Source organism: Paraglaciecola sp. 20A4, assembly GCF_011378905.1.
Lineage (GTDB): Bacteria > Pseudomonadota > Gammaproteobacteria > Enterobacterales > Alteromonadaceae > Paraglaciecola.
Genome location: NZ_WTPY01000014.1, coordinates 57,672 through 107,559 on the forward strand (window position 1 = coordinate 57,672; position 49,888 = coordinate 107,559).

Annotated in this window: 33 protein-coding genes (1 of these 33 running past the window's edge); 32 read left to right on the forward strand and 1 reads right to left on the reverse strand. The window is 41.9% G+C overall.

Annotation, left to right across the window (positions count from 1 at the left end; translation table 11 throughout):
- From GQS54_RS13810 to GQS54_RS13915, 22 genes are all read left to right on the forward strand, one after another.
- On the forward strand, nucleotides 1-409 hold the 3' end of the coding sequence (locus GQS54_RS13810; protein ID WP_240919945.1) for a BCCT family transporter. Its footprint begins 809 nt before the window's first position; 409 of the gene's 1,218 nt are visible here — the last part of the coding sequence; its start codon lies beyond the left edge, outside the window; it ends in the stop codon at nucleotides 407-409.
- Between the two features lie 64 nt (nucleotides 410-473).
- Entirely contained in the window at nucleotides 474-2,837 is a 2,364-nt protein-coding gene (locus GQS54_RS13815) for a TonB-dependent receptor (protein ID WP_166424567.1), read from the forward strand.
- A 476-nt stretch (nucleotides 2,838-3,313) separates the two neighbouring features.
- A complete protein-coding gene (locus GQS54_RS13820; protein ID WP_166424568.1) occupies nucleotides 3,314-3,961 on the forward strand; it encodes a response regulator transcription factor in 648 nt (215 codons plus the stop codon).
- 321 nt (nucleotides 3,962-4,282) lie between these two features.
- The gene (locus GQS54_RS13825; protein ID WP_166424569.1) at nucleotides 4,283-4,888 is read left to right on the forward strand and encodes a hypothetical protein; all 606 of its coding nucleotides are present in this window, start codon (nucleotides 4,283-4,285) and stop codon (nucleotides 4,886-4,888) included.
- Nucleotide 4,889: 1 nt separating this feature from the next.
- Entirely contained in the window at nucleotides 4,890-8,216 is a 3,327-nt protein-coding gene (locus GQS54_RS13830; RefSeq protein ID WP_166424570.1) for a hypothetical protein, read from the forward strand.
- Between the two features lie 2 nt (nucleotides 8,217-8,218).
- On the forward strand, nucleotides 8,219-10,897 hold the full coding sequence (locus GQS54_RS13835; protein WP_166424571.1) for a zinc dependent phospholipase C family protein: 2,679 nt from the start codon (nucleotides 8,219-8,221) through the stop codon (nucleotides 10,895-10,897).
- Nucleotides 10,898-10,899: 2 nt separating this feature from the next.
- Nucleotides 10,900-11,730, forward strand: a complete 831-nt coding sequence (locus GQS54_RS13840; RefSeq protein WP_166424572.1) for a hypothetical protein — start codon at nucleotides 10,900-10,902, stop codon at nucleotides 11,728-11,730.
- Nucleotides 11,731-11,815: 85 nt separating this feature from the next.
- On the forward strand, nucleotides 11,816-13,195 hold the full coding sequence (locus GQS54_RS13845; RefSeq protein ID WP_166424573.1) for a phage tail sheath subtilisin-like domain-containing protein: 1,380 nt from the start codon (nucleotides 11,816-11,818) through the stop codon (nucleotides 13,193-13,195).
- A 13-nt stretch (nucleotides 13,196-13,208) separates the two neighbouring features.
- Nucleotides 13,209-13,706: a hypothetical protein gene (locus GQS54_RS13850; protein WP_158770374.1), complete on the forward strand. Its 498-nt coding sequence runs from the start codon at nucleotides 13,209-13,211 to the stop codon at nucleotides 13,704-13,706.
- 3 nt (nucleotides 13,707-13,709) lie between these two features.
- Entirely contained in the window at nucleotides 13,710-14,195 is a 486-nt protein-coding gene (locus tag GQS54_RS13855) for a hypothetical protein (RefSeq protein ID WP_166424574.1), read from the forward strand.
- On the forward strand, nucleotides 14,192-15,355 hold the full coding sequence (locus tag GQS54_RS13860; protein WP_166424575.1) for a hypothetical protein: 1,164 nt from the start codon (nucleotides 14,192-14,194) through the stop codon (nucleotides 15,353-15,355). The genes GQS54_RS13855 and GQS54_RS13860 overlap by 4 nt, the downstream gene beginning before the upstream one ends.
- Nucleotides 15,352-16,368 (forward strand): hypothetical protein, encoded by a 1,017-nt coding sequence (locus GQS54_RS13865; RefSeq protein ID WP_166424576.1) that lies wholly within the window; start codon nucleotides 15,352-15,354, stop codon nucleotides 16,366-16,368. Before GQS54_RS13860 ends, GQS54_RS13865 begins: the two co-directional genes overlap by 4 nt.
- Complete coding sequence (locus GQS54_RS13870; RefSeq protein ID WP_166424577.1) at nucleotides 16,365-17,027, forward strand: phage baseplate assembly protein V; 663 nt, start codon at nucleotides 16,365-16,367, stop codon at nucleotides 17,025-17,027. Before GQS54_RS13865 ends, GQS54_RS13870 begins: the two co-directional genes overlap by 4 nt.
- Before the next feature lie 2 nt (nucleotides 17,028-17,029).
- Nucleotides 17,030-17,365, forward strand: a complete 336-nt coding sequence (locus GQS54_RS13875; RefSeq protein WP_158770369.1) for a hypothetical protein — start codon at nucleotides 17,030-17,032, stop codon at nucleotides 17,363-17,365.
- Nucleotides 17,366-17,415: 50 nt separating this feature from the next.
- A complete protein-coding gene (locus tag GQS54_RS13880) occupies nucleotides 17,416-17,892 on the forward strand; it encodes a GPW/gp25 family protein (protein ID WP_166424578.1) in 477 nt (158 codons plus the stop codon).
- Nucleotides 17,889-19,751, forward strand: a complete 1,863-nt coding sequence (locus GQS54_RS13885) for a baseplate J/gp47 family protein (protein WP_166424579.1) — start codon at nucleotides 17,889-17,891, stop codon at nucleotides 19,749-19,751. The genes GQS54_RS13880 and GQS54_RS13885 overlap by 4 nt, the downstream gene beginning before the upstream one ends.
- A complete protein-coding gene (locus GQS54_RS13890) occupies nucleotides 19,748-21,520 on the forward strand; it encodes a hypothetical protein (RefSeq protein ID WP_166424580.1) in 1,773 nt (590 codons plus the stop codon). Before GQS54_RS13885 ends, GQS54_RS13890 begins: the two co-directional genes overlap by 4 nt.
- Before the next feature lie 86 nt (nucleotides 21,521-21,606).
- Complete coding sequence (locus GQS54_RS13895; RefSeq protein ID WP_166424581.1) at nucleotides 21,607-22,326, forward strand: carboxypeptidase-like regulatory domain-containing protein; 720 nt, start codon at nucleotides 21,607-21,609, stop codon at nucleotides 22,324-22,326.
- A gap of 16 nt (nucleotides 22,327-22,342) precedes the next feature.
- Nucleotides 22,343-22,960 (forward strand): PASTA domain-containing protein, encoded by a 618-nt coding sequence (locus GQS54_RS13900; protein ID WP_166424582.1) that lies wholly within the window; start codon nucleotides 22,343-22,345, stop codon nucleotides 22,958-22,960.
- 66 nt (nucleotides 22,961-23,026) lie between these two features.
- Nucleotides 23,027-24,700: a hypothetical protein gene (locus GQS54_RS13905; protein ID WP_166424583.1), complete on the forward strand. Its 1,674-nt coding sequence runs from the start codon at nucleotides 23,027-23,029 to the stop codon at nucleotides 24,698-24,700.
- The gene (locus GQS54_RS13910) at nucleotides 24,697-26,973 is read left to right on the forward strand and encodes a hypothetical protein (RefSeq protein ID WP_166424584.1); all 2,277 of its coding nucleotides are present in this window, start codon (nucleotides 24,697-24,699) and stop codon (nucleotides 26,971-26,973) included. The genes GQS54_RS13905 and GQS54_RS13910 overlap by 4 nt, the downstream gene beginning before the upstream one ends.
- Nucleotides 26,966-30,625, forward strand: a complete 3,660-nt coding sequence (locus GQS54_RS13915) for a hypothetical protein (RefSeq protein WP_166424585.1) — start codon at nucleotides 26,966-26,968, stop codon at nucleotides 30,623-30,625. Before GQS54_RS13910 ends, GQS54_RS13915 begins: the two co-directional genes overlap by 8 nt.
- Nucleotides 30,626-30,711: 86 nt before the next feature.
- Here GQS54_RS13915 and GQS54_RS13920 read toward each other — a convergent pair whose 3' ends face one another.
- On the reverse strand, nucleotides 30,712-30,906 hold the full coding sequence (locus GQS54_RS13920; RefSeq protein WP_166424586.1) for a hypothetical protein: 195 nt from the start codon (nucleotides 30,904-30,906) through the stop codon (nucleotides 30,712-30,714).
- 1,593 nt (nucleotides 30,907-32,499) lie between these two features.
- Between GQS54_RS13920 and GQS54_RS13925 the strand changes: the two genes are divergently transcribed.
- From GQS54_RS13925 to GQS54_RS13970, 10 genes are all read left to right on the forward strand, one after another.
- Nucleotides 32,500-33,279: a hypothetical protein gene (locus tag GQS54_RS13925; protein ID WP_166424587.1), complete on the forward strand. Its 780-nt coding sequence runs from the start codon at nucleotides 32,500-32,502 to the stop codon at nucleotides 33,277-33,279.
- Nucleotides 33,280-33,283: 4 nt separating this feature from the next.
- Nucleotides 33,284-33,817 (forward strand): DUF1788 domain-containing protein, encoded by a 534-nt coding sequence (locus GQS54_RS13930; RefSeq protein WP_240919946.1) that lies wholly within the window; start codon nucleotides 33,284-33,286, stop codon nucleotides 33,815-33,817.
- On the forward strand, nucleotides 33,765-37,307 hold the full coding sequence (gene brxC / locus GQS54_RS13935; protein ID WP_240919947.1) for a BREX system P-loop protein BrxC: 3,543 nt from the start codon (nucleotides 33,765-33,767) through the stop codon (nucleotides 37,305-37,307). Before GQS54_RS13930 ends, brxC begins: the two co-directional genes overlap by 53 nt.
- Nucleotides 37,308-37,343: 36 nt before the next feature.
- A complete protein-coding gene (locus GQS54_RS13940; protein WP_166424589.1) occupies nucleotides 37,344-40,760 on the forward strand; it encodes an N-6 DNA methylase in 3,417 nt (1,138 codons plus the stop codon).
- A 21-nt stretch (nucleotides 40,761-40,781) separates the two neighbouring features.
- Complete coding sequence (locus GQS54_RS13945; RefSeq protein WP_166424590.1) at nucleotides 40,782-42,008, forward strand: DUF262 domain-containing protein; 1,227 nt, start codon at nucleotides 40,782-40,784, stop codon at nucleotides 42,006-42,008.
- The gene (locus GQS54_RS13950) at nucleotides 42,001-43,068 is read left to right on the forward strand and encodes a DUF3696 domain-containing protein (protein WP_166424591.1); all 1,068 of its coding nucleotides are present in this window, start codon (nucleotides 42,001-42,003) and stop codon (nucleotides 43,066-43,068) included. The genes GQS54_RS13945 and GQS54_RS13950 overlap by 8 nt, the downstream gene beginning before the upstream one ends.
- Before the next feature lie 3 nt (nucleotides 43,069-43,071).
- Nucleotides 43,072-43,971 carry a type II toxin-antitoxin system RelE/ParE family toxin gene (locus tag GQS54_RS13955; protein ID WP_166424592.1) on the forward strand — a complete coding sequence of 300 codons (900 nt, stop codon included), beginning with the start codon at nucleotides 43,072-43,074 and terminating at the stop codon, nucleotides 43,969-43,971.
- Nucleotides 43,972-46,284 carry a BREX-1 system phosphatase PglZ type B gene (pglZ, locus tag GQS54_RS13960; RefSeq protein ID WP_166424593.1) on the forward strand — a complete coding sequence of 771 codons (2,313 nt, stop codon included), beginning with the start codon at nucleotides 43,972-43,974 and terminating at the stop codon, nucleotides 46,282-46,284.
- Nucleotides 46,285-46,286: 2 nt separating this feature from the next.
- Nucleotides 46,287-48,338 carry a BREX system Lon protease-like protein BrxL gene (gene brxL, locus GQS54_RS13965; protein ID WP_166424594.1) on the forward strand — a complete coding sequence of 684 codons (2,052 nt, stop codon included), beginning with the start codon at nucleotides 46,287-46,289 and terminating at the stop codon, nucleotides 48,336-48,338.
- Between the two features lie 605 nt (nucleotides 48,339-48,943).
- On the forward strand, nucleotides 48,944-49,390 hold the full coding sequence (locus GQS54_RS13970) for a hypothetical protein (RefSeq protein WP_240919948.1): 447 nt from the start codon (nucleotides 48,944-48,946) through the stop codon (nucleotides 49,388-49,390).
- Nucleotides 49,391-49,888: the final 498 nt, after the last annotated feature.

Genomic DNA, 49,888 nt, shown 5'->3' on the forward strand with positions numbered 1-49,888 from the left:
ATTTCCTTCTATCCCCATCGCAGTTTGGTTTAGTGTACTTTATCAATATCATGAAGCCGGCATTCCTACTACAGGCCTTAAAAACTTTGCGATGGCCTTTGTGGGCATTGTATTTGTGATCAATTCTCTCGATTCGCTCATTCGCCTATACACAGATAACTTGAATATGACGGTAAAGCGTTTAGGAAAGTTCAATTATATTGCCTTAAACGTGGTCACGTTATCTCTACTAACCCTGCTGTTTAAACTAGAGTTTTTACAAATTCAGTGGGTCGGGGCATTGGTCATTGGACTGTTCTTCAGTTGTGCCATTTTCATTGCCTACAGCAAACCTAAAACAGTCAAAAATATAGACAGCTCGCCTAAGGGCAACGAGATCGATTTCACCAAAATAGATTCAGATAATTAATTAAATAAAGGAATTAACCATCAATTCACACAATAAAAACACAACACACAAAACAGGACTTTTTATGAATATATATGTGCCTAAGAAGCAAAGCCTAATTGCACTGTCTGTGCTTTCAGCCATGTCGATGACATCACTTTCGGCCTTTTCTCAAGAAGCAGAAACCTTAGCCAACGCAAAAAAACAACAAGAAGACGTGGAATCTATCGTTGTTACTGGTCGTAGTGTTTCTTACGCAAATAGTGCTGCAACTGAAGAAATGAAAAAGCAGCAAACGCCGATGACAAGTGTTTTGTCTTTGGTTGATAACCTGCCAGGCGTATTGGTTACCGAAGGCGACCCGTTTGGCTCTGATGAGTGGTCCACAACGATTTCAATTCGTGGATTTCAGTTGAATCTAGAATCTCAGCAAATCGGTATGACAGTCGATGGGATATCAAATGGTAACTCTAACTACGGTGGTGGCACTAAAGCTAGCCGATATATTGATACTGAAAACTTGCGTGGTATCGAAGTATCTCAGGGCACGGCTGATATCAGCTCTCGTTCAAACGAAGCCCTTGGTGGAACCATGGATTTCACGACTATTTTGCCTGCGTTAGATGAAAAACTTACTGTAAGCACAACGCTTGCTGAACATAACGCGCGTAAATTCTACGTCCGTTATGACACAGGCGAGATAGCACAAGATACGTTTGCATGGATGTCTTTATCAAGCCAGCAGAATGATGACTACATGGATGGGTCGATTACCAATAAACGTGATCACGCCGAAGGTAAAATAATCAGCACCATTGGTGAAGTTAATCTTACAGGTTATGTTAGTTACGACGATGCAGAAGAATATACCTATCAACGTATTTACGGTTTAGCCCAGTATGAGCAAAATTCTCAATGGGATGGCCTGACTGAAGATTGGTCTGGCGTGCCATACCAAGACCAAGTGTTCCGTGAAGGTTGGGTAACAGAGCGTGAAAACTTTTTTACTTATTTAAAAGCAGACTTTGCCGTGGGCAGTGTTGATTTCAGTACCAACGTTTACTACCACGAAAATGAAGGTGCGGGCAAGTGGATCCCATATTACATCGCAGATGTGACTGATGACGGGGTAGGTAACCCAAATTCTGAGCTAGATTCATCTTCTACAGCCTTTGGTGGTGCATCTCAGGGCTTAATTTATTTTGTTAATCGCGCAGGCGAGACGCTTTCACCTATCGATGGATGTGCTAGTTCTATTGGCTTCCCTTATGGCGGCGGTGGGGCTGAAATCGACCCAGGTTGCTACGAGCAAGGCGCCATACCAGTAAGCTCAAACCGTCATACACATTATAATAAAAAGCGTTACGGCATAAATGGTGATTTTGTATGGCATACCAGTATTTCTGATATGGAAAACGTGGTACGTGGTGGTTTCTGGTATGAAGATTACCAACGTGACGAGTATCGTGATTGGCATAAAACCATCGATGCAGCAACGAGTGCTCGCTATGATGAGACCCCTTATTGGGTGCAATACGATCGTGAATTCCCAGTAGAAACGTTGATGTATTACGTTGAAGATGAGCTGGATGCCGGTTTTGCTAAATTCCGCTTAGGCGCAAAGCAATTTAATGTTGATGTGTCTAAAGATGATCAATTCGTTCCTGAGAACGATTTAGACATTTCATCTGATTCAGATGTGTTAATTTCGGCGGGCTTTGTGGCACCATTACCGCTAGAAGGCTTAGAACTATTCGGTGGCTATGCTGAAAACTTTGCAGCGGTAAAAGATGCTGTACTGGAGCGTGATGATACAGATATTAGCCAAGTTGAACCTGAAACTGCGGATAATATTGACTTTGGTTTGCGTTATTCAACGCCCGGTTTTAATGCCAATATAACGTATTACAACATTAAGTTTGAAAACCGTATTACTTTTGTTAGCAATGAAAGTGTCAATGGTATCGACTTCTTAGAAGCCGCAGCTGGTGGATATGTTAACGAAGGTGGTATTGAATCTGACGGTATTGAAGCATCACTTGATTACAACATCACTGATACGTTCGGTGTGTATGTTTCATACACCAAAAATGATTCGACTTACACCGACGCAGCGTTCAGTGGGAAAACTGTAATAGGTAGCCCTGAAGACATGGCCGTCATTAGTTTTGACTATGCCAATAATGATTTTTACGCTGGTTTCAGTACTAAATACGTAGGTGAGCGTTTCTTAGACCAATTAAACACCCAAGAAACGGACTCTTACGTAGTGAGTGATTTATATGTCGGTAAAACTGCCTATGACATCGGTGGAAGCATTGAAAGCGTAGAGCTTAGCTTCACTGTAAACAACGTATTTGACGAAGAGTATCTTGGCTCTATTGCGCCAAATGCTGGTTGGATTGGTGCACCAAGAATTGCATCATTTAATGTTAGATTCGTAATGTAACAATAGTCGCAATACGACGTAGCACAGAGTCAAAAGGCCATATGCAATAATACTGCATGTGGCTTTTTTTTTGCTTTTATAAAAAGCAAAAAGCAAAAAGCAAAAAGCATTAAATCCGTTCTGATATCACCATACAGAATACCCGCTTAACCCAAATTAGTATTAAAAATGGCATTGCTTCGAATACGTCGGTGACCAGTCCTAAAAATAAAATATCATCTAATTTTAAACCCATAGATCGTGAGCACTTAAACAAGGAATCGCCGAGTCTTGACGCTATCTGAATGAGTTTAGGGTTACTACGAATTTTGGTTATTTTAATGTAGTTATGGACTACCCAATGAGGGAATTTATCAGAATATAAACTATGCTTTGAACACCAGATTAAAAAAATATTCAGTATAATAAAATTACCTCGTTAGACGCGAGGTGTTGCAGTAGGACGTAAACTGATAAAACATAAAGAATTAGCCAGAATGGATATCGAATTAAGTCTTATCATCGAAAGTAGAATTTACCGCGAAGTTATCTCCAGTCACCTTAATTCCGGCAAGGGAATTAAAGTTGCGAATACCTACAGCTCTAGCAAGCAAGCTATTAGAACGATTGATCAATGTTCCACTGATATTGCAATAATAGATGGCAGCATCAATGATGTGCTGCTGCTAATCACCACTATCAAAGAAGTCCAGCCTTTAACGAAAATCGTATTAATTACTTCTTCCTTTGAAATGACATTACCGGGTGAGTATATTGCTTTAGGGGTCGAAGGTATCATCACGAATAGCGATGGTGTGGACGACTTAAAAAATTGTATAGCAACGGTTTACTCTGGGCATTTGTGTTACCCCAAAGAAATAGCTAATTTGTTCCGGAGTAATATTTCGAGCGTCCGGGAGATAGGGACTCAAATTTATGACGGTCGCCCAGTGTTGACACGCAGACAATCGATCGTCATGCAGTTGATCGCAATAGGACTTTCTAACAAAGAGATTGCTCGAAGGTTGAATATTGAGTTATCTACCGTAAAAAATCATGTACATCAAATCCTTGAGCGCATGCACGTTAAGAGTCGTTCTGAAGCGGCTGCACGCTATAGTGTCAACGGTCACCCATCACACTAATTTTCATCCCTCGCGACCTCACTAACGCTATCGATAAATAAACATTATTTTGCCATATTTCTGAGCATGTAAAAGTTAATTCATATAGATCTAAAGGTTCATAAATCCTATATCTTCGTTTTAGTTATAGATCTTATTGTAGTCTGTTTTATTCATGTCGTGATCCACTGCCATCCGCTAGTTTTATTACTCAGGTAATGATTCGGTGTAAAAGCTGACAAAGATTGCACAGTACAACTGGGGTGATGAAATTAGCCATCTCAGGTGCATATTTGAAGGAACACGACGGATAAATATAAACGGATTTATAGGGAGATTGGCATGCTAATCAAACCCATGATCAATGGTTGGGAAATACCCAGAATTTCTAATATCCAATCGCAGGAGTCTCGTCGATTATTGAGATTGCCCGTGCCTGGGTTATCTGGAGATTTACACCAAGATCTGGGGCGTGGGGCTTTGGTGGTCGATATTAGTGGCTCTTTGTATGGCGACGAGGCTCGGGATGAGTTTCTTACCGAAAATGTTAGAAAGGCATTTCTTGAAGCCCAGCCGGTAGATTTCGTTGCTGATATTGTAAATGAGTCAGAATTGGAACAAGTCATTATTGAAACATTGAGCTTGGAAGAAAATGCTGATTACCCAGGACAATTCTTTTATTTCATACGTTTGCGAGAATACACTGAGCCACCTGAACCCGCTAGCCCAGGTTTAGGTTTAGTCGCCCCTGACCTTAGTTTAGATATTGAGTTGGGACTTGACCTGCTTGATTTACCCGGATTACTTGTACCTCTGCCTGATATTGGCGATTTATTACAGCCTATTGAACCCGCGGCACAAACCTTAAAAGACGTACTCGCAGGTGCAGCGGATTTGTTTACGCCACTAGAATCCTTATTTGACTCACCTCCAGCCGGAGGGGACTAACATGGGTCTAAGCATTGAATTAAGCGCTAAATTGGATACCAGTGGCCCTTTACTTAATTTAGAAGGCAATATTACTGCGTCTTTAAACGATTTAGACATGGTTAGTATTCCAGATATTAGTGGCCAATTTTCAATCGCATCGCGCAACAATGAAAGCATCGATTTATCGCTTATTACACAAGGAGTTCAGCAAGTACTGAGCAATCTTAGCCCCGTCGTTAGTCATTTATCGGGTTCAGTCAATGTGGAATCCATCAGTAAAATAGTCGATTTGGCAAAGCAACTAAATGAATTAGATATCTCAAACAGTCTGGAGAAACTTCAAGCTGAGTTTGAAATTGGTTTAGCGGGTAACGAAGATTTTCTGGCTAAGCTAAGCAAGCTATCAGAATTGATGGAAGGAAACTTAAGTATTCAGTCAGCCAAGGCGTTTATCGAAAGCCTTGCCGACATTACTGGCAGTAACATCGATATAAATCAGTTTAAGATGGCGGATTTATTGCCGGCTTTTGATTCCATCGTTAAGCTCATTGGCAATTTAATGAGCGTGTGGAATCGTCTTGAAGAAGGCGAAAAATTAGCTAAGGTGATTCAAGCTCAACTTGACCACGAACGCATTAATGCATCAATCGACTTTATAGAAAAACAATTAGGGGCCGGCAGCGTAGCTCCCTTAGTTGATTTTTTACAGCAGTTAGATATCAACGATGAAAACCAAGTAACTGCCGCTAAGCAGGCGATCGCCAACGTAAAATTATCGGTTAATGGTTTGCACGATGCCATTGCCGAAGGCATGGCTTTTGGCGAAGCAACTTTAGTACAGTTAAACCCCGGTGATGTAAAGTTATCGATTCAAAAATCAGCGCTTGAATTAGGTAACCTTAATATCAGTCAGTTAGAAGATTTAGTTCAACAACTGGCTGATCAATTACAGCCGTTATTTATGGTGGATTTTGCTCAAGCGCCGATCGAAACGTTAGACGGGTGGTTAACGCTATTAGAAGGTAAAACAGCCGAAGTGGCACAAGGTATTACTGCCTTTGACATTGACGCTTTAATGTCACCGATTCATCAAGCACTGGAAGTGGTGTTAGACGTTCCAACCGCATTAAATGAAGCACTGCAAACACTAAAATTAGAATTACAGCAAGGACTAAGCAGCATTCGACAAGCAGTGGCATCTGTTCCAGTCAATGCTCTGGTCGACACTATTCAAAATGTATTAGTACCAATCACAACAGCACTCAATTTTATCAGTGAACTTATTGCGGAAATTCAAGCGGTGTTAGGAGCTGCGCTAGCATCACTTCAGGCGGCGTTGAATACTTCTGAAAACGCAGTTGATTCTGTTAAAGCTGAATTAGAGCAAGTATTCCAAACGGTCAAAAGCTATGTCGATTCGTTAGCACTTGAGAAGATAATTGGTGAAGTGGCTGAGAAAATTCAAGTCTTTGCCAACGCACTTGGTCAAGCTGATATGGCGCCGTATTTTGATACAGTCACTGAGGCTATTGATACAACCACTGGTGTTGTGGACAAGGTGCCATTTGATTTATTGCCAGATTCGATGGAGCAAGAGGTGGTTGATCTGGTGAAACCGATCAAACAAGTCGATCTTGAAGAGCTGCAAAATGACCTCAAAAATCTTTTACAGATTGGCGATGATGGAAAATTCGAACTGCGTCCAGATTTAGAGGCCGCATTGAGCTCGATTCAAGCGAAATATGATGAGGTTTTAGATGTTGTGGCACAAGGTGATCCTCAAGCTTTCGCCGAGCAAATTAACCAGCAGTTAGAAGGTGTGCAGAGCAAAATTGCCGAGTTAACACCTACTGTGGCTTTAGATCCTATTCAACAAGCAATTGATTCAGTGAAAGATTTACTTTCTGGCTTTGATTTAGAGCATACCCTAGCACCTTTAAATGAGGGGTTTGATCAAGTCGTCGAAAAGGTAGATGAATTTAAGCCCTCAGTGTTGCTTGAAGATTTAGAGAATACACTGTCTGAGGCCAGACAAGCATTGTTTGCTAATCTCAAATTAGATGAGTGGAACGATAAAATACTTAGTTTGCGTCAACAAATTTTAGATCTTCTTGATCCCCTTGACCCAAACCAAATTGAACCATTATTAGAACAGGCCGTAAATGAAATAAAACAGCAAGCGGCTACCTTACCTACAAAAGAACTCGCCTACATAATTGGGAGTTTTATTAGTGGCGTTTTGGGGGGAAGAGCGGGGCAATCGAGGGCCGATAGTTTTGCCATTATTTTTGAATGGATGAGAGAAGGGGAAGGCACAAGTCAATTAGTCTCGTTGGCAAATAAAGCATCCGCACAAATAGATACTGCCTACCAAGCTGCGCAGCAAGTAGATCTAATTCAAATCATTGTTCGTCTGCAACCGCAATTAAACAACCTCAATTCAGCATTAATTGCATTACCTGATGGGCGCGTTAAAACCGAATTATCGACATGTATTGCTGAACTCAATATCGACAAAAAACTAACACCTTTTGTCGGTCTACAGCAGCGTTATTTGCTGGCACTTCAACAAGCTAGTAGCGATTTCACTGAATTGGCTAATGAAGGTCTATCTGAAGTAGATATTGCGGTAAGTAAGCTTCAACGCGTGTTTCAACCGATGGCTTTCGCCAAGACTTTTTTCGTAGAGATACTCACCTTATTGGGCGTGAATGACCTAGATAAAGGAATTCAGCAATTTGTCGCGGATATATTTGATACTGCCACGCCAGCAAGGTTGGCTGGAATAGTTACCCCTATTGTGAGCGCCCTAAAGGATCGTTTAGCAGATTTTGTTGATGGTTTCCTCAATCCAATTCTGGATGGCATAACGGAGATCCAGGCACTAGAGACACAACTAAGCTTAAATACGTTGATCGTCGATTTGGATGCCATACACCAAGCTACGCGAGATCAGATAACTAAGTTGCATCCTGATGAAATCTTGGGAGAAACCAAAGCATCGTTTATGCAAACTCAATCAGACGTTCTGGCATTCGATCCGTTAGGCCCATTAACCGCTGCAATTGAGGCGTTGAAATCCAGTAGTTCAAGGGTATTAAGTAAATTAGATGCACAAGAGATACTGAAAACGCCGAGTGAAGTGTTTCAGGACATATTAGCTGCTCTTCAAATGATTGATTTACAAAATTTACTCAAACCAATACTCGATGTACTCGATAGCCTGAGTCAAAAAGTTAATACAGGGTTAGCGGATACAACCGAGGCTTTTACACGTTTACAAGATGCGCTTCCGGATCAAATAGGCAGTACATCAACTTCTCAACCAGTCAGTGTGAGTACCTAATTATGCCAGCCGTCTTAACACATAAAACAATCATGTTATTGGCCAAAGAGCGGGTCAAAGATATCTACACCGTACTAAAAACCAAGGTTGAAGGAGACGGCCCAGGTCCTGTGTCCACTTTGGATAGACAGTTGTTGGCCATAGCAAAAGAGACACTAACCATTTTTACCAGTGAACCTCGTCCTCGCACTGAAATGAAAGGGCTACTATTTGCTGGACCCGTAGGCGAAGATCATGAGAGCTATCCCATATCTCAGTATGCTGTGCTTGGTTCAATGGGGCCTGATATCACAGCCTTTTCAAGCGTTTTAACGCCTGGTAATGCGTGGGTTTTTGATACGATCCACAAAGGTACTCCATCCTCAGACAGAGAAATAGTCAATGCACAAACCTGCGATTTCATTATGCAATTTTGGGATCAGGTTAAAAATGGAATTAATTCCACAATCACTGATCCGACTGAACGAACAGCAAGCCTTCAAAAAATGCGAGCTTATGTGCTTGGTCACCTTTGTCATATCGCCGCTGATGTTGTTTCTCATCCTTATATCAATGCTTACGAGTGGAGTGGGGCACCTAAGCCAGATGGTAATCAACATGCAATTGTTGAGGGGGAGATTGATGCTTTAGTGGCAAGAGATTTATTACAACGAGAACGCACCTTAAGTGGCAACGACTGGGATAAATGGTGGCCTTCAGAAAACCTACCTGAACCCTTCTTCGATGCTTATGCTGAGGCATTAGAGCGCACCTATACAGCGGGAAGTAATCCTAGAAAAGGATTCCATCAATTTGATCAGCATCTGCAATCGTTAGGTTCACATGTGGCCATGAATGCCAGTTTTGTTAAAGATGGCTATAACACGTTGCGCCATGGTGTAATTGCTAAGGGTTATGGTTACGGTTATTGGAGCGTATGGGGCTGGCTTTCGCTGTTTTTTGTGCCAGCATTGGCATTGCCTTTGATTACAGCAGTATTGCCCCACGGCAAACATATCTACCTCTCTGACAACAGCAAGCACACCGAACGCGCATGGATGGAATTCGTCTCAACGCCATTGATGTTCGGTACACCTTTTTCAATTGGCTTTGGTGCGTTACTTGGAAGTGTCACTACCCACGGAGTAGAAGGCCGATATTGGTTAGGTATGAGTGGTTCTATCATTTCGGCTGTCGCTGGTATAACAATGCTGTCTACGTTAGGTGTTGATGATTTGCCTGCCGGTTTATCATGGCCTGTTTTTTTCGTACTACCTCTGATATTTACCGGGTTGCAAAGCATTATCGGTATTGCGGAGTATTTCAAAGATCAAATGGCAAATATGGCGCTTGGTGCTATTCACAGCGGGCCGCTGGTGATGCTCATTTTATTTTTGCTATTTGTTTATATTATTCCGCTATTGGCGGATTCGAATGAAAATGCCACAACTGCATTTGAAGAACCTAGGTTCTGGTTAGGATTTGTATTGTGGGTTTTGATTATGATCGTTGCTTGGTTTGTCATTCCTCTTTTTATTAAAAACCCCAAAATTCCGGACAAGCCTGCTGGAGGGCTAGCCATACCAAGATTTGTCAGATTGTTTGATGACACAACCCTGCATCACGACCAACAACTTGCTGATGATAATATTCCTGCAACAGGGTTTCCAAGCGGATACCGGGAGTTAGTAAAGCTATGGTGGACTGGCGCAGGCGATTTATATATCCGAAGCGATCGCTATCAACTTGTTTTTTCCTCGCACGAAGACGGCCGCAACCCACAAACGATCAGTGCTCCGATCACACCCATAACGTTACAAGACTACCTAGATTTTCTCAAAAATAACGTTGTGGAACCGGGTACTGGTACTACTGGTAAATTGGAAGGCGTTATTGTACATCCTGAGGATCCTGACTATTTAATGCCTGCTGGCGCGCTATTCTCCGATCATGGTGACACTGAAAAATCTGCAGCGGAACATGACGTGCAAGCTCAAGTTTTTAAGCCAATAGGCACAACAGAAGTTGATACTGACTACATTTTATTTCATAGCAGAAAGTCGGCTCAATCAATGAGATTTAGTAAACAGGGCCCTGTGCCGCTTGAGCGAAACTTAGGGAGTGCACCGTTTATTGAAACAGATGAAGGGGAGCACGGATGGGACTACGTCCATAACTCCGATACCGCACTATATACCGATACGCTAATGAGTATTGCAGGGGATTTTGGCGCCATTCTGAGCATGAGTGCAGTCACTCATATGGTTGCTGATTTAAAAGACAGTAAAGATAATAACGTCAATAAAGTCTACCAAGTATTCAAAAACTGGAACCTCGATCGTCGCAGGTTAAATGAATGGCGCACGATTGTGTCCGGAGACGCAATTAACGAAAAAGGACCGAGTCACTCAGGCTACAGTAGTGAAATGTTGGGTGAAGGACTGCGTCCAGATAATCACGCAAGTTGGCAAGAAGCGCTGTTAAACGGCGGTTCAGATCAAGCCGCGTTTGACCAAGGAGAATTAACAGCTAGGCAGTTGGGTTGGACAACAGTACTGCGTGAATGGATGGAAGTAAGCCGCGTTACCACACAAGATACGTTGGCAACCACTAGTTTAAAACCAGGTAACCCCAGTAATAAAGCGCTCAGCAGAGCTATGGCTTATATTTTTGAGTTAACTGATCCAGAGGAGTCTGCATAATTATGGCTGCCTTGGCATTCATGCAACAGATGCAATCATATTTAACGGCTGAACCGTTGCTGTCGAGCGCCACTGTGGGTGTGGCCTTGCCAATCATCAATACCGATTTGCCAGCAATTGTTTTGTCACTCGACAATTTACAAATACCTTCCGTTGGCCTGGGGCAACATACTGAAATTGTATCTGGGGCATTGGCGGTTCAAACCTCTATCGATTTATCCGACCCTTTGTTAAACGACGGCTCAGGCCTAAGTTTACTGAGTCCTGATAGAATGATGGCCACATTACAACATGGAGGGTTAGTAGACAGTGAAGGCTCTTCTACCGCCCTTACGACTGCAGATATTCAAGTTGATATTAATGGCATTCCACTCATCTTAAATCAGAACTCGCCTCGTGATGGCGAATTCAGTGTATCGGCACTTCAAGGTCAGTTAGTGCTTGGTCGTCCTTTACCCCCTTTAGGTACGCTAACAGCAAGCTATTTTATTGGCCAATGGCAACGAATTGTTGAACAGCTATCTGGCGATTTAACAACCTTGGTTGTTAGTTCCAGTTCAGCAATGTCTGAATCACTTAGTAACGCCGTGATTAACGTAGTGAGTTCAGCGCATCAAAATATTTCTGGGCTGAGACAACTAAATCTTAATCAGCTAAGTGCTGTAAACGCTTTCGATATGGGTGCTACACCAGCCAGTCAACGTGTTTTAGCTTGGCGGTTTACATTTGAACATATTGTGAATAAACCGGAATCTTCAGGCGGCATTATCCAACGTATTATTTTGCGCACTCGTCGAGACAGCTTCCCGTTCGAAGAGGAAGATATTACATGAATATTTTAAGTAATCCGCAGACGTGTTGTCCTTATGTTGTTGAGGTATCCGCGTCTAAACAATCAGATTTATGGAGATGGCTAGCATGAGCGAAAGTATCGGTGAAATGATATTGCCCGGCACCTATATTGATGTTCGTGCTGAAGGCTTAATCGGAGTTGGTGGTATTAATACTGGCAACATTGGCATTGTTGGAACCGCAGATAGAGGGCCTGTTAACGTGGTTCAAATATTGGGTTCATACACAGAAGCGTTAGACGTTTTTGGTCAATATGATGCATGGCAACCGTCAGGGGACCCACTGAGTTTAACGCGTGCATTAGAGCAGGTATTTAAAGGCGGCGGCTCAACGGTATATGCCGTTAGAGTTGCGAATGGTACACCAGTGCCTCGCGTATTTGCTGTTCGTGATGCTGCCGAGGCTGTTTTGTTTACATTAACCGCTACGTCTGGCGGCACATGGGCGACTGACATTGAAGTCACTTTGACCAACAACACGTTAGAAATGACATATCAAGGCAACAAAGAAGCATTTGAAGGGGCTACCGCTTTAGCCTTATTCGATGCTGTTGCCAGCGGTTCACGGCTTTTTATAGCAGCTGGTCTAGCCGAAGCTGACGAAGGAACAACGGCTACGAGCGTGATACAAACCATTGCGGGTTCCAATAATGGCGCCAATGCAACAGTGACTGAACTTGCCTCAGGCTTAACTGACTTGGCAACGCAACCAATCAATATAATTGTTGCTGCCGGATTCGGAACGCAAGAAGCAGCTGGGACGATGATCGCGCACTTAGAAGCCACAGAAAATGATGGGCTTGAGCGAATTGCAATAATGGGCGTCACCCAAGATGATGTAGCTGACATCATTAACAACGACGTAGGATCTGTTAGTAATAAACGCGTTGTTTTAGTGGGTCCAGGTATTAAAGCTAACGACGCGCGTAGCAGGGCACAAGTTGATTTACCCGGCGCTTATTCTGCGGCATTAGTGGCTGGTAGGTTGTCTACATTGGCACCGCATATCAGCCTGACTAATAAAGACGTAGCAGCCGATGGACTCACCAGAGAATATACCCGAGCAGAACAAAAACAATTGCTACAAAACCGAGTCATGGTTTTGCAAAAACTGTTTGGTTATCGCGCATTAAAAGGTATTTCTACGGATATGGGCGCATTTAAACAAATCTCAGTGCGACGCATTGTTGATTTTGCCAAGGCCGGTGTGCGCAAAGGTTCCAATCCTTACATTGGAAAGCTAAATAATGTTCGGGTAAGAGGCGCGTTAAAAGCTACTTTGGATGGTTTCCTAGCCAGCATGGTGCTCGATGAAATGTTGACGGAATATCAACTCGATGTTAGTGCCACAAGAGCACAGGAAATTAACGGTATTGCTTTAGTCACCATGACACTCAAACCGACTTTTTCAATTGATTTTGTCAAGGTCATCATGAACCTCGAATAAAGGAGCAATTATTATGGCTAACAATGTATATCGCGGTTCTGATGGAACTATATCCGTAGCGGCAGAAAATGGCGTTGAAGGTGATGCAGCCGCAGCAATAACTGAAGAGTTTGCCCTTACGCCAATTGGGCGTGCTACTGGGGTCACCATAAAGGTCACTAACGACGTGGAGCCTTTTCATGAACTTGGACAACGATTTGCGACTGAACTTAGACCTGGAAATATTAATGTTTTTGGCACAATTGATAGAGCGTACATCAATGGTGCGTTGCTGAAATTAATGTTAGGTGAAGCGGCTGACTCTCGTCCCCAAGGCACCTTCACTAGTCCAGCTTTTAACTTAAATGTCAGGTTGGAAAATCCTGCATTACCTGGCAGCAGCGCTTCGGTTACTGCCATGGGAGTGAAGTTTAACGAGTGGAACTATGAATTACCTGAAGATGATTTTGCAATGGAAAAAGTAAGCTTTAAAGCACTTTGGGTCAAAGTTGAAGATACATCAGGGGGGTAACTTATGACAACGCTTAGCGCAACGGAGCTACTGGCGGGTGGCTCGCAGCAACATTTAGTCAGCATTCCTGCTGAGTTGCTTGATGCAACGTCTGATTCAGGTGCACAGCAAGTATTACTGCGACCGCTTACCTTGAATGATGTGCAACTCATCAGCAAAGCAGCCAAAGAGCAAGGAACATTAAGCAGTATGTTGATGGTGCAGCGTGCGCTAGTAGAGCCAACCATGAACATCGAAAATGTCGCAAAATTACCTGCAGGTCTAGTCCAGTTTCTACTTAAGGAAGTCAATCGTATATCTGGATTAAGCCTATCTCAGGACGAATTACAAAATGCGATTAAGGCTCCCCTTACCAAGGCAGTGTTTGTATTAGCAAAAGAGTTTGGGTGGACCCCTTCTGAATGTGCTGAACTGACCGTGGGACAGGTAATGCTTTACTTAGAAATGCTAAGCGCGGATACACCAGAGAATAAGGAGAACGTCGCTTGAAATCGAACCTTATGTCTTTTGATTATTTGCTTAATGACCACGTCCTAGAGCAAAACTGGAAGCAACTAACAGCGGGTTATAGAAATCTGTTAGTTGAGCAACAGTTGCAAACTGATTTTGTTGAATCATTCGAGTCTACTCAATCGTTGTCGGAACTTTATGAAAATAGCTTCACCCAATTTTTAGAAGAGGTGAACTTGACGGCTATCGAAAGACTGACAGGTTACATAGAAAACAAGGTTAGTTTGCCTCAATCAAACGTTATGCCTGCGCCTAGACTTAGGGAAGAAAGCGCACTACAAGTAAAGCGCGAAGAATCAAAAATAATAGAACCAAAGGTAATAGCAAAACAAAAAAAAATCATCGGAAATACCTCACATGAAGTGGTTAAACCGTCAAACAAACTGACGCAGATAAAAACAACTAAGAATAAACTAAATCCACAGGTTACTGTTATTACAGCCGATTTTGCGCGGACTGAGTTGAATAACAGGGCGGTGTGTTCAGGCTGGGGTTATCAGTGGTCAGAGCGAAAGTTAGCGAGTCGGCACGAGGTTAAACCTGAAATATCACAATACGAAGCGCAAGCCACTATTCGTGGCGTTGGCAATACAGACGCGATCCTAGGCGCGGTTAAAAAGGACGTCTTACATGCGCATAATAACAATACAGAGCTTACCAAAGAGAAGGGACTCACTTTATCATCCAATAAAACGATTGACCGATTAATAGATGAGAAGGTTAAAACGATACAGTCCGCAAAAAAGACAGATTTTAACGTGATGAGTAACAGCACCCAGCATGCAAATAATATAGTCAAAGTTGCTAACCCGTCGCCCAAAAATGGATTGTTGACCGACGATGGTTCATCAAACGTCCCCAGCGCTATCAGCCCTCTCAGCACAAGCTCGGGTGTGGGGGGCTTGAGAGGTTTAGCCGCATTAGCTAAGGCCAATGTCACGGCAGACCAACCCTTATCACCAGAGACCAACGAGGTTAATGAAAATCGAGCCGTTGCAACGTCAATCCAAAAACCTTCGTTAAATATCGTGGATAACACGGCTTCATCTTCGCAAATAACCACTGCTTCAGGTATTGCCAAACTACTTGCACAAGAGGCAAGACGGGCCGGTATCGATTTGGAGAAATTCCAACCATGAGCTTAGCCAGACCAAATGCAATTATTACCATGGACGGACAAAAATTCACTTCTGCCGAAGCTGGACTTGTGAGCTTACGGCTAGATCTTGGCTTTAATACCCATGACAGATTAGAGATGACCTTATGGGCTGATTCTACATTATCCAATGTCAGCCCGGGGAGTGAACTCATCATAGAACTGAGCAATGAATTGGTGTCAGACAATTTACGTTCATCTGCGGGCGGATTACTCGGTGCGAGCAACGATAACGCCCTTTGGACTGGCACCATAGATATTGTGCAAAGTAACGCAGGGCAATTGCATTTGTCAGGATTGGCGAGTTCCGCCCAATTGAGTCAATCAAGAATGTCAGCCACATGGGCTGACCAGAGTATTACCGACATAATCAAAGATATGGCGGGTGAGCTTGATGCAGAAATTGAAGCTGATCTGCAATTATCTAATTACAGCATAGATAACAGCCGCAGTGTCTGGTCGTACTTATACGATTTAGCACAACTAACAGGTGCTGAACTTAGCAGTGCTGGTGGTGGTGGACTGCGTTTTATCTTGGCCGCCAAAGGTGGCGCGTCAATATCACTTCGCTATGGTGCTGATCTGATTGATTGGCATTTATCTGAAAAGCAAACTTCAACTCTTACCTTGGCAGCGGAACATGGTGCATCTAGCTCACAAGGCAAAGAGAAGTGGCATTGGTTAGCGCATGATCCCGTTGGGGCAGGCGCTGATAGCACCGTCATCCCTTCGGCTTTTTCGAGTCGCGAAGCGGCAGATTTATTTTCTAAAGCCGCGCAGTTAAGACAAAAGCGTTCCTCAATGCAAGGAGAAGTTTGGGTCGGCGGGCGAATTGATCTGCGTCCAGGTGGTTTAGTTGAGTTAACTGGATTGCCTAGAGGTGACAGCGGAACGTTACGTATCAAGGCAGTGACACATCAGTTGGATGGTCAAAGTGGTTTTATTACCGCGTTGGCTGTGGAGGGCTACAGCGAAAGCTTTGGCATTGGGTTTTGAGCGAATTAATTGACACATTAAGAGCCATTGTTCGTGATGAAATGGCGCGCAACCGCTGTGCAGAGTTGGGCATAGTAGTGCAAGTCCATGCGAATGGTGGCGATGGCAACAACCATCAGGTAGATGTGCGTTTACGCAGTTCAGGTGTGGAATTAAAACGCGCCCCGGTAACCGTGCAACGCTATGGCATATCAGCGTTGCCTAGGGTGGGTGACTTGGTGTTGGTGGTGTTTTTACGGGGGGAGTTAAACGCGCCTATGGTTATTGGCTGCGTTTACGATGCAGGCGTGCAGCCTCCAGAAGCAGATGAAGGAGAAATGGTATATGTGGTGCCAGATGAAGGACGGGAGAAGCATTTACATATGGAATTGCCGTCTGGAACCACACTGACCTTTGGTGACGAAAAGGTCACGTTAGTCTCCGGCGAGACACAAGTCGAGATTGAAAACGATGGTTCGGTGAAAATTCACTCAGCCAAGAATGTGGAGTTAAGTGCGTCAGGTGACATCAGTTTGCAGGCTGACGGAGCGATAAAATTTGAGGCCGCGACCAATATCGAAATGAAAGCTAAGGGCGTAAATATCGAAGCCAGTACTGAGGCAAATGTTAAGGCCTCAGCCCTTAATTTTACTGGGGTTGCCCAGTTTAGTCCGAGTTAATCGTGTCGAAACCTGCGGTGAGTATCGGTTGTGCTGTTTTGCTATCCCCCGGTGCTGCTGGTCCGCCGGATAGCGGGATGATAACCACTATCTTTCAAACAAGTTTTTTGGCTAGCGGTATGCCATTGGCAGTCAGTGGCTCACTTTGCCAAATGATAAATAGCGTAAGTGGTGTGCCATATGTACTGCCAATAGGCTCAGTGGGTAGCTCGAGTACATTAACAATATCAGGACAAGGATTAGTGCGAATGGGTGACCAAATACCCAGCGGCCCGGGTATTTTAACTATTATTGGTCCGCCAGCGAGTCCGGCGTTTTTAGATAGTGGTCCACCGTAAAACGTCAAGATTGTAGTTAAGCATTACAAATATTGAAAAGGAGATAAATCATGCCAAGAGAAAGTACTAACAAGCTAGATGAGCTGCTAGGGCTGGACTTATGGTTAGATTATCAAAGCTCTCCTGGTTTTTATGAAAATGCCGACTTAAGATACGAATTACGGGGGATTGGTGCTAGGGATATAAAAGTAGCTCGGGGTGTCGACACGTTGCGCCAAGCGATAGTTAACCGTATCAAAACTTACAAAGGCGAGCTATTACCTTTAGGGCATCCTGAGTATGGTTCAAGGCATCACGAGTTAATTGGTCAGCCCAATGTTGAACGCACTCGAAATCTTATAAAACTGTTTATTTTGCAGGCCCTAAAGCAAGAGCGACGTATCGAAAAAGTGCTTTCTGCCAATGTACTTGCTGAGCATGAACCACCTAGGGAAACAGTTCGAATTGAGCTTAAATTACAAATTCGCAGTGTTCCCCTACCGCTCAATATTATTGTACCTTTTAACCTAACGGAGAGTTTGATATGAGCTATGTCGCTGAACCTTATGCGCAGTTTGTTGATGATCTGTTAACCGGTTTTACAGGGGGGCATGTACGGGAAATATTTCGAATGCTGGAGGAACAACGTCCCTTTAGGTTATCGACAGATGGTGCTGCGCTACCTAGTACCATACGGGTTTTTGGACAAAAAGAAGGCGCGATAAATAAGTTTGAGTTTTTTTTATTTAGACTTAACACTGACTACCAATTACTTGATGGCACGGATATCCAGTGGCTCAGTAAAAGCGATGGTTCGCCTGCTATTGATGCAATATGGCCAGCAGATGGCACTACATTCTACGTCAACTACGAGTCCACAGGTGGGTCGCAAATAGCACCGTTATTAACTGACCGTAGTCCTGGCAGCGTGACGCGTTTGTTGGCTGAAAGTGTCGGTCGAGAATATGCCGTGCTGTCTGGGCAGTTAGAAAAAGTATACGAGGCTGCATTTCTGAGCACCGCAGCAGGTAGAGATTTAGAAAACGTAGTCGCCCTAATTGGACTTGAACGTTATGGTCGCAATGTTGCCGAGGGTATGGTGAGTTTTAGCAGAACCACGCCATCGCCCGCCGATATTACCATTGCATCTGGCAAAAGACTCAGTACAGCAGATGCGCCAGCCGTTACGTTTGAAACCACCAGAACCGTGACATTGCAACGAGGACAGTTAAGTGTTGACTCACCGGTACAAGCACTAACGCCCGATAGTAAAGGTATTGTTGCAGCCAACACTATCGTCGTTATCAATCGACCTATTTTAGGTATCGATAGCGTAAGTAATCCTGAAGCAACGAAATTTGCCGGTCAAAATGAAAGTGACGATGCACTTAGGTTAAGGGCTAAACGAGCGCTAGAAAGTGCAGGTCAGGCAACAGTGGGGGCTTTGCAAGGCGTGCTAACGGGATTACACGGTTTGCGTGAAAAAGACATGCGTTTTACCGAAGATCCAATAGAGCATCCGGGCATTGTTAACCTTGAAATTGCATTACCTGAACTTTCTCCATTGCAAACAGAAGACTACAAAAGGCGTGCAATGGCGCTATTAGAAGAAACTCGGCCAGTAGGCATTCGCATTCGCCACAATATTGAAGCATTTCAGCCACCGGGTCCCGCTCAACCAAGCACAGGTCAAGACAGTCCGATTGATGGCGCCCCTATTGTTGCAGCGGATGGTATAGGAGAAAAGCTCCATATGCCTGTTGATTTCAACGTAACACTGCAGCCCACTACGTTGACACTCACCCCAGAAGAGCAAGAAAAGTTGATAGGCATGGGTATAAGCACAATAAATGACTTCATTGCTGAGGCTGGCTTAGGCGAGACGTTGGTTTACAACCAACTTATTGCCGCATTAATGAATATAGATGGTGTGCTGGACGTAACGTTAGAAATGTTCCCTACCAGTAAGCCTGAAGCAAGTCGAACACGCAATGTTATGCCTAATCAGTTAGGTGCTAGGCCGATTGCTGGTGTGGTCGATGTGCAAATTGGTAATTCACTTGTGGCACTGGATATTACCGTGGCGGTTACCTTTAATGGGGCCGGTGAAATCGGCAATGTGGAAAGTAACGCCAACGCGGCAGCTAATGATATTCGCAGCGATTTACAACAAGCACTTAATCGTTTTACGGCGAGCCAAATCGATCCGGCAATATTGCTAGGGTTGATCCCAGGGTCTGAGAGCTATGCACCTGATGAAGTACATTATCGTGTAGAATTTATGGGTGATGGTATAAGAATAAATCAGTCTGATATCGTTATTCCGTCTACCGGATTGGAAAGATTCTGGATCCGCTCAGCCAGTGTACTTGACCAAAGTGGTACCGTTTTGGGGAGTAGCGTATGACGGTAAAAGTCTCCGGGCGCGGGCAAAAAGTACTGCAGCGCTTTCCAAAGCATATGGAAGCTGAAGCGCGTGGAAAATTGCTTGCTAGTGTGGTCAATACGATCGTTAGAGATCAAGACGTTCAGTCTGCAGATATGCAAAGTATTCGGTGTGCCCACCGACTGTTCGAGGCCAAACAAATAAGTGATTTATTGCTACTAGCGAGCCTGCATGGCATTAGCCGTGCTGATATGTCAGTGCTTTATGCCCGCCAGCAAAAATCATCTGAATTGCTATTACAACTCAAGCAAAATGTTGAAGCAGATGGTGATGACGCTGTGCGTGAAAAGCTTGCTGAATCGTTTGTACAGCTTTATGCCCTTGGGACTGAAACACCTCTTCGGCTTTTTTCGCAAGCACATTTAGATGTTGATAGTTCCGATGCTGATATTTCTGATGCTAATAGTTTCGATGTGAATGAAGCAATTGATCGACTCATTACTTCCGCTGTTCAATCTGGTCAAACACATACCTTGCTAGAAAGTATTCGCAAACGAATTGTAGAGACCTGCGCTATTCACATTAAAGGCAACGGCACAATCGAAGCTTTGTTGCGTGGAGCGGCAAACGTATTAGATTTGAATTTGGGTGACATAGAGCACAGTGAAGATCGTTTCTGGCACGCAGGAGCGGTTCACGATCGCATTCAACTTAGTTGCCTAGATGAAACCTGTACTACCCATAAAATCCTTCCTAAAACAGAATATATGGGCATTGAAGAAAACCCTAAGGTTATTGCGCAAAGAGGACCAAACCCATATAAACACGCTGATCTATTTCATTTTTTACGTAAAGGGTTTGATGATGCGGTCCTTGAAATCAGAGTATTGGGAAACCTAAATAGAACCGTCAGTCCTATGGTGGTTAATCGAGATGAAGGTCATGGCGTGGGTTTTTTTGGCTTAGTGCCAAATGGACAAGCGTTAATTTTTACCCAGGGCGGTCGTGTCTTGCTAGATGGAAAAGATGTCACTAGCAGATCCTATGCGTGGCAAGGGGCGTGTTTTGCGCAGTACGATGCTACTTTGCTTGATACCGATGACTCTGTATCGACTAACCGAAATGATTTTGTTTTTGCTGATGCGGATGCACCAGATACCGAAAATGACGGCAAAAGTAGGTTTGTAACCGTTTCGCCATTCGGCGCGTTAAATCGAGATGCACTTATCCCTCACGCGGGTTCAAGTCTGCCCATGCCGAGCATTAGCGTGTGTAAAACTCGCTTTGCTTTTTTTGTTCAACATGGACACTTTTCAACAAAACTTGAAGGGACAACCGCGCCCAGTGCCAGCGCCTTTGACGATGATGTTTTTGCGTCAACACCCAGTGCTGTGCGCGATCACATTACGTTAGTTACTCCTAGGTTTGGTGTGGGTTTCGCAGACGCTTCAGTGTTTGCCACAAAAAATGGCAACGAAAAATTACAGGCCGCTGGATTTATTCACTTACGTTGGCTAGAGCGTCAAGCTTATAAGGTGAAATTGCTTATCCCAAATCGCTTTCGACTATTTGATAACAGCAACGGCGCTCAAATTGCAGATTTAGTGAAACAAGGTATTAAACGTTTTCGTCCTGCTGGTGTTGATGTGGTTGTTGACTATGTTGAGCCTTATTGGATAGCGGGAGATGCTGCCTTGCCAGGAGACATTGACGGGATGAGTGCAATCGACCAAATACGCTCACAAACAGTATTGGCGCCACAATTGGGCCCGGTACCGGTACCGGTTTGATGTTGTGCCTTACGGATAAGACCTTCGATTTACCCAAAGCATTTTTGTAGATGTTGTTCATCTGACTTTACAAGAGAGATAAGTATATGGAACTTAATGAATTTACAGCAAAACCAGTATCACCTGGTGAACCTATTACGTCAGAAGCTTGGAATGAGTTGGTATCAGGCATTAAGGCGCTTAATGATTTTGTTTTAGCGAATCAATCGACGGCGTTAAATGTGCAACTCAGCAACACAGATATTTCACGAAATACCGTTCGGGTGACAGCGTTACGCGATGATGGCTGGTTAGCCCAGGCGGTTTCTCCGGTAAACGGCGGGGATTCGTTTGTCTTTACATCTTTGCCACCAGGCGCTTATGTGATTATGGCTGATGCACCTGGTTTTAAGGCTTCAAAAGAAAATGTCACCATACCTAGCGATGAAATCGTTAAATTGACCCTCGAACAAAATGGCGCATTTATGCCTAATTTAATTGGTGTTGAGCTTGCGTCGGCGCTGGCCATTTTAGACGACAGCAGTATTACCGTAGGACGTTTAATCGATGTGTTCGGGCGTGAATTAGCCCCCGCTAAACCAACGTCGGAATACGCTAGCCAACCAATCGTTATGCAAATTCCGGATCCTAGTGATGCCGTGCCACCGGAAGGTAAAGTGCAATTAGTCGTTTCTGCAGCACTGCAACTAGATAGCTCAGTAGAAATTCCACCGTTAACAGGCTTGACCTTGACAGAGGCACGTAAAGCGCTTGAAGCCATTGGTCTTAAATTGGGTAAAGTTGAAACCAGACAGAAATCGGAATAATCAGGGGAGAATAATTATGGCTACATTTAGCGCTAACAAGCCGAGTTTGCTTAGTTCTACACAAACAAAATCGCTTATCACCGGAATACAGGGCAGGGAACAAGCAAACACGATTATTCCGGCTGCTCGAAATATTAATCAACCCATATTCGTTGATTTAGATGACAAACCGGCTATTGCCAGTGTCGTTAGGGGCGGATTTAAAGTGCCGTCCGTATTGCCAGATAATGCGCGACTCGAGGCTTTTTTAAGCGGCCTACAGATCAGAGAACCGACTAGGGAGCCTAGAGTGTTAGATCAAAATATTGCCGCGGGTACCCGAGTAAGTGTTGGCACCGAAGTGGACTTAATACTGGCACCACGAGAAGACATTAATATCGGTATTTTTGATGATATTCATATTGACGTTAAAGATACCAGTATTGGTGAATTACTCGACCGGGTGAAAGATCAAAATGATCTGCGCGGCTTAGTGCTCAAATATGAAAATGCGAATGATGTAGAAGAAAACGACAAAGTTATTTTAACCGATATGCTCGGGCAATTCGCAGGCATAAATATTAATGAAGGTAAACCGGGTCAGGGCTTTAGCAATGCCTTTAACAGTGTTCGAGTAGCACTAGCATTTAAGTAATTGTGCCTAAGCGAAATAGGGACGTACTTTCATGTAGCTCATTTTGATAATGGGATAGATTACAATATGGCGATTAACATCACTCAAGCAACTGGTATCGTTCAATGGGAGCTATCTCATGAGGCTACTTCTGGTCTTGTGGGACTAAACAACCAACATATTCATGAAATAGCCCCCCCAATTCTAACTGGCCTTAGACCGATAAGTTTAGCTGACGGCACAAAGCACGTGAGTGTCAAATTGCTTGTTAAAGCGAATGCAATCATAGACAAACTTGATCTTATTCTGAGTGCAAACCGTGCCGATTCAATCAAAGCTAAACAAGTAGCAGATGTTAGAGTCGCAGAAGGCGACAATGAATCGATTATCATTGATTTTGGCATGATGCTAACGGTCAACTCAGTGAGTATTGCAACAGGTTACTCAATCTCAACGATATACCCTTGGTTAGGTACAAAATTTGATAAGAGTGATCCGCTTTTCGAGGGAGATGGCGTTCTTACTCATAATTCGGTTTCTTTTTCAGATGTAAAAACACAACGCCTAATGCTTACTTTGGGTAGTGGCCAAAATGCAGCGGAAGTTATTGATTTTATTAATTTATCATTACCAGATTTACCGTCTGGACTCACGTTATGTCTTAATGGCGATCAACCGATTTGGCAGCACGACCCGATGGTACAGTTGGGGATCAGTGAAGATATAACTGATGACGGATGGAATTCCCTAGGACAACGCAGAGTTTCGTTAGCAAGTTCAGTTGCCCAATATACCCAAGACCCAACAAAATCTGATGATGTTGAACTCGAATTTGTACTCAGTGCAGTTGTGCCAGGTGCACTCAACATTGAGATTGAATCTGTTGAAACACGCCATATTCATCGCATGTATTTTAACAACAAAAGCGATTTAACTCTGCTTTTTGAGCGTGAAGCAGAGCAACAACTCGTTATATTTCCCCCTAGCAACGTTACCGAGCCCATAAGCGGGATTGAATTAAGCATTTCCGGCGAGTTAGATGCACTGCGAGCAATTCCTGCTATAGCCAAAAAGCCAAATGAAATTACTGAATTATCCCTTGGCAACGGCAGAGCTGCTTGTGTCAGGTTAGATGCCAACTTTGGGCTAGTTGAATTAGCGGCTCTACGGTTTCCTTTTATTGCGGGCCCCAGTGGCGCTGAAGCGAGAGTTATTTTATGGCGCGAAAGTGACGGCATGCCAATGGAAGCAATAACAAATGCGATAAGTGAACCGATTAACTGGACGGGGTCCGACGAGCAATGGATACGCTTTGATTTTAAAGAGCCCGTCGCTCTGGAAGAAAATGTCAATATATGGGCTGCTATTAATGTTAATCGAGGTGAGGTCATTTGGAAAATGGCGACGGCAAATGAACGTAATGAATACCCCGTTAGAATTGGCTCACCTGGAGGCCCATGGAGAGCATTACCAGCGATATTTGGTAGTGGCAGGTCACTAGGCAGTATTGCTGGTAGGGTGCATATGTTGGGCAATGCAGATCAAACGAAACCTATACCTCCTTTATTAATTTCATTGGATGACGATGAAACACAATTGACACTGACACCAGCAAATGAAAATAGTCGAATTGGACTTGAATTCAACGCCCAAACCTCTAAGCCTGAAACAGATAGCATAGCGCTTAGAATCGTCAGTCGCAGTCAAGGCAGCATTAAAATTAGTGAGGTTGACGTAATTACTGGAGAGAAATTGTCATGACACAGGATGCTCATAGTCAGTTTGTAAGCGGTCAAAAAGTTACCGCGCTACATTTGCAACATATGCAAGACAGTTTAAGGGAGGGATTGGCCGATATTCGAAGTTGTATTGGTTTAGGCAAGGTGGCTTGGGGGCTAAAGGCCGAACTGAAAAATGGCAATATTGAGCTTCAACCAGGCGCCGCCTTTACCTTAAATGGCCATCGATTATCGTTAGACAGTATCGCACAAATACCGCTTCCCACTGAAAATAATCCATGGAGTTTGCTGTTAACCGGACTGAATAACGATATAGAGTCCCTGCGCCATGACGGTGCGTCGACAATTATTAACCTAATTACTGCAGTGTCAGTGCAACCCCAAGCTGATGTAGATGGTGCTTCAATTGTCATCGCCTCAATCGACGTGCAAGAGGGGGAAGCGGTATTGACGCAAAATCCTGAATTATTTGCCGCAACAGGTAATCACAATCATAGCGGACAATGGCATCAAAATAGTTTAGGGCAATGGCTTTTCGATGGCAGTGCCTTGGAAGATCACAGCGACATTCCCGGTATTCCTGGCCCGAAAGGTGATCTTGGCCCGATTGGACCGCAAGGAGCACAGGGCGATATTGGGCCACAGGGTCAGGTAGGGGCGATGGGTCCACAAGGGGCTAATGGTGAGCGAGGTGAAAGAGGGCCGCAAGGAGAACGTGGACTGCAAGGTATTCCCGGTGAAAAGGGCCCAGCTGGGATCCCCGGCGCGATAGGTGAGGTTGGCCCTGCTGGTGAAAAAGGCAGCGCAGGCGAACGTGGCTTAACAGGTTTAGCGGGTACAGCAGGTCAACGAGGTCCGATTGGCTTAAAAGGCGACCCTGGTCCACAAGGGAAAATCGGATTAATAGGGCCAAAAGGCGATATTGGTGACGTAGGAACATCCGGGGCTCAGGGGCCAAAAGGTGATGCTGGGCCGCAGGGAAAAGCGGGTGACAAAGGCGTAAAAGGTGACAAGGGTGATATTGGCGGGACGGGTGTTCAAGGATTGAAAGGTGATATTGGGCCTCAAGGTAAAATCGGAGCGACAGGGGCGATAGGACCCCAAGGTCCCGTTGGCGTTAAAGGTGAAATTGGGCCTCAAGGCAAAATCGGTGCGAGAGGGGATGTAGGCCCTCAGGGCAAAATCGGAGCAACGGGTGAAACTGGATTACCAGGCAAAATAGGTAAGACAGGTGATACCGGCCCCCAAGGTAAGGTTGGTGAAATAGGTGACACTGGGCCTCAAGGTCAAGTTGGCGTTAAAGGTGATGCAGGGCCTCAGGGAAAAATCGGCGCCAAAGGGGAAAAAGGTGACAAGGGTGATACCGGCTCTGTTGGTATTCAAGGGCCAAAAGGTGACATTGGGCCTCAAGGAAAGATTGGAGCAACAGGCGGTATTGGGCTTCAGGGGAATATCGGTGCTAAAGGTGAAATCGGGCCCCAAGGAAAAGTTGGCGAAAAAGGTGACGCAGGACCACAGGGCAAGACTGGGGCAACAGGCGCGATTGGGCCCCAAGGAAAAGTTGGTGAAAAAGGTGATGCTGGGCCACAAGGCAAGGTTGGTGAAAAAGGTGATATAGGACCACAAGGTAAGACTGGCGCAACAGGTGCTGTCGGGCCCGAAGGTAAAACAGGCGCAAAGGGTGAAGTTGGGCCGCAAGGCAAGGTTGGCGAAAAAGGTGATATAGGACCACAGGGCAAGACTGGTGCTGTCGGACCAGAAGGCCAAACTGGCCCTATTGGGAAAATGGGACCCGCAGGGGCAAAAGGAGAGCAAGGTACACCAGGTGAAGGGCTAAACCCAGATTGGCCAGCCATTAATAAAGTAAGTTGGCCTCATAATGGGCGAGTTTCTGCTGAAGATGCCATTCAAATATTAAGTCGTTTGAATGTGGTGATGTCCACAAGTATGTCACCAGAAACTACGAATGCACAGCCACAGGTTATTCAAGTTTTATTTGAACCTGGATTCAATCAACAGCTTATTCTGATGCAAATGGCTTATATCCAAGGGGATTGCAAATTAGCAGCGCAAAAAATTGATTGGAGACCACGAGGGGATACCAGTCAATTGATAAAGATTTTTTCGGGCAGTGGCGGACGCGTCTTTATTCGAGTTCATTGCAACGGACTTTTAGATTCCGATAAAAGACCCTTTTCCGCGAGTTGCGATGTATTGCATGGTACGCAAACGCCGCATATACCCGGTGGTGTATTGGAAAGTTGGTTTACTATAGGTAGTACAACAGATGTCTGATGAACTTGACCCAAAAGATAATCCCAGTAAACGCGTGCAGCAGATTCTGCATCGAACCGGAACCGTTACTCCCTGGGATTTTAGTCGACTAACCGACGAAGCTATTACGCATGCTTCAGAAGCTGTTCGTGTCGATGCTGCCAATGCTAATTTGAATTGGCGTCCATTGGGTCCAAGAAATACCGGTGGCCGTATAAGGTGCCTTGCTCAAGACGAAAGAAATCCCCAAACGATATACGCAGGTAGTGCCCAAGGAGGTCTATGGCGAACGCGTGACATTGGTGACAGTTGGACTGTATTAGATAATTTCACCTCTCCAAATTCCCGCCAAGCATTGGCAATCGGTGCTATTGGTTTGAGCTACAGTAACCCTGAGATTATATATATTGGAACCGGTGAGCCAACGAGAGATTCCGCCGGTGGTGTTAGGGATATACCTGGAAATGGATTATTTCGTTCAACCGATTTCGGTGCCAAATTTACCCGTATCGATCACCCAGACCCTACTTCTGGCGTGTTAGGTTTCGGGCAATTCGAATCTATTGTGGTTGACCCGTGGGAGCCTAGTCGATTCTGGATTGCCTCATCAGATGGTGGTATGGGCCGCGGAACGCCGCCGGCTATAAGCGGAGCATTACCCGTTCTTCATAAAGACGAAGTACGTCATGCATCAGCGCCAGCGGCGGGTACGCAACAAGCAACAGAGATTATGATTGATTTTGGGCGATCACGTACAACACCTTCTAAGATAGTGACTGTGTACGTTGCAATATGGGGGAGTGGTATTTACCGCGCAAAGTATAATCGAATCATTGATGCTTATGAGAACACAGGGGGAGATATATGGACTGACATTACGCCACCTTTTTCAGGTTCGTACACACGTATTAAATTGACTCAATGTCGCGGACAACCCAATTGGATTGGCGCAGTATTCGCAGACAATAATAACGCAGCGTCCCATGTTTTTATCTCAGATGACCGAGGTGAACATTGGATTGATACTGGCGCAAGAGCGGGAGATACAGGGACTCAAGCTAGATATGATTTAATGTTTGGTATGCACCCTACCAATCCTTCTATTTTTGCCGTTGGCATACTCGACGTTTTTTTAGGTCGATACAATTCTAATACTAGCAATACCACATGGACAAAAATTCTCGATTGGAAACAACACGATCTGGGCGACCGAGCACAACATGCAGATCAACATGATATTTTATTCGATATGGCTAATCCCATGCGAATTTGGGTTGGTAACGACGGTGGTGTATCAACTTCATCTGATCTTGGACAACACTGGACCGAACGAGGCCTAGGCATTAATGCGGCTCAATTCTTTGATATCACTACGCACCCTACATATCCGTACATTTATGCTGGTGGTTTACAGGACAATGGGACTTGGCTGAGTTATGGCGGTCAGACGTGGCACTATGTGTATGGTGGGGATGGAGGCGAAGTCGCTTTTCAAGTGGGCGATCCAAGGCAATTCTACGCCTGCTGGTTTCCAGGGTCTGCTGTGCCGGGCAATGAGTGGGGGGTTGTGCGAGTTTTAGTGCGAAGCACAACAAACCTTTTTGGCAGTGCTAGATACATGAATCGTCTACCTGATGTTCCACAATCTGGTGTTCATGATGTGGTCAATCAATCTACGCTTAGTTATCCCTTCACTAGTGTGACACATCCAGGTTTATTTACTGGTGTATTAGCGCACCATCCTATTCGACCAAATAATATTTTAATCGGCAGGGAGGGAGGCGCTTATTCCACGACAGATGGAATTGCGTTTACACATCTGAATAATTTGGGAATTGGGTCAACTGAAAAAATTACGAAAATTGTTTATTCCCCGCAAAATCCAGATACATCTTGGTGGGCTGCAACACATATTGGCGAGTTGTATTTAACCAATGATGCCAATATGTCGGCTTGGGCCAATGTTTCACCACCTGCTTTAGCAGGGTTTAACGCAACAATAACAGGGGTGGCTATTAACCCAAACAATGATGCTATTGTGGCTGTTACGGCTACAGTAAGAGCCAGAACGCCTAATGATGTAAGTCAGGGAATGATTTTTATATCGGGAGATACAGGGGGAAATTGGCAGGAAATTAGTGGGAGACTTCCCCCTAATGCTAGTGTTGCTAATGATCAATTTAGCCCATCTGCTGCCACGGCTATTGTATTCGACCCTTCAAGTTCCGCTACCGTCACTGACACACAAATTATCTACTGCGGATGCATGGCTGGCGTTTATGTGATCCGCAATGCGATTGCACCAACAGCCGTATCAATTGCCGCTGGAACTTCGTTTTCACCGCTGTGGCGCACATTCAATGGCAACTTACCGTTGGCTTTAATATTTGATTTAGAGGCTATTAAATATACTGATGGCTCCGGGCAACCGCAAAGGTTACTACGCTGTGCTACCCACGCTCGTGGTGCATACGAATGTGATTTGGCAGGTAGCAAGCAAGTATATTTGTTGATCCGCGACAACATAGTTGACGATGGAAAAACGTATGCCGTGACTCATCAAGTACCAAATAATCATGATCCCAGAATGACACCTGGAATGTCTGCGGTAATGGTACGCGATCGTTCCATTGATATCCGCATCGATACCCCTCCATTTCGATTTCTAGGTCCTGTCCTTGACGGTCTCGAAATGGACGAACAAATGCGTAGCACTATATTAAAAGTAGGCATGATGAATATCATCTATGTGCAACTCCATAATAATGGTTATGGGATAACCAATAGCGCTGAATTACATTTATTTTGGGCAACAGTGCCTGCAACACCACCGGATCTTCAAGCGGACTTTTGGACACAATTTCCCAATGTGCTCGATGGTGGTACTTGGCAAAAAATCGATAGTGTGGAGATTAATTATCTAGAGTCAGGGCAACCTCGCGTGATGGCGTTTAATTGGCATGTACCAGGCGAACTCACTGGGAATGTCGCTCTGTTAGCAGTCGCCTCTGACTCAATTCATGATCCACTAGATATCAGTGTGTTGGGTAATGTTGTTGACCCAGCTCAAGCCGCTAGTTTTATTGGACAGGAACGACGCACAGCGTTATTTATTTCACCGGTTACACCATCGCCTGCCAACGCTTCTATGAGAGATGGATTTGACGATACCGGATTATTTGGTGAAACCGCATGGGGAACTCAAAGCCACGATATTATTGTGGTTCAAGCTGCCCAAGGTGATCCTGACACTGCATTTGCTGACATGAATGACAAACGTATTGCCGATGTGCTCGATGGCAGCGAAACAAATCATATTTACGTACGCGCGCGTAATCAAGGGGGCACGGTTTTAAACAATGCCGAGGTTGAAGTATTTAGAATCCCCGTCAGCTCATTGCAAGACCCACATTCATGGGTATCATTAGGAACGGCAACGCTTACCACCATAGCGGCAAAATCTAGCGCTATCTTCCCAGCAATAACTTGGGCAAATCCACCGGATCCCGCGCCAGATAAATATTACGTATTAATAGCACTGATCCAAGGTGACGAAGATGCAAGGCCTGATTTCATCGCCAGAGTTGCGTCTATTCAAACATTCTGGAAACTACTACTTGAAGATGCAGACAGTGGAAACGCTGTCGTCAGAGGACTGAATTGGCAAGCCTAAGCTAAGCTACCAAGTGGAAAACCAGACATTCGAATAACTGCCAAAAAGTGATTTTTATAAATGCAACGTTAGCAAAAAATCATGACTTATTTCTTTAGCAACTTATGTAAGAGCTGAACTGACGCATCAATTACAAACCAGGTGGCGAGAAAAGCGATGACTTCCAAACCAAAACTGCCGAATTTGTAAAATGTGTTCGCTAAAAGGAAAGAAACAAAAAAGATAGGCATCTGCTCTAACAACAACTCTCGATTAGAAATAGCGCGTAAAAAAGTAAACATAACAAACACCTTTAAGTTGTTTTTAGATACTTAAAGCGTAGTCAATATGGTTGTTCCAAGCAAACCTCTGGAGTGCAAAATATACCTTAAAATAGATAAAATAACGCAGTCAAAAGAATAAGGAAATTGCAGCTTATTGAGTAGATGGAAAACATATCACCTAAGATATTTATAGTTACATGGCCATATACAACTAGCACTAGCTTAATCAATAAATAAATCAATTATTCAGGTGCCCTTTAGCTGCGATGATGGGGGAAGGGCGTCATATAAACATACTGCTCTTAAACGCAAAAAGGCTCTTCATTTCTGAAGAGCCTTTTTGCGATTTGGTGGAGCTGGCGGGAGTCTTGTATCTGGATTAACTATTTGATATTAAATGTTTTATCTAAGGTTTAAATGTGATGGTACTACTTATGGTACTTCTAAAATATTTTTACAATGCTAAATCTAATATCATCATACTCTGCTCTTCATAGTTCGGAACATATTTTTTTATATTGTGATTTTAATTGCCACGTAAATAGAAGTTAATTTAAAGAAGTTTTGTGAGGTCAGCAAGCAGACTCACTCGATAAAAATTTTCATACTAGCTGATTTCTCTGTTTTCTAAAATATGCTTTTTTTGAAGTTTGTTACTTGTAAGTAAAATCGCCATGACTTTATCTGCAGATCTAGACTAAATCAACTACCAACATTGTGAGCAACGACTTTTAAGGCACGTATTAATGTCATTCAGCTCTAATCGGCAGGTGACATATTCGGATGATGGTGCGACTGCTTCATTGGACAATGCCATCAATATTGAAAGCCGTTGAACAAATTGTAAAAGAGTAATTGAGAATATAGAATATTTGGCCGTTATTGATGACAACTCAACAGCATCTATTTAGAGAAAGATGTTTTATAGCCTGATAATTATCTATACCTCCCCAAGTCCTCTTTTGATGTCTGCCTTGAGTTGCTTGATTGGACGGAAGCCTTTGGCGCAAAGCTTATCTGGGCCTTAGAAGTTTATGGTAATTTAACCAAATCTATCCTATGTATGGAAATTAGAGTCTGGTAAGAAGCAGCTGTAAATTAACTGCCTTCATTCTGGCTAATCTTCTTATTTCGCTAATTGAGTAATACACATTTTTTTGTGTGGAATTTCTTCGTTTACGTAGTGAATTTATCCTTTCAAAATATATATATGGTAGAGTTTCTGACAAAATTTTTCACCATGCTGTTGTTTCAGGCAAACGTTAATGTGATACCTGCAATTTCAACTTGATGGCCATTAAAGTCAAACACTCAGAAGGGCCAGATAAAGAAAGTAGTATGAACGAGAAAGAGGAAAATATTGTTTAATCCCTTATCCACAAATAGTTAATTACCCTAAAGCTATTGAACTTGATTATTATACAGATTAAAGGTGCTCATCTAGCTATTACAACAGCACTTGTAGATTATTTATTAGGACACTTGAATTTTGATTATACTGGATAATCAAGTTTAAAATTGGGTGAATATCAGTTGTGGCTTAGAGAAAAACAAATATTATACGGTGCATAAAAGTTAGCTATTGCACAAGGTTGCAAAGTAGGAAATTAAATGACTAGCCAAGAATCATTAATAAAGTTTGGGTTTAAGTTTGGCAAAAACGGTGCTCATTCTAGTCGCACTATGATGTTGGCTGAGATAACTGAATTATTTAAAGGTCGTGATGCTCAAAGTACACTTGAAGATTATCTAGAAGATGTCACTACTTTTAACGTACTTAGTAAGCCAACTGATAAGGCCAGAAAGCTGACATTTCGCCATATGACCGATTTATATGGTATGTCTAATGAAATACCGTTGTTCAGAGTATTTCGTCGGTTATGGGAAAGTGATGAGCAAGCAAGGCCAGTCTTAGCTTGCCAAATGGCATTAGCAAGGGATCCATTATTGCAGATCACTGTTTCCAAAATTTTAGAGTTAAATCAGGGGGAACCTTTGCCAAGAGAAGATATGGAAGCGGTTCTTGCAGCTGAAGATCCTGAGCGTTTTAGTCCAGCGTCATTAAAGTCATTTGCTCAAAATGTTAATGGTACATGGACAAATGCTGGCTATCTAACAGGAAGAAATAGGAAATACCGTAGCGCGCCAGTTATTAGGCCTATTAACGTTGCTTTTGCATTGCTACTTGGTTATTTACAAGGTTTAACTGGTAACCGTTTATTTTCTTCAGACGTTAGTAAAGTATTAGAGTCTCGGCAAGAATTACTACTTGAACTCGCTAGAACAGCAAGTCATATGGGGCTAATAAACTTTAAACATTCCAGTGACGTTGTGGAAGTAACCTTCCCTAATTATCTAACAAAGGAAGAGGAGTCATGGATAAATGAGTAATCGATTGAATAGACTAATTACAAGTTATACCAACCATATCAACATTCCTTGGGTGAAAGGTTTAGCAGATGAACAGCGAGTAATGTTTGCTGTTTACCACAAAGAAGACGAGTTGAAACTTAGAGCCAGGGTTGAAGAATTTAAAGTAGCAACAGAGAGTGCAAATCATGCTTGGTTACAGCTTGACCTAACTAACCTATTTCCAGAGTGGATGTCGAGTCAGAAGTACCGAGAAGAATATTTTGAAGACCCAGAGAGCTTAACAAGCAAATACAAAAAATTTGCAAAACAATCAGTTGCAAAATTGGCTGAAGAGCTAGATGGCAACGTTGATGAGAATACGCTTGTTACACTCATAGGTTGCAGTTCGCTTTTTGGTTTCACCTCAGTTGCAGGTTTTGTGAAAAACCTTTCAGTACACGTACCAGGAAGACTACTTGTATTGTTTCCTGGTGAGTACATCGAAAATACATACAGATTACTAGATGCCAGGGATGGTTGGGGCTATCAAGCAACAGCAATTACCGCAGATAACTAAAATAAATAATGGAGTAGAATGGAATATGTTAAATCGTGATATTTATAAGTTAGATCCTGTTAAAAATCGATTAGCTAACAACGGTGTTGCTGAAGTAAAAGACGACCTATCTGAACAAGCTCTTAGTACTTTACGTTACGAGCTCACAACATTTGTATGTGATGGGCAGTACGAAGTAGGAATTGAAAAAATCCTTAGCTCGTATCTGCGTAACTTAGGTGAAAACCATGAGCAATATGGAGTTTGGATTTCAGGATTCTTTGGTTCTGGTAAATCGCATATGGCTAAAATGCTGCGTGCACTTTGGGTGGACCAAAGTTTCCAAGATGGTTTAACAGCAAGAAGCATTGCAACCTTACCTACAGAAATAAAGGATCATTTTAAAGAACTGACTACTGAAGCTTCACGCAATGGTGGTTTACATGCGGCTTCGGGCACCTTAGGTGCTGGAGCAAACAATAACGTTCGTCTTGCTCTTTTAAATATTATTTTTAAATCAGCAGATTTACCAGAAGATTACCATTTAGCCCGTTTTGTTATGTGGCTGAAAAAAGAAGGTTATCATGAGAAAGTTAAAACGTTAGTAGAAGCCGAGGGTGATGATTGGGCTGATGAACTAGACGATTTATACATGTCACACAGTATCTCCGAAGCGTTAATTGAAGCTGACCCTACACTTGCTTCAAACATTAAAGAAATGCGACAACTGCTTAAAGCCCAATACCCTCAAGTTACTGATGTAACTAATAAGCAAATGGTAAATGCTATCGCAGAAGCGCTGAGTGTTGATGGTACATTCCCATTGACCTTAGTGGTACTAGATGAGGTCCAACAATACGCGGGCACAGATTCTAATAAAAGCCATCAAGTTCAAGAGGTTGTCGAGACCTGCTGTAAACACTCAGGTTTTGGGAATAAGTTTCTTTTTGTAGGAACAGGTCAAAATGCATTATCTGGAAATTCTAACTTACAACGTCTTATGGCACGTTTTCAAATAACCATTCAACTTTCTGATACTGATGTAGAGTCTGTTATTCGTAAGATTATCTTGCTGAAGAAAGAATCAGTTAAAGCTCAATTAGATACAGTGTTAAAAAGTCATTTAGGGGAAATCGCTCGTCAACTTAGTGGAACTAAAATCGAATATCATCATGACGATGAACAAGTGATGGTAGCTGATTACCCTGTATTACCCGTACGCCGTCGTTTTTGGGAGAAAGTATTAAGAATCGTTGATACAACGGGAACGCAATCACAACTGAGAAACCAATTAAAAATTATTCATGAAGCAGCGCAAGATACAGCAAGTTATGAATTAGGTCATGTGGTGCCGGGTGACTTTATCTACAATCAAATTGCTTCAGATCTGCAGCAAACAGGAGTTCTGTCAAAAGAAGTATCAGAAAAAATTGGTCGTTTATCCGCAGGTGATGAAGATCAAAAATTACAGTCTCGTATTTTAGCGTTGATAATGCTTATCGGAAAATTACCAACAGAACCTAATGTCGATTGTGGTGTAAGAGCAAGAGCTGACATGTTAGCCGATTTGTTAATAGAAGATTTGAATAACGGTAAAGATGATATTCGAACACGTGTACCAAAATTACTACAAAAATTAGCTGACGATGGCCAGGTTATGGCTATGCAAACAGCTTCAGGTACTGAATACCGTTTACAAACCCAAGAAAGCGGACAGTGGTATGACACCTTTCGTAATGAAGAAGCCGATTTACGTGGCAATATGCAGCGCATTGAAAACTTGCGTATTGATTTGCTTCATAAGTATATAAAACAGCAGATTGGATATGTTCGTTTAACACAAGGTGTTAGCAAGGAAGTCAGGCAAGTACTTCCGTCCTTTGACACCGAGCTACCAAAAGATGCATCAGATAAGATTTATGCATGGGTACAAGACGGTTGGAGTGTTGATGAAAAGTCTTTTCTAACTGATGCACGTAGTGCTAATCCTGATTTACCAACAATTTACATTTACATTCCGGCAAGAAATCGTTCTGAGTTGGCGAATGCAATTATTGCAGAGCATGCAGCTGACTCTACTCTTGGAAGGCGTGGTTTGCCTAGTACTGAACCAGGTAAAGATGCTCGTGCTGCGATGGAGACTCGTAAGCGTGATGCAAAAAAACAGGTCGAAACCTTACTTAATGAAATCTTTTCTGGTGTACAAGTTTTACAAGCCGGCGGTAATGAAGTTGATGGTGATTCAATCAAAGACCAAGTGGAAACTGCCGGTAAAGCATCATTAATTCGTTTATATAGAGACTTCGATATTGCAGACAATGGTAATTGGGGGAAAGTATACGAACGAGCACGTAAAGATGGTGGTCAAAATTCGCTAGAAGCAGTTGGATACAAAGGGGATGCGGAAAAACATCAAGTATGTGCACAAATTATGCGCTTTATAGGTGTTTCGAAAAAAGGTAGTGAAATTCGTGACGAATATAAGAAAGCACCATATGGCTGGCCACAAGACGCTGTTGATGGTGCATTGTATGCCTTAATGGCCGCAGGTGTTCTAATTGCAAAAGATGCAAGTGCTAATACCATTGACGTTAAGAGGTTAGAACGTTCAAAATTAACACAAACTTCTTTCTATCCTGAAAATGTAACTATACGCCCTGTCGATTTAATTAAAATACGTGGCGTAATTGGAAGCTGTGGCGTGTCTTGCCAACCAGGTGAAGAAGTTGCAAAACTGCCATTATTGATCAGTACAGCAAGAGATTTGGCACTAAGAGCTGGGGGTAATGCACCATTCCCTGCCACTCCAGACAGTTCACTCTTTAGTGATTTAGCTAAGCAGTCAGGTAATTCCCAACTTAAACTTGTTTTGGATAACCAAGATAAAATTAAACGTACTGTAATTGAGTGGAAAGAGCTTGCTTTAAAAATCCAGTCACGACAACCATGCTGGGCAAGGCTACAAAAACTTGAGCGATTATGCCATGGGTTATCATTTCATGACGAACTGAACATTGAAGTTCAAGCTATCACTAGTAATAGAAGCATACTAGATGAACCTAATCCTACAACGAGTCTAATTAATGCTGCTGTTAACAAATTACGAAGTGCAATTAATCATCACGTTGATGGCTTTAAACAAGCACACCAGAGTTATTCATCACAACTAGAGATTGATAGCCATTGGAAACAGCTTTCAGTTGAACAAAAACATAATATTTTGTCCAAGCGAGGGCTGGACTATCTTCCTCAAATCAATTTGGCAGATGCTGATGCGGTTATTGAAAACCTTGAAAATGTATCATTGAACCAGTGGACAGACCGAACGGAATCCTTAGAGGCTAAATTTGATAATGCACGTATGGAAGCGGTACAGCTGTTACAGCCTAAAGTGCAGCGTGTGTATTTACCTAAAGCCACTTTTGAAACCGAAGCAGATGTGAAATTTTGGTTAGATAAAGTTGAAACCGTAATTATAGCAAAACTGGCTGATGGTCCTGTAACGCTTTAATGGCAATGTAATAGCTAAGGTATTTTAGGTAGTAATATGAGACAAACATTAGATAAGTCACTACGTAATCAACTGGAACGTGCTGTTGTTAAAGCGCGTGATATTGCTGAAACTGCAGCAGAACAAGTTTTAAAACGTCTTAATGTAGCTGATAGACAAGCTTCAAGTTACCTTAACGATGAACAGCGAAAATTAAGAAATCGCCTACGTGCCCATGCTCGTCAATTAGGCGATGAACTGATTGATGGACAACAAGGCACTAAACATCTAGTGGTAGAAGTGGCTTATGAGCATTGGCATCGAATGTTGTTTTCTCGATTTTTAGAGCAAAATAGCCTGCTAATGTACGACGAATACACTGCTTTAACATTAGAAGACTGTAATGAGTTAGCATTGGATCCAGATGCAGGATTTGGCGCGAAAGATGGTTGGGAATTAGCAGGTATAGTCGCTTCAAAAATGTTGCCACAAATATTTCGTATTGAATCTCCCGTATTTGAACTTAAGTTCTCGCCAGAGCACCAACGCGAATTAGAAAATATTATTTCTAATCTAGATTTAAAAACCTTTCAAGCACAAGATAGTTTGGGTTGGGTATATCAGTTCTGGCAAAACAAAAGAAAAGATGAAGTAAATAAATCAGAAGTGAAAATTGGCGCTGATGAACTATCACCTGTTACCCAGTTATTTACTGAACCTTACATGGTGTCTTTTCTGCTAGATAATGCACTAGGAGCTTGGTGGGCAGATAAAAGACTAAAAGAAGAAGACTTCAAAACAGCTGTGTCGGAGCAAGAGCTTCGTGATAAAGCCGCTATTCCAGGAGTGCCGCTTGAATACTTGCGTTTTGTAAAACAACATGAAGGTACAGAACAAGAATCTTGGACACCTGCTGCAGGCACATTTGATATCTGGCCTGAACATTTAAGTGAACTGAAAACGCTAGACCCATGTTGTGGCTCAGGCCACTTTTTAGTATCCGCATTCTTAATGATCGTGCCCATTCGTATGGAGATGGAAGATCTAACAGTTAATGAAGCAATAGACAAAGTAATAGCTGAAAATATACATGGTTTAGAGTTAGATCAGCGCTGTGTAGAAATCGCGGTCTTTGCACTAGCGCTTGAGGCTTGGCGATACGAAGGAACTGGAGGTTATCGAACACTCCCAGAGTATAATATTGCCTGTTCAGGTTTATCTCTTGAAGAAGCACAGAAGGAATGGACGCAACTAGCGAAAGGCAATGAAGAAGTAACAAAAGCTGTTTCATGGATGAAGAATTATTTTAAAGATGCGCCGATTCTAGGTAGTTTGATTGATCCAAGTAAAGCTAACTCTCAATTACAAAAACCATGGCAAATAATTCAGCAGGCAATGCTAAATGAGAATGAAATAAGTGATGAGTCTAGAGTTGCAGTACAAGGATTAGTCAAAGCTGCTGATATGCTTTCAGAAAAGTTTGACTGGATAATTACTAATGTTCCATACAAAAAAGCAGCAGATTTGTGTGACAAACTACAAAGTTTTTTAGATTCAAATTATCCAGCAGGCTGTGTTGCTTTAGAAACTGCATTTGTTGAAAGGTGTCAAGAACTTACATCAGACAATGGTGTGAATTCAATTGTGTTACCACAAAATTGGATGTTTTTGACTACGTATAAGAAGTTTAGAAAAAAAGTATTATCTGAAGTGTCTATTTCAAATATTGTTCGGCTTGGGGCTGGGGCATTTGAAACTATTTCAGGAGAAGTTGTAAAAGCTATGCTTTTTACAACTTGTAATCAACATAACGAGGAGAATTCATTTTTTTCTTTAGATGTAGCTTCAAAGAAATTTGCACACGACAAAGCGAAGGCTATTAAAGAAAAGCTATCAAAGAACTTCATTCAAAAAAGTATGTTAAGCAATCCAGACTTTAGAATCGTGATTGAAGAACAAGGGAAAGGAGAACTTTTTAGTTTATCTGCTGGTTCCTATGTTGGTCTACAAAATGGAGATACTGATAGATTTATTCAAAGAGTATGGGAACATCCAAAATTAAATGATAAATGGTCTTACTTTCAGATGCCAACTACCGAAGCCAACTTTTATGATGGCAGGAGTGGGATTTTATACTGGGAAAAAGGTGAAGGTGCATTAGTTGAGTCGCCACAAGCATATGTTAAAGGTCGAGAAGCGTGGTCAAAGAATGGGATTGCAGTGCGACTAACCAAACCCTGTCCCGCTTCTCTTTACTCAGGTAATTTATATGATCAAAGTAGTGCTGTGATTACACCTAGAAACCAAGATGAATTACCTGCCACATATGCTTATGTTTCATCAAAAGAGTTCAAAGAAGAGCTCGAAAAAATAGACCAAAAAAGAAATGTTACTAATGCAACATTTGTAAAAATCCCTTTCGATAAGCAACGCTGGCGTGAAGTGGCTGATAAACGTTTTCCAAAAGGTCTTCCTAAACCCTACTCTAATAAGCCGACACAGTGGATATTCCACGGTCACCCCTGTGGCGCTGTACTTTGGGATGAAAATACAAAATGGACAGTTAAGGGCGACCTAAGAATTGACGATACTGTTTTACAAATCGCAGTAGCTCGTTTATTAGGTTACCAATGGCCTGCTGAGTTGGATGAAAAAATGGAGCTTGCAGAAGAGCAACGCTATTGGGTGAACGAATGCCAGAAGCTCAATTCTTTTGTTGATGACGATGGCATTGTGTGTCTGCCAGTTGTGCGTAGTGAGGATACTGCAGCTAAAAGATTAGATGATATTTTACAAGCCGCATATGGTGAAAATTGGACCCCCCTATTACGTGACAAGTTGTTAACAGAAGTAAAAGCGAAAAGTCTAAATGGTTGGTTACATGATAAGTTTTTCGAGCAACATTGTAAGTTATTCCAAAATAGGCCTTTTATCTGGCATGTCTGGGATGGCTTAAAAGATGGTTTCAGTGCGTTAGTTAATTACCATACGTTGGATAAGTCAAGATTAGAACGGTTAACATATACATACTTAACGTCTGGATGGATTAAAGAACAAGAACAAGGTGTTGCTAAAGGTATTGATGGGGCGGATGTAAGGCTTGCAGCAGCAGTATCTTTAAAAGAACGTTTAGAGAAAATCATTGAAGGTGAAGCCCCATATGATATTTTTGTTCGTTGGAAACCTCTATCCAAGCAACCTATTGGGTGGAATCCAGACCTTAATGATGGTGTGCGCATAAATATACGGCCATTTGTGTTGGTCGGCGATGTAGATAGAAAAGATGCAGGAATATTAAGAGCACCAGTAACGAAACGAGATAAGAATAAGCAGTTAGGTTTCTGGAAAAAAGATCGTGGTTCTGATCTCGAGTTTGCTCCCTGGTATGGCCTAGGTCTTCAATATGATGGTAAGGAAAGTGATCGGATTAACGATCACCATTTAACATTGACAGAAAAGTCATCAGCTACATAAGTCTTGACCACAGAGATAATAATGAATAAAGAATATAAAGAAGAACTTTCTGAAGATGGAACTAAAACTGGTATAGAAGCTGATATAGAAGAAGAGAGTATCTTAGAACCATTTGATCCTGATTCTATTTCTATTGAGCAAAAAGTGGTGGCTATGGATGCTTTAATTCGTAGATTAAAACAAAACTCCATTCATTTAAGCCCTGATTTTCAACGTAAAGAAGTTTGGGATTTAACCAGGCGGAGTAGATTAATTGAGTCATTAATATTAAAAATACCACTACCAATGTTTTATGTTGCAGCTAATGAAGAAGGGCAGTGGGAAGTTGTTGATGGTTTGCAACGGTTATCTACTATTAGAGATTTTCTTATTGGCAATCAAAAGGGTGAACCTCTTAAATTAAGAAATTTAGAATTTTTAGATGAAAAGTTTAAAGGTAAAACCTATTCAGATATCGAAAGTGATCCCAGCCAATTTAGATTGATTAATACAATAATGGAAACGGAAATGCGTTTTACGGTAATAAACCCTGGAACGTCTGAAGAAGTTAAAAGAAACATATTCAAAAGAATTAATACAGGCGGATTACCTTTAACTGCACAGGAAATTAGGCACGCATTGTACCAAGGTCAGTCATCTAATTTATTAGCGGATTTAGTTTCATCCGAAGCATTTGAAGGTGCGATTAATAGCAACATCAATGATACAAGAATGGGGGTTCGTGAACTTGTATTACGCTTTTTAGCCTTTCTCATATTTTCACGTAAATCATATAAAGCTAGCATGGATGGATTTTTAAGTAATGCAATGAGAGTTATTAATTGCATGCCTGAGCTGGAAGAAAATCGCTTAAATAAAATTTATGGTAAAGAAGATATACCCGATTTTAAATACAAAACAGTCAAAGACTTGAAAATGAAATTTGAATTAGCAATGGTGCGAGCAGAAGCCCTTTTTGGTAAACATGCTTTCAGGAAATCATTACCTGATAACAAGAAGAAAGCGCCTGTTAATAAAGCTTTATTCGAAACATGGTCAAATATTCTGTGTGAATTATCGGCTGATGAATTTAACGTACTTATGAGTAAGTCGACTCAATTATTAAGTGCTTATAAAGTTTTATTTAATTCAATGGAGTTCAACAATTCTATTAGCCGACATGCATCTCAAGCGAAAGGGATAAGCCATCGTCATCTATGTCTGTCAGCATTAGTGCACAATACAATATCAGGGAGTGAAAATGATTAACTATGTTGACCTAAAAGCCTTCAAGTCTTTTCCAAATAAAAGAATAGATTTTAGAAAACTAACATTATTTTCTGGAATAAATAATAGCGGTAAAAGCTCTATTATTCAGGCCATGAGGATGTTTTATCAGGCGGCGGATGGTGAATCACCTTTATTGCAAGGACATGGCACAGTAAATGAAATGCGTTCAAAGTTTTCATCGCCTACTGAAGTAATTCAAATTGAATTTGGTTTCACCGATGGATGTCACTCAATTTTAAAAATTGATGGTTCGATAGTAGAGAAACCTTCAAGAGTTCCTGTGCATAGTTACATTGGTGCAGATAGACTTGGACCAAAAACTTCTCTGCCTCTTCTAAGAGCATTGGTGGACTATCCAAGAGTGGGTGATCAAGGTGAGTTTGTCCTCGATTATTTACAGCATTTAGGCGATTGTATTTTGCCTGATGCTTTAGTTCACGAAAAAGCACAAGGCAAAACATTGGAATATGTTTTAGCCGGGTGGTTGAATGAAATATCTCCAGGCGTAGAGTTTTCATTCAAACTAAATAATAAAGCTGATATAGCTCATGCTGAAATTGATAGCTATAGACCTACAAATGTTGGCTTCGGATTAAGTTATACATTACCTGTGATTACCGCGATTTTGGGTATGGCAGTGGGTTCTCCTTTAGGTGGATGGACTCAAAGTTGGGGGGCGAGGTGGGAAGAATTAAAAACAACAAACGGTGCTGTAGTTATTATTGAAAACCCTGAAGCTCACTTACATCCACAAGGGCAAACTGCTATGGGAAGACTAATTGCGCTTGCTGCAGGATGTGGGGTGCAAATGGTTGTTGAAACACATAGCGATCACCTGATGGATGGTATACGAATAGCTGTAAAAGAAATGAAGATAGATGCTGAAGATGTTGCTTTTCACTATTTAACCAAAAACTCTAAAGGTATTAGTGAGGTGGCAACGCCAAAATTGGACCAAAATGGCAAGTTAGAGTTTTGGCCAGATGGTTTTTTTGATCAAACACTTAAGAATAGAGCTCAACTAGCAAGGAAAAGCTAAACAATGGAACATGTTATTTGTTTGAACTCAAACAGCTTTCCTGCAGAAAACAAAAAAATTGCTATGGAACTATTTGAAGATGCTCTGCAGGGAGTTTTGGCATTAAATAATGGTGTGGATAGGTATGCTCTATTCCATGACGACCAAGATGGTGGTGATTTGAATTCATTTCAATTAGCAGATGATTTTTCATTTCAAGAATTTAAAAATGAATTGAAAAATAATAATGACATGGACCTACTTTTATTTTTAGAAGAAATCGATGATAAAAGCCCTGCTTTAGATTTTATAACAGAAGATGTTTTTGACGATATCGCAACATTTAGTTTTTATATGCCAAACCAAGCGATACCGCTGTACCCAGACGTTCTGGGATTATCTTGGTTTTTGCAAGCGGTCTTATTGAGTATACCAACACAAGCACATTGGGACACTGAACGGGTATTTATTGCTCGTACTGAAGATGGTCGTTATGTAGATGAGCGGTTAACTTTAAAAAATATTGCAAGATTAGACCACGGTCAACAACTGTTTGATGATTTCAATGCTGTTGATATTCAGGCGATATGCCAAAATTGCCACGTAACTTCTGACTTTATTGATTGGTATGAAGACTTAAAACCTGAGAATCAACTTAGAGTATCAGACAAGCTTAAACTTGCAGTTACTAGAGAATTTAATGGTGGTGAGCCATTATTTAAAACTTTAAATGATGCTGAGGGATTAAGAGAAATCCGATTTTCAGCATATGCTGGAGGTGCGATAAGACTTCTTTTCAAATCATTAGCAGGGGGACAGCAAGCTATACTTTTAGGATTCCTAAAGAAATCCAATAGGGAGGGCTATAGTAGCAATATTGATGCTGCAAATGATTTATATGGTGAGATTGAACAGGTACATTAAATGAAATTAATAGATATATTAAGCCAACAAATCAGAAGCTCTGCTCAATATAATACCAGTATGCAGGATAAGCCAATTGCGATTTTGTGGACTGATAAACTAAAGCAATGGCAACCGGCGATGTCACTATTGCAAGCTGAAATGCCTGAAATAGTTGTGTTAGGTGAGTATGAACCTAGTTTGAAACAAGGCCCTGCTATTTGGCTCAAATGTTTAGTAGCACAAACTTTACCTGATTTGGTCCTACCAGCAGGTAAAACGCCAATTATCTATTTACCTGGTCTGGAACGAAAAGACCTTAGAGCTATAGCTGAATGCCCAATATTTTTACAACCGCTTGCCGAATTACAATATCGTGGTTGTTGGTGGGCATATAATAGTGCAGGCCGAGATTGGACTGTAAACTCTTTCTTATTATCAAAAGACAGAGGTGCAGGTCTTGATGTGGCACAGGATGAAAAATCACAAGTTGCTATGCTTAGAGTCTTGGCAGAAGTACTCGAGTCTGAGCAGAGTGATCTGTCTAACCGACGACTTGAAGCCTCAGATTTTAACAAGTTAGTGTCTAACGATCCAATACGTGACCTGTTGAGTTGGATGAATGATGCTGAGTATTGTTCACAGAACTGGCATCACGCTCAATGGCAAGCATTTTCAGGTATCTGTGAAACAGAATATCACTTTAGTCCTAAGAAAGATGGTGTGTTAACTGCAGCCGAAATGTTATGTCAACGGCAAGGAATTTGGAATAACGTTTGGGAACGTTTTGAAGAGTCTTTCAATCGTTATCCTAAGCTACCTAGCGTATTGCTACTTATTGAAGGTGATTTAGCTGCAGATGGTTCCAGCTATCCTATTTTGAATCTGCATGAAGAAGAATACTTATTTAAAGAATTAGCAGCTTTACTAGTTAAAAGCTCAAGTGCAGTAAGAACCGCTATTACTGAACTTGATAAACGACATAAAGCAAGAAGAAACTGGATTTGGAACAAGCTGGGTTTATCACCGCTTGCTAATGTATTAGCAGATCTTGCAGTTGTGGCAAACCTTACACATGTTTCTTTTTCAGGAGCTACAGCCGAAGAAATGGCTGAACACTATAAGGCTGAATATTGGCTGGCAGATGAACATGCATTAAGAGTTTTAGAACCAGTATTAGAGCCAAAACAAGCTAAGGTAATACAGAGCCTACTTGCGATTATTTATAATCCTTGGCTCCAGGAAGTCGCGCAAAACTTTCAAAGTTTGGTTAGAGAGGGGAAATACCCAGGAGATAACAAAGTAAATGAAGCAACAGCTCAATATCAAGTAGGGGGAGAAGTTGTGTTCTTTGTCGATGGTTTACGATTCGATATTGCTCATAGGTTAGTAGCCAAGCTTGATTCTTATAGCGAAGTCTCATTGAATCATAACTGGGCAGCTTTACCTTCCGTCACTGCAACAGCAAAAGCTGCTGTTACGCCGGTGCATGATAGGCTTACAGGAAGGCCAACAGATAGAGACTTTAAGCCTAGTTTGAAAGACAATGACACGTCATTTTCAAGCTATTATTTGAAAAAATTTCTAGCAGAAAAAAAGTGGCAGTATTTAGCTGAAGGTGAAACAGGAAATCCTTCTGGGAATGCATGGGTTCAATCAGGTGATATTGATAAAGAAGGTCACATTAAGGGCATTAAATTAGCTGCTAGAATTGATATCTTACTAGAAGAAATAGAATCAAGAGTTAAAGAGCTTCTTTCATATGGATGGCGAAAAATCCGTATTGTGACTGATCATGGATGGCTACTAACCCCACAATCAATGCCAAAAGTCGATATTCCTAAACACCTAACCGAAACTCGTTGGGGAAGATGTGCTGTTTTAAAGGATTCTATTAAAAGTGAATATCTACAAGTGAATTGGTATTGGAATCCAGAAGTAAGTATTGCTATGGCTCCTGGTATTAGCGGATTTATAGACGGTAAATACTATGATCACGGTGGCTTAAGTTTACAGGAGTGTTTAACGCCAATTATTGAAGTTGTAAATACTGCTGCCGATATGTCGTCAGGTGTGAAAGCTTCAATTTCCAGTGTTCGATGGTTAGGATTGACGTGTAAAGTGGAAGTTGAAACCGATGGTGAAGTCTATGTCTGCCTTCGTACAAGTCCAGCTGATCTATCCAGTGAAATATCTAAGCAAAAATTAGTTAAGAATGGCAAGTGCACTTTAATGGTTGAAGATGACTATGAAGGAACCGGAGCTGTTTTAGTTTTGGTTGATGGAAATGGTGAATTACTCGCGAAAAAACCAATGATTGTAGGAGACGAGTAATAATGAATTTGGACGCATTAGACCAAAAAGCAGCTGAGAATTTTGAAGGTTACATCGTTAGAAAAGATTTAGTAAGGACCTTCGCTAGACAGTTCCCTGTTCCTACCTATGTGGTTGAATTTATGCTCGGCCGATACTGTGCAAGTACAGATCCAGAAGAAATTGAGGAAGGTATTGAAATAGTTCAGCGTCAACTGTCATCAAGAACAGTTAGAGCTGGTGAAGAAGAGTTATTTAAAGCAAAAGCCTATAAAAATGGTTCTGTAAAATTAATTGATATTGTCAGTGCTCGTTTTAGCGATAAAGATAACGGATATATAGCATCTTTACCTAGCTTAAATCTAAACAAAGTTCGTATTGCTGATCAATTAGTTGATAGCAACGAAAGATTGCTAACGGGTGGTTTTTACGCGGAAGTTACACTTGAATATGATGCGATGATTGCCGAAGAAAGAGGCATGGCTTTTGGTATACGTGATGTTCGTCCTATTCAGTTGTCAAAACGTAACGTACTAGATGTTCTCAATAAAGCTAGGAGTTCATTCACATCTGAAGAATGGAAAAACTTTTTATTACGCTCTATTGGATTAGAGTCAGAGAATCTAGACGAAAAAGCAAAAGACGCTATATTGGTGAGAATGATTCCATTCGTTGAACGTAACTACAACATGGTTGAGTTAGGCCCTCGTGGTACAGGTAAAAGTCACCTATTCCAACAAATTTCTCCATATGCACACCTGATTTCTGGTGGTAAAGCGACTATAGCTAAGATGTTTGTAAATAACGCCACAGGTAAAAAAGGTTTGGTTTGCCAATATGATGTTGTTTGTTTTGACGAGATAGGGGGGATCTCGTTTGATTCAAAGGAAGGGATCAACATTATGAAAGGTTATATGGAGTCTGGTGAATTTAGTCGTGGCAAAGAAAGTATTCGTGCTGATGGCTCAATGGTATTTGTTGGTAATTTTGATGTGGATGTAGAGCATCAACAACGAGTAGGACATTTATTTGGACCTTTACCACAGGAAATGAGGGACGATACGGCTTGGATGGATAGAATTCATTGCTACCTTCCTGGATGGGATGTACCGAAAATGAGTAATGACTTAACAACTGACCATTTTGGCTTGGTTAGTGATTTCTTTTCTGAGTGCTTAAGTCATCTTCGCTTTCAGAGCCGTGTATCAGTGATGCAAAATCGGGTTTATTTAGGAGGCGCCTTAAGTGGGAGGGATACAAATGCGGTAAACAAGACTGTTTCTGGTTTACTTAAGTTGATGTATCCAAGTCAGGATATGGATGTCAGTGATGAAGATTTAGAATGGGCAACACGATTAGCTTTAGAAGCTCGCCGTCGGGTCAAAGAACAACAAAAACGAATCGGTGCGGCGGAATATCGGAATACTCACTTTAGTTATTTCATGGGTGAAGATGGCATAGAAAAATTTGTAGCAACACCGGAGTTACGATCTGATAGTGAGATTGGTGATGATCCGCTTGAACCAGGTCAAATATGGAGTATTAGTGAAGGTGGGGCCGACATTGATGACAATGCTGGCCTATATCGAATTGAAATAAACGAAGGGCCTGGACATGGTGTGAAAATTTTGAATAACCCAATACCTAAGGCATTTAAAGAGTCAATGCGCTATGCAGAACAGAATTTGTATGCTCGAAGTGTAGAGTTGATTGGTAATGACCGTGATCCACGTTCTCACGAATTTACAGTACAGTTAAGGGCGTTTGATGCAGCTAAGAAGGGAGCTAAATTAGGTGTGGCCGCATTGGTATCTATGTGTAGCAGTATGCTGAAAAAGTCCGTTAAAGGTGGCCTGATTGTTGTTGGCGAAATCAATCTTGGCGGTTCAATAGAGCCCATTCACAATGCCATTAACATTGCAGAACTCTCCGTAGAAAAAGGTGCATGTTCTCTATTAATGCCAGTAACAGCTCGGCGACAATTGTATGATCTATCTGACGATATGGCGACTAAGATAGATATTCAGTTTTACAAGGATGCTAAAGACGCATTACTTAAAGCAATTGTCGAGTAAAAGAGCTTTAGATGGCCATTTATGACAAATAAATACAGTCGCTGATTCATGGTTTAATATCTATCAGCGGTTCGATGTTTAACGATGAAATGCATTAAACCTCATTGTAACAACAAACATTTGATGATGATAATTAGCTATGTTGTATTCACTGACTAATTCACTGCAGGTGTATCTTTGGATAGTTTTGGCAAGATCTCAGGGAGAATCAGTCAGGTATATTATAAACAATTACGTGATTCGAATATTAAGAAATATCGAAGAAATAAAGTAATTCAGATTATGTTTTAGATAAACTATTAGTGTTTAGATAATAAGTTACTAGATATCATAACCATAAAGATATTCTATATTTTTGGCTATTCCCTTTGTTAATATTTTCAAATATTACAGGAAATACTGTAAGTCTTAAGTATGTTTAAATTGGACTAATTACTAGAAAAGTCAGAAGCTTTACATAGCGAGTTTATCAAGGTGTTTGACTATGGGCCTTGTGATAAAAGCATACGAATAGTTTCAAGTTGGTTGATGTGTTCTGTTCTGTAGCACTTGAGCACAGTGTTAGCGTGCGCCAATTAATGCTGTGTGGGAATTACACGTCTGCAATGTGTATCATACTTTCCCAGTTTGAAGCCCTGACAAGAGCCATGTGGCTCTTTTATGCTACAAGTGATGACAAGCTAGATAGTAGAGTTAATATTACTCAAAAGCTGACTAGTAGTGCTGATCAAAAGCCTAATAACGCGGACATGATAAAGACTTTGGAAGGCAAGGCCCCAGAAGATGCTGTAAAAATGCTTAAAGACTTTAGAGACGTTCAATGGAAAGCTTTGAATTCATATGTTCATGCCGGTGCACATGTAATGCTAAGACACGGGGAAGGGTATCCAGTTGAGTTATTGGAACGGATAATAAAGTCTTCAAACGGACTGTTAAGCGTGACTGCGATGATGGCAGCGATACTTACTAGAAATAAGATTATCACGAAAGACACTGCTGCAATTCAGAAGCGCCATGTTGACTGCTTACCTGAATTGTTACCTAATAATTAATGACTGTAATCACTACTTCCTGACGGAATTGCTTTAAGAAAGGAATGATTAAAGGATAGTCAACAAAACCAATTTTAATTGACCAATATTATTATATTGCGATATTTCAATTCGCCTACTATTGTTTTAAAAACAAACTGTTAACACAAGATTGATTATTTATAAGGAAATAATTATGAAATTGATTTTACTCTTATTAGTAATTTTATTTTTAGTTCAAAGCTGTTCCTCAATTGAAGAAGGTGAGGTCGACTATGTCCGAACTATCGCCAATAAAAGCACCTTTGCAAAGAATAATGCTCAATGTAGTCCAGAGTTATATGAACAGTCTGAATATACGCGAGCAGGTGTTACACGATCTTGTTATGAAACCTTGTATCGTAAGTATACTCAAGTCCCGCAAATAGACATTGACGAAAATTGTTCTGGTCAACTCCAACCGGACACTCTCTTTTGAGATATTTCATATTTAATCGGTGACATATTGCCATTTGCTGT

What these genes read in the sequence shown, in the direction of transcription:
- GQS54_RS13890 (WP_166424580.1), top strand. Translation starts at nt 19,748, where the DNA reads ATGACGGTAAAAGTCTCCGGGCGCGGGCAAAAAGTACTGCAGCGCTTT.
- GQS54_RS13970 (WP_240919948.1), top strand. Translation starts at nt 48,944, where the DNA reads ATGTGTATCATACTTTCCCAGTTTGAAGCCCTGACAAGAGCCATGTGG.
- GQS54_RS13885 (WP_166424579.1), top strand. Translation starts at nt 17,889, where the DNA reads ATGAGCTATGTCGCTGAACCTTATGCGCAGTTTGTTGATGATCTGTTA.
- GQS54_RS13825 (WP_166424569.1), top strand. Translation starts at nt 4,283, where the DNA reads ATGCTAATCAAACCCATGATCAATGGTTGGGAAATACCCAGAATTTCT.
- GQS54_RS13905 (WP_166424583.1), top strand. Translation starts at nt 23,027, where the DNA reads ATGGCGATTAACATCACTCAAGCAACTGGTATCGTTCAATGGGAGCTA.
- GQS54_RS13815 (WP_166424567.1), top strand. Translation starts at nt 474, where the DNA reads ATGAATATATATGTGCCTAAGAAGCAAAGCCTAATTGCACTGTCTGTG.
- GQS54_RS13880 (WP_166424578.1), top strand. Translation starts at nt 17,416, where the DNA reads ATGCCAAGAGAAAGTACTAACAAGCTAGATGAGCTGCTAGGGCTGGAC.
- GQS54_RS13830 (WP_166424570.1), top strand. Translation starts at nt 4,890, where the DNA reads ATGGGTCTAAGCATTGAATTAAGCGCTAAATTGGATACCAGTGGCCCT.
- GQS54_RS13850 (WP_158770374.1), top strand. Translation starts at nt 13,209, where the DNA reads ATGGCTAACAATGTATATCGCGGTTCTGATGGAACTATATCCGTAGCG.
- GQS54_RS13820 (WP_166424568.1), top strand. Translation starts at nt 3,314, where the DNA reads ATGGATATCGAATTAAGTCTTATCATCGAAAGTAGAATTTACCGCGAA.
- GQS54_RS13915 (WP_166424585.1), top strand. Translation starts at nt 26,966, where the DNA reads ATGTCTGATGAACTTGACCCAAAAGATAATCCCAGTAAACGCGTGCAG.
- GQS54_RS13865 (WP_166424576.1), top strand. Translation starts at nt 15,352, where the DNA reads ATGAGCTTAGCCAGACCAAATGCAATTATTACCATGGACGGACAAAAA.
- pglZ (WP_166424593.1), top strand. Translation starts at nt 43,972, where the DNA reads ATGAAATTAATAGATATATTAAGCCAACAAATCAGAAGCTCTGCTCAA.
- GQS54_RS13840 (WP_166424572.1), top strand. Translation starts at nt 10,900, where the DNA reads ATGGCTGCCTTGGCATTCATGCAACAGATGCAATCATATTTAACGGCT.
- GQS54_RS13855 (WP_166424574.1), top strand. Translation starts at nt 13,710, where the DNA reads ATGACAACGCTTAGCGCAACGGAGCTACTGGCGGGTGGCTCGCAGCAA.
- GQS54_RS13945 (WP_166424590.1), top strand. Translation starts at nt 40,782, where the DNA reads ATGAATAAAGAATATAAAGAAGAACTTTCTGAAGATGGAACTAAAACT.
- GQS54_RS13845 (WP_166424573.1), top strand. Translation starts at nt 11,816, where the DNA reads ATGAGCGAAAGTATCGGTGAAATGATATTGCCCGGCACCTATATTGAT.
- GQS54_RS13925 (WP_166424587.1), top strand. Translation starts at nt 32,500, where the DNA reads ATGACTAGCCAAGAATCATTAATAAAGTTTGGGTTTAAGTTTGGCAAA.
- GQS54_RS13835 (WP_166424571.1), top strand. Translation starts at nt 8,219, where the DNA reads ATGCCAGCCGTCTTAACACATAAAACAATCATGTTATTGGCCAAAGAG.
- brxL (WP_166424594.1), top strand. Translation starts at nt 46,287, where the DNA reads ATGAATTTGGACGCATTAGACCAAAAAGCAGCTGAGAATTTTGAAGGT.
- GQS54_RS13910 (WP_166424584.1), top strand. Translation starts at nt 24,697, where the DNA reads ATGACACAGGATGCTCATAGTCAGTTTGTAAGCGGTCAAAAAGTTACC.
- brxC (WP_240919947.1), top strand. Translation starts at nt 33,765, where the DNA reads ATGCCAGGGATGGTTGGGGCTATCAAGCAACAGCAATTACCGCAGATA.
- GQS54_RS13940 (WP_166424589.1), top strand. Translation starts at nt 37,344, where the DNA reads ATGAGACAAACATTAGATAAGTCACTACGTAATCAACTGGAACGTGCT.
- GQS54_RS13955 (WP_166424592.1), top strand. Translation starts at nt 43,072, where the DNA reads ATGGAACATGTTATTTGTTTGAACTCAAACAGCTTTCCTGCAGAAAAC.
- GQS54_RS13920 (WP_166424586.1), bottom strand. Translation starts at nt 30,906, where the DNA reads ATGTTTACTTTTTTACGCGCTATTTCTAATCGAGAGTTGTTGTTAGAG.
- GQS54_RS13900 (WP_166424582.1), top strand. Translation starts at nt 22,343, where the DNA reads ATGGCTACATTTAGCGCTAACAAGCCGAGTTTGCTTAGTTCTACACAA.
- GQS54_RS13950 (WP_166424591.1), top strand. Translation starts at nt 42,001, where the DNA reads ATGATTAACTATGTTGACCTAAAAGCCTTCAAGTCTTTTCCAAATAAA.
- GQS54_RS13895 (WP_166424581.1), top strand. Translation starts at nt 21,607, where the DNA reads ATGGAACTTAATGAATTTACAGCAAAACCAGTATCACCTGGTGAACCT.